Genomic DNA, 57671 nt, shown 5'->3' with positions numbered 1-57671 from the left:
CCTTGTTCAACATAAGCCAACCACGCATCTTCAGAGATTTGCGCAAATTGATTTTCTGTTATAGGAGTTGCATCTATCATTGATTGTTTAATTGCTTCGATATCACTTGCATTTGTTTCACTTGAAGCTTGCGCTTCTACAAGTGCTAAGTTACTTGCTAAACCGTCATTTGGTGCCAAAGGAGCAACATTTGCCAGTGCAGCAAGGGACAGAATTGCGAGAAGTTTTTTATTGAATTTTGTATTGATTTTCATTTTTTATATCCTCCTTAAAAGTAGATATACATTTTCTTACTTCTCTACTATCTCTAGTATGCATGACAAGTATGACTATTTTATGAAGGATTACTTAAAATTGTAAGTGTTTTCGACATAGAAATTATGAACCACAAAAAAAGAGCAACTAGCTTAGCTAGTCGCCCTTTTCTACCTTGCAAATAATTATTTGTTATCTAAGTTGTAGAATACGTCTTTTCCGTCGTATGCTGCAACGTCAGCTAACATATCTTCGATACGTAATAATTGGTTGTATTTAGCAACACGGTCAGTACGTGATAATGAACCAGTCTTAATTTGACCAGCGTTTGTTGCAACAGCAATGTCAGAGATAGTTGTATCTTCTGTCTCTCCTGAACGGTGAGAAATTACTGCTGTATAACCAGCTTTTTTAGCCATTTCAATCGCGTCAAATGTTTCAGTTAAAGTACCGATTTGGTTAACTTTGATTAAGATTGAGTTACCAACGTTTTCTTTGATACCGCGAGCAAGAACTTCAGTATTTGTAACGAATAAATCGTCACCAACTAATTGAACTTTACTTCCTAAACGTTCAGTAAGTAATTTCCATCCGTCCCAGTCGTTTTCGTCCATACCATCTTCGATAGAGATGATTGGGTATTTATTAACTAATTCTTCTAAGTAGTCAACTTGTTCTTTAGCAGAACGTTTTGCTCCGTTTTCACCTTCGAATTTAGCATAGTTGTATACGCCATCTTCGTAGAATTCTGAAGAAGCAATGTCAAATCCTAAGAATACATCTTTACCTGGTTCTAAACCAGCTTTTTTGATTGCTGCTAAGATTGTTTCAACACCATCTTCTGTACCTTCGAAACGAGGCGCGAATCCACCTTCGTCACCAACAGAAGTTTCTAATCCACGTTCGCTTAATAATGATTTAAGTGCGTGGAAGATTTCAGCACCCCAACGTAGAGCTTCTTTGAAAGTTTCTGCTCCAGATGGAATAATCATGAATTCTTGGAAAGCGATTGGTGCATCTGAGTGAGATCCACCGTTAATGATGTTCATCATTGGTGTTGGTAATAATTTAGTGTTAAATCCACCTAAATATTGGTATAAAGGAATATTTAAGAAATCTGCAGCTGCACGTGCAACAGCAATAGATACACCTAAGATAGCGTTAGCTCCTAATTTACCTTTGTTCGGAGTACCATCTAACTCGATCATTAATTTATCAATGGCTTGTTGTTCTAATACATCATAGCCTAATAATGCTTCAGCGATTACGTTATTCACGTTATCAACAGCTTTAAGGACACCTTTACCTAAATAACGGTCTTTGTCTCCATCACGTAACTCAACAGCTTCGTGTTCACCAGTTGACGCACCTGAAGGTACGATTCCGCGACCAAAAGCTCCGCTTTCTGTATAAACTTCTACCTCAACTGTAGGGTTCCCACGTGAGTCTAAAACTTCTCTTGCATAAATATCTGTAATAAATGGCATATTTTATTCTCTCCTTTAATTTGTTAGGCATGAATTGACTCCATACCTTACTCTTCTATTCTATAAATTATTCACTCAAAAAGCAAAGCATATCGGATGTTTTGCTTATTTAATTAAACTTGTTCCTGTCATGTCTTCAGGTTTCTCAACACCAACTAAGTCTAGTAATGTTGGAGCAAGGTCAGCTAAGCGACCTCCGTCTCTTAATTCAACATCTTCTTTAGTCACAATCACTGGAACTGGGTTTGTTGTATGAGCTGTCATTGGATTTCCTTCGATATCAATCACTTCATCGGAGTTACCATGGTCAGCTGTAATAATCGCAGCTCCACCTTTTTCTAGTATTAAATCAACCACAGCACCAAGACACTCGTCTACTGCTTCAATTGCTTTCACAGTTGGTTCTAACATACCACTGTGTCCAACCATATCAGGGTTTGCAAAGTTTAAGATAATCGCATCGATCGTTTCTTCGTTGATTTTTTGCACTAAGGCATCTTTCACTTCATAAGCTGACATTTCAGGTTGTAAGTCATAAGTTGCTACTTTTGGTGAAGGGATTAAGATACGTTCTTCACCTGCATACTCTTTATGTCGTCCCCCACTCATAAAGAATGTAACGTGTGGGTATTTTTCAGTCTCAGCAATTCTTAGTTGTGTCTTATCGGCATCTGCTAATACTTCCCCAACTGTATTGACTAAGTCTTCTTTCTTGAATGCAACTTCTGCTATAACTGTATCACTGTAAGGTGAGAAAGTTGTCATGTAGTTGTCTGTTGGAGTCTCTCCACGTTCAAAATCGTTAAAGCCTGGATTTGATAAAGCTGTAGCTAATTGAATCGCACGATCAGGTCTAAAGTTGAAGAATACGATTGAGTCACCATCGTTTACTGTACCGACTGGTTTGTCGTTTTCATCTTTAATTGTAAATGGAACAACAAACTCATCAACAATATCTTCTTCGTAAGAACGCTCTACGCCTTCTTTAGCTGAAGAAGCTGTTCTACCTTCACCATGAACGATTGCATCATAAGCTAACTGAACACGTTCCCAACGATTGTCACGGTCCATTGCATAGTAACGACCTGAAATTGTTGCGAATTTACCTACGCCAATTTCTTCGAATGCTTTCTCAGAATCATCAATATATTTCACAGCGGTTCTCGGTCCAACATCACGCCCATCAAGGAAACCATGAACATATACTTCTTCTAATCCATACTTTTTAGCTAATTTAACTAAAGCAATTAAATGTTTGTAATGTGAGTGGACACCACCGTCAGATAATAGCCCCATTAAATGTAAAGCTGTTCCTTTTCTTTTTGCTTCTTCAACAGCTTTAACTAATTCAGGCACTTCGTAAAATGATTCGTCTTCAATCGCTAAATTAATACGAGTTAAAGATTGGTATACTATACGACCTGCACCGATGTTTAAATGACCAACTTCAGAGTGCCCCATTTGGCCATCAGGTAAACCGACGTCTCGTCCTGATGCTTTTAATTGGTTATGTGGAAACTGGTTCCAATAACGATCAAAGTTAGGTTTTTTCGCTGCTTTTACCGCATTACCACTGACTTCATCGCGAATTGCGAATCCGTCTAAGATAATTAAGGCATATGGGATTTTACTCATTATTTTACTGCCTCCAATAATTCGATGAATGAATCAGCTTCTAGACTTGCTCCTCCAACTAATGCACCGTCAATATGTTCTTGTGCCATATATTCAGCAATATTATTTGGTTTTACAGATCCACCGTATTGAATACGTACTTTTTCAGCTGTTTCTTCTGATGTAACTTCTGCAATAGCTTTACGAACTACGCCACAAGTTTCATTTGCTAATTCAGCAGATGATGATTTACCTGTTCCGATTGCCCAGATTGGTTCGTAAGCAACAACTGATGAAGCGATTTGTTCTTCAGTTAAACCTTCTAATGCTGCTTTTACTTGTCCAGATACAAAGTCAGCTGTTTCTCCAGCTTCACGTTGCTCTAAAGTTTCTCCACAGCAAATGATTGGTAACATACCGTTACGTAAGATTGCTTTTGCTTTTTTGTTGATGTCTTCGTCAGTTTCTCCAAAGTATTCTCTACGTTCGGAGTGTCCGATAATTACATATTCAACACCTAAATCAGCCAATGCTTTAGGACTTGTTTCCCCAGTGAATGCACCTTCATCTTCGAAGTAGCTGTTTTGTGCAGCTGTTCTTAATTCAGTACCTTCACTTAAACGTTTAATTGTTTCTAAAAATAGTGCTGGTGCACCTACGACAGAATCTACAGCATCCGCTGAAGGGATTTTCCCTTTAACTGCTTCAACAAAATCTGCAGCTTCTTGAGCTGTTTTGTTCATTTTCCAGTTACCAGCAATAATTGGTTTACGTGACATATATATACTCTCCTTAATTTAAAGTCTCAGTAATTATTTCTCGTCGATTGAAGTAACACCTGGTAATTCAGTACCTTCTAGATAGTTTAATGAAGCTCCTCCACCTGTTGAGATGTGTGAGAATTTATCTTCATAACCTAATTGTGCGACCGCAGTTGCTGAATCTCCCCCACCAACAATTGTCGTCGCGTTTTCTAGATCAGCAATGGCTTCACAAACACCAATGGTTCCTTTTGCGAATGATTCCATCTCGAATACACCCATTGGGCCATTCCATACAACTGTTTTAGCATCTTTTAATACATCTTCGAATACTTTAACAGATTCTGGTCCACAGTCTAATCCTTGCCAGTCAGCAGGGATATCATCTACAGAAACAACGTCTGTATTTGCGTCATTTGAAAAATCATCTGCAATGACTACATCTACTGGTAAAACAATTTTGTCTCCAGCAGTTTCTAGTAATTCTTTAGCTAAAGGAATACGGTCTTCCTCTAATAATGATTCTCCAACTTCTTTACCTTGTGCTTTCAAGAATGTGTAAGCCATTCCTCCACCGATAATTACTTTATCAGCTTTGTTTAATAATGATTCGATAACTTTAATCTTATCAGATACTTTCGCACCACCTAAGATAGCTACAAATGGACGTTCAGGATTATCAACTGCGTCTCCTAAGAATTTTAATTCTTTTTCAACTAAGAATCCTACAGCAGAGTCTAAGTTTGATGCAATTCCAACGTTTGATGCGTGAGCACGGTGAGTTGTTCCGAATGCATCGTTTACGAATAAGTCACCTAATGAAGCCCAGTATTTACCTAATTCTGGATCATTCTTAGATTCTTTCTTACCTTCTAAATCTTCGTAGCGAGTGTTTTGAACTAATAAAACGCCACCCTCAGATAGGTTAGCTACTGCTTCTTCTAATTCTTCTCCACGTGTTTTGTCTGAGAAAAGAACTTCTTTATCTAATAACTCGCTTAAACGTTTTGCAACTGGTTCTAAACTGTTGTTAGCTTTATCTTCTTCAGTTTTAATACGTCCTAAGTGAGAGAACAATACTACTTTCGCATTGTTTTCTATTAAATAATTGATTGTTGGTAAAGCCGCTTCGATACGGTTATCGTTGGTGATTTTTCCATCAGCCATAGGTACGTTGAAGTCAACGCGGACTAAGACTGTCTTACCATTTACTTGAATATCATTTAATGTTTTCTTTGCCATTATATATCCTCCTATATAAAGTCCTTAAAAAAATAATAGCGGGGAAGCTTAAGCCTCCCCGCTATTTTGGATAGACGCTTAGGTATAAACGCTATGCAATTAATTATAATTTAGCGAAGTATTCTAAAGTACGAACCATGTTTCCTACGAAGCCAGCTTCGTTGTCATACCAAGCAACAGTTTTAACTAATTGAGATCCATCAGCTGCTTCTTGGATTTCAGTTAATGTAGAATCAAAGATTGATCCTGCATGTGTTGAAATAATATCTGAAGAAACAATTGCATCTTCATTGTATGCAAATGAATCGTTTGAAGCTTTTTTCATAGCTGCGTTGATTTCATCAACAGTAGTGTTTTTCTCTAATAATGAATAGAAGATTGTGTGTGAACCAGTGATTGTTGGAACACGTAATGCTGATCCATCTAATAATCCATTAACTTCTGGGATTACTTTACCGATTGCTTTTGCAGCACCAGTAGATGATGGGATAATGTTTTGTGCTGCTGCACGTCCATCACGGAAGCTTCCGCTTGGTGAATCTTGTAATACTTGTGATGAAGTGTAAGCATGAACTGTAACCATGTTACCAGCTTTAATTCCATATTCATTATGTAATACATTAACTACTGGAGCTAATGAGTTAGTTGTACATGATGCTGCTGAAATAATAACGTCATCAGAAGATAAGATATCTTCGTTAACACCGAATACAATTGTTTTAGTATCTGCATCTTTAGCTGGTGCAGAGATAACTACACGTTTAGCACCTGCATTGATATGTGCTTGTGATTTTTCAGCTGAAGTGTAGAATCCAGTACTTTCGATGACGATATCTACTCCAAGGTCTCCCCATGGTAAGTTATTAGCATCTTTTTCAGCAAATACTTTAATTTCTTTACCGTCAACTACTAAACTTTCACCTTGTAATTCAACATCGTGATCAAAACGTCCGTGAGCTGTATCATATTTTAATAAGTAAGCTAAGTTATCATTATCAGTTAAATCGTTAACTGCAACAACCTCTAAATCTGCGTTTGTTTCTAAAATACGACGGAATACTAAACGTCCGATACGTCCAAAACCATTAATACCAACTTTTACTGCCATTAAAAAATTCCTCCTTAAGGATTTTATTTCAAAGGGTCTCCCCATTTAAAACCATATTTGCTAAACCTTCATCACAGATTAACCATCCATGACTCGGGGCTTTTTGAAAGAACGCTTCTAAAGCTTTCGCCTTAGAAGATCCTCCCACGATTGTAAGTAACAAAGGTATATTAGATAAATCTTTAAATTTCAACCCTATCCTAGGATAACGTAAAACCGTTTCTCCATAAGAATCGAAAAATATACCAAATGCTTCTCCAACGGCGTGTCCATTCTCGATAATTTCTTGTTGTTCGTCTGTAATCTCTCTACGTTCCGCCATTACATTAGCAGTTCCTATACTTAATAACAAGCAATTTGCACTCTTACTCATATCAATGACTTCTTTAATCATTGGATCTTTGAGCAATATCTCCGAAGTTTCTTTACCTAAATTCTCAGGTATAAACAACGGAATATACTTAGAGTCTGTTTGCTGCGCCATTAAGCTCCCCACGCTATTTGATTGGATATTAATCGAACTTCCCAATCCTCCACGTGAAGGAACGAATGTAATACTTCTTCCATCTGATAATTCTGGTGTGAATGATTCTGCTACTTTAGATAAAGTAGATCCACCTGTAACTGCAACCACATTATCACCTTCAGGTAAGTGTTTGTCCAAAATTAAATGAACGACTTGACCTAAGAACTGATAAACTGATGCATCTTTATCTGCATCACCTGGTACAATCCGACAATGTTCAATATTAAGCTTTCTCTTTACAGCCTCTTCCACTTCGTAAAACTTATGTTGTTGTTGATTAAGCAAATGCTCATCAATCATCACAATAAGGTCTCTCCCTTGTTGTGTTAGTTTTACGCCACTACGGTTTACGGATACGAGTGATTGACTTTTCAGCATCTCTAATATCGTTCTTACCGTTCTTTCAGTGAAATTAGTCTGTTGTGAAATAAACTTACGACCAATTCGTTTGTTTACATCATCCAAAACACGTAATACTGCGAGCCTCTCAGCTAACAAATCACTCACTTCAGGAACAATTGACTGAATAATTGTGAATATATCGGCCATTAATTCCCTCCTAGATGGTCAAAAGGCGACCATTACATACAGAGCTACAACTCACTCAGAAAATCTAAATGAGTCTCACACCATGTCATTATCATACCATGACTTGAGTCTCCTTGCAACTGAAAAGCTCTTTATCCTGGCTAAAAAACAACCTAACGGGTCACAATATGTCCAACGAGGTCAGTTATTATTAATTTATTAGGAATAAAACCAAACAAATACGCCCGTACAATGCTATTATCGCACGAAATACCTAAGTATTGCGAGTAATATCCATTGAACGGACGTATAAATTATAGTTTATTTATTTTTATCATTTTTATTTTTTATTTAATGCTTTGCTACTTTCCATGATTCCGTCAATTAAGCCGTATTCAAGTGCTTCTTCAGCTGTTTTGAAATTATCACGATCAGTATCTTGCTCAATGACTTCAATTGGTTGACCTGTTTTGTCACTTAAGATTTTATTTAAACGCTCACGAGTTTTAAGTATATGACGAGCAGCAATTTCAATCTCTGTTGCTTGTCCTTGTGCGCCACCTAATGGTTGGTGAATCATTACCTCAGCATTTGGTAAAGCCCAGCGTTTACCTTTCTCTCCGGCTGCTAATAAAACTGAAGCCATTGATGCTGCCATACCGATAACAATTGTTTGTACATCTGCATTAATAAAGTTCATTGTATCGTACATAGCCATCCCAGCTGTTACACTCCCACCTGGTGAGTTAATATATAGGAAGATATCTTTTTCTGGATCTTGTGCGTCCAAGAATAAAAGTTGAGCAATCACTGAGTTTGCTACGTTATCATCGATTTGACCACTTAACATAATAATTCTGTCTTTTAGTAAACGTGAATAAATATCATAAGCACGTTCTCCACGTGATGTTTGTTCTATTACTGTAGGTACTAAATTCATAGTATTCCTCCTTCGCGAATTTAAAGCTGTTAAACAACTTTCTAACCAAGTATAACTCATAGGTCAATAAAGGTCAAGAATATTACTCGGTAAGATTTTTTGCATTATTTACCCCTTATATCGACGTACTAATATACAAAAATAAAGAAGCCGAGTTTTTACACTCAGCTTCTGATTAGTTCTTTATCAATCTTGATTATTCTGCAGACTCTTCAGATTCTTCTGAACTTTCTTCAGATGTTTCTTCTTCAGTTGAAGATTCTTCTGAGCTTTCTTCAGATGACTCTTCTGAACTTTCTTCTGAGCTCTCTTCAGATGTTTCTTCTGAAGCTGCTTCTTCAGTACCTTCTTCTGTAGTTTCTCCACCTTTAGTAATTCCGAATGAGTGAACGATTGATACTGTACGTTCTTCACCTTCGTGTAAGTTACCTTCGATTTGGTAGATATCTACTCTTAATTCATCTCCACTTACAGTATATGCAGCGAAGTTTTGAACTGCTGAATCACGGTTGTTTGAATGACTTGTATCGAATGCTTCTGATTCTTGTGGTTGTCCACCGAATGCGAATAAGTTGTTATAGTAATCAACGTCTTCTTGAGTCATCCAATCTAAGTTAGGTCGAACAGTGTGTACGTGTTCTACACCTTTAGAATAAATATCGTCATACTCTTTAGTACCACCAGTGTTTGGTAATACGAAGATTGTTCCTTGAGGATTTACGTAATACTCTACATCACCTTCTGTAGTCGTTTCAGCTTCATCCACAACACCGTTAGAGAAGTTCTCATCAGTTGGAACATAGTTTAATGGTTTAGTACGTGAAATTACGTGGTCATGACCTTGTAAAGCTAAATCAACATCTAACTCGTCAATTAATTCCATGAATTCTTCACGAACTAATTGAACATCTGTATCTTGTAATGAGTGATATGATTTAGAGAATAATGGTTTGTGGTAAGATAATACAACCCACTCAGCACCATTAGCACGTGCTTCTTCAACGTCATTTCTGATCCAATCAATTTGTTCTTGTCCTAAAGCTTTTCCTTCTGGATTATCTTCAGATTCTTTGTTGTCGTTAGTGTTTGCTACAACAAAGTGAACACCGTTATAATCGAATGAGTAGTATGATCCACCATCGACAGCATCGTTTTCAGCTGGAACGTTAATATGCTCATTAAATTTAGTTGTTAATTGAGGATCTCCATATGATAAGGCATACTCATCGTGGTTACCTGCTGCAACAGCGAATGGTACTTGTAAGATAGACTCTTTAGATTGCTCTAAGATGTCAACCCACTCATCTTCAACTTCAGCAACTTCAACCACGTCACCTGTATGTAATACGAAATCTGCTTCAGTTTCTTCTAATGCTGTAGCAACAGTGTCAGCACCAAATGCTGCTTCGTTATATACATGCTCATTCCAGTATGCGTTTTGAGTATCTGTATATTGTACGAATGTAAATTCTTCTCCTGCTTCACCAGCAGTTGTGAAAGTACCTACTTCACTTGTTTCTCCTGCTTCACTACCTACTTGATAGTAGTAAGTTGTGTTTGGCTCTAAGCCTTCTGCATTTGCTTTATATGAATATTCAGTCACTTCTACTAAATCCATCGATCCAACAGCTGAACCTGAAGTCCATTCTGGACCTGAAACATTCTCGTCAGTATAGTATCCGTTAACTTGTGGTTCGCCGTTATCGTCAGTGACTACTTCGCCTTCTTCATCATATTCGATGTCAGCAAAGATAAAGTAACCATTCTCATCACGTTCACCATAAGTGTTTACTACTTCTTCTGCAGTCGCTTCAAATTCTAAGGCGTCACTTAAATCTTCATTAGTAGAAACCCAAACTTTAGCATCTTCAGCTAATTCAGTTGTGTACCAGTTGAATCCCATTTGCGTACTAGGATCACCATTAAACGTAGTAATAAGACGGTTTGGCGTATTATTAGGTGCTACCTCCGCTACAGTTGGCTTTTCTTCACTTCGTTCAATATCTTGTGCTAATGTCGCTACTGGTGAGAGTAATTGAGCAGCAAGTAATGATCCAGTGATCAATTTCTTAAGACTTAAATTTTTCATTCTTTGAAATCCTCCTCATATTTTTATAAGCTATCCACAGTGCTTATAAATATAGTTTAACAAGCCATTGTAAATACAATGTAAATTCTATGTAAATGTTACGTAAACTTTACAAAGTTTCATAAATACAGTGTTTTTATACTATTCTGAATTTAAAGCAAAAAAAATAGAGCTAATCAAAAAGATTAGCTCAACAAAATTATTCAGCTGTATTAGATACAACTTCTTTTCCATCGTAGTGTCCACATGATGAACATACACGGTGGCTTAATTTTAATTCTCCACAGTTAGCACAAGTATTCATTCCTGGTACTTGTAACTTGTAGTGTGTACGACGTGCTCTTTTCTTTGCTTTTGATGTTTTACGTTTAGGTACTGCCATTCTCTACACCTCCTAGTTGATGTTTGAGGTTATTCTTCCTCATCTTCGTTATCTAATAGCGTTTTTAAGGCTGCAAAGCGAGGATCAACCGTTTCGGCTTTCTCTTCCGCTAAGTTTTGCTCGTATTCTTCTTCGGTGACGACTGTCCAATCATTACCCGACGGTAAATCTCCGTCTTCTTCTCCTGGTTTCAATACTCTTGTAGGTATATTAATCGCGATGTTATCAGTCACTGCTGCATCTAAATCAATATAATCATACTGAAGTACAATCGTAGTCTCTTCATATTCCCCGACGTTTCCATCATATTCCTCATACACATAACGTTCGCTAATTGGAATGTTTAAGTGTAATGATACTGGTTCTAATGATCTCGATGACGGCACCGTCAGTCGAGTATCGATTTGACCATGAAGAATGATATCTTCATTAGAAGGTACGAAATATCCGTTTACAATCACTGATTCCACATCTAAGATTGAAGGGTTTCGCTCCATGAGCTGTTCTTTTATATCTAAAGATTCTTCAAAATTAATCATATCATCAGGATGATCTTTTAATTGGCGGATTGTCCATTTCATCTATTATCACCTCTAAAACGACAAGATTTATTATATTGAAGTTTACAATTCTTGTCAAGATTATTTTAATATTAACACGATTCCTTTTCAATTAATAGTGAATTGGGAATCTTCCAGTGTTTTGTTGCATTATTCTATGTTTTGGATTGAGTGAAAAGACTGTATCCGCACGTAAATTTAATTGATAATTTTGTGCGTTGTCTTGAGTCAAATTACTAAATAATTTTAATCCAGTTTGGTTTCGCTTCATCTTAAGTACTTTTCTTCCTACATCTGTGTAACCTAACACTCGAATAGTCAGCTCTTCATTATTTAAATCAATGCTTTCCTGCCATTCCTTATTTGTTATATTCAACAAAATCATCATTAGCTTTCTTTGGATGGATGCTTTCGTCCATCTTTTAGATGTGAGTGCATCAATTAAAGATTCAAAATTACTAGTTTCCAAAATTTGCTGATAAATATAATGTTCAACACCATAATCAATGCCTTGATATTGAGTTAAGCGTTCAGCACTTTGACTTTGTACTTGGTACTTTAGTAAATCATAATAATCAGCAAGTTGCACGTTTGGATGACTCACTAGTTTTTGAAACATCCGCTTAGGTACAGTATCCTCGGTGACTAATTGTTGACGATTCAATTCTCTTATTTGGCTGCCACTTAAGACTTCTTGCATATTTTCATTGTGTTTAATTCTAGAAATAGCTATAACATCCATCTTAGAATTTAATTGCTTCAATGCCTTAATGTATTGAATCCCTAATAAATGATTCGGTGAGTCTGTTAAAAGTTTCGCCTTTTCAGAAGAGTTATCTATAGCTTCTAAAGCAGATTGATAACTCGCTGCATAAGAATAGCCGTCGTTGAGATAAGTTTTAACACTTCTATCGATTGCTTCTTCGTTCTCAACTAACCAATCAACATAAGAATTCAAGGCTTCGTAGGTAGCAGATTCTGTTCCAAAAACAAGCTGATCTGAACCTAATAATTCTAGTGTCTTAACCGCCCAATACGCGAAGTAATCCGCTGCTTGTAAACTTGCTAAGAGTGGTAACTCTAAGACGAGGTCAGCACCGTATTCCAATGCAATCTCAGCTCTTTGCCATTTATCAATTACAGCAAATTCTCCGCGTTGAACAACATTTCCACTCATCAATACAACGAGCGCATCTGCCGAAGTTCTTTGCTTCATTTGTTCTAATTGATATTGGTGGCCAAGATGGAAAGGATTATATTCGGCAATGACTGAAACAAGCTTCATCTTATAACACTCCCCAACTCTTACTTACTACATCTAAAGAACCAACGGTCTGCCTCTTCATCTGTTCTCTTGTCATAATATTTACTTCCGTAATCAACAAACACTTCAATCTTATCCGGTTGAAAGCCTGCTTCAATTAAAGCATCCATATACTTCTCTAATGGGAAAGTTTGCTCTTGAAGTTCAACATCGACACGTTCAAACTGCGCCCCCTCAACTTGTCTATAGACAGTCAAGTAATGCTCAACGCTAAGTGATTCAGCATCACTGGCGCTTTCCCAAATTAAAGTTGCTGACTCGTCTTGATCAAAGTATTCAAATTCAGAAAAAGCATCCGTCATTTGATAAGGCGTCCAAACATCAAACAATAACGTTCCTTGATCAGACAAAGCTCGGTACATCCCTTTAAATGCCTCTTTAACGGCCTTGTAGTCGTTAAGAAAGCATAGTGAGTCCAAGTAACAAGTGACTAAGTCAAAGTCCTTTAAATCCTTTGATAAACGCGTCATATCTCCATACTTGAATTCAACATTCGGTAAATTGATCACTTCTTGACGAGCAATCGCTAACATATCTTCATCGATATCAATTCCCGTAACTGAATCAACGAAAGGTATCATCAATTGAGTAAACCAACCTGTTCCACAGGCGATATCTAACATTTTTTTAGGCTTTCGGTCTAAACTATTTAAAGTATAGTCAACCCAATATTCATACACAGATAGATCATTGAATCGATCATATACATCTGCTATTTGGCTGAAACTCATTATTCTGAGATCCAGTCGCTAACGTCAACTAATGGTGCATCTTGCCAGATTTTTTCTAAGTTGTAATTTGCACGTTCAGAATAGTTGAATACATGAATAATAATATCATTCATATCAATTAATACCCATTTACCACCGTTTTTACCTTCAACGTTTTTCAATTCGAAATTATTCTCATCAATCACGCTAGTAATTTCATTAACGATTGCTGATAATTGACGGTCATTTTTAGCATCCATCACGACAAAGTACTCTGCTAATGGTGTCAATTGTGCGACGTCTAAGACCATGATGTCATGTGCTAAACGATCATCTGCGGCGCGTACAATTACTTCTAATTTTTCTTTTGTGTTTATAATAATTAACCCTCCTGTTTTTTTGCCCAGTGGTTATAAATAACCACACTTTCAACATATACTTTCTTATTCGTTTCAACAAGATGTTTGATTGTTTCTCTCATCTTGTAAAAGACAACTGCATCCAAATCTGTTTCGGCTAATTTTCTAGCTTCAGCCACCCCATCAAAGTTACGACCCGGTTCAATATAATCTGCCACAAAGAGTAATTTGCTCAGTAAGCTCATTTCCTTAGCACCTATCGTGTGTTGTGCAATGGCATGAATGATTTCATCGTCTAACACACTATATTTCGCACGCGCTAATTCTGCCGCAGCTAGGCCGTGCCATACTGCTTCGTTCGCAACTCTTAAGGGCTCATACGGTGCATACATTGTCGCAAGTTGATACATCTTTTCGTCTGAATAATCTTTACAATGATCATGCATTAAAGCAGAGATACTCACTTTTTCTATATCTTTGTAATCATATTGTCCTGCTAATTCTAAGGCTGTTTCTTCAACACGAAGAACATGCTTAAATCTTTTTGGTTTGAGTTCTTCTTTAAGATTATTAAGTAGTTCTTCTCGTGTCACATTTATATAATCTTTAGTGTATAGGATTTCTGATACCAAACTCTTGCCTTCTTTCTTTAATCCATCTCATAAAGTCTGTGTTCTTGGATATAAGCTGACACTTTACTTGGAACCTGATAGCGGATTGATTGTTCTAAGTATACTCTGAGTCGTATCTCGGTTGAACTCAATTCAATCAAAGGTGAATCGACCCAAAGAATAGGATATTGACCTTGGTAAGGGAATTCACCCGGACGTCTGACTCCAACTAATTGAACTAATTGAACTAATTCATCAATTTGCTTCCAAGTTGACAAATCGTTCGCGCTATCCGAACCGATAATGAAATAAAAATCAGATTCTGGATAAGTCTCAACGAAATGTCTCATTGTATCGACAGTATAATTCACGCCACCACGATGAATTTCATAAGGTTGAACTTTGAATAGTGGATTGTTTTCAATTGCTAATTGAATCATTTGAACACGATGTTGTGAAGCAATTGTTGTCTTTCCAGGTGCATGAGGCGGTTTCGCTGTAGGCATAAACCAAACTTCATCTAATTCCAATTGGTTCCCAACTTGTTCTGCCATTAATAAATGACCGAGATGAGGTGGATTAAATGTTCCACCTAAAATACCAATCCGTTTACGCTCATCTCCCGATGAATCCGGAGTAAATTGGCTCAGAATAATCGGTTCGAGTGCTTCTTCAATTGACATAAACTCTTGCGCATTTAATGTGCCATTTGAAATACCCATTCTACACGTCCCCTTAGCTTAATCGATTTACTTGTTGACTGATTTCCTGATGTTTTTCTTTTGATGATGGACGGTATAATATCGCTGTACTTCCGATTGTTTGAATAATAACACCACCGATTTCATCCGCAATTTTGTTAGCAACGTCATCTAAATCTTCATCACTGTTTTGTAAGATGACAAATTTAATTAATTCACGCTTTTCAATTGCGTTGTCCACTTGCTCGATAAATACATCTGTTAATCCTAATTTCCCCATCTGGAAAAGAGGTTTTAAATTATGCGAGTATTTACGCAAAAATTTTGTTTGTGCTTTGTTTAATGTAATCATATTAATTCCCTTCGTTTAAATAATTGCTGTACGTTTAGATACGCTAATTTCTTTAGGTAGCCAAACTTTTATTTCTGCTTTTGCATTTACTGTTAACCAACCTAAACCTGTGATACTAATGTCTTGGGTTGGGTCGAGTGTGAATGTTTGTTCTTCCAGCTCTGGATACTCATCTACATAATCCTTGCTTGGTGGTGTTAACATCTCACCAACATGTTTCTGATACAACTCATCTGCATTCTCAGTTTTAGTCCGATGTAAGTACAGATCAGTTGAAACGTAAAAAGTCATCGCTGTCTTTTCAACTTCTGATTGAACGAGATCCACTCGCCCCACACCGGCTAAAAAGATTGTTTGTCCTTCGTTTAATTGGAAGGTTTTTGGTTTGATAGGTTTATTTGGTAACACTTTTTGGTTGTCAGAACGACTTAAATGATGTGCTAATTGAGTACGACGGATGATACCTGGTGTATCAATGATAGCATGTGCATCCGTTAATGGAATTTGAATTAAATCCAACGTTGTACCTGGATGGTTTGACGTTGTAATCACTTCTTTATCTCCACCGTAGTAACCAATCAATTGATTAATCAATGTTGATTTTCCAACGTTCGTCACCCCTACGATATAAACATTGCGATCGCTAATCACTTCTTCAATCTTCTCAGCTAAAGAATAAATCCCCGCGCGCTTTGTCCCGTAAGTTAATACGATATCTTCAGGATACAAACCATGACGGTTTACTGTTTGTCTTATCCAATCTTTTACTTTTGATTTACGCGTTACTTTAGGAAGTAAATCAAATTTGTTTGCTGCAATGATAAATGGTTGGTTCCCGATAAATCGATGTAAACCAGAGATTAAACTTCCTTCAACATCAAAGATATCTACGACTAATACAACAAAGGCATCATCATTAGCAATTTCACCCAATTTATTTAAGAATACATCATCATCAATATCTAAATCTTGTAATTGATTGTAATGTCTTAGTTTAAAACAACGTTGGCAGTAAAATTCACCTTTTTCAATTCCTTTATTTAACGCAGATTGTGGTAAGTAACCTATCTCATCTGGATTCTCTGTTTGAATGGTTGCCCCGCAACCGATACATTGAAATGTTTCTTGCTCACTCAAGCGTATTCCCCCAATCACCTGTTCGGTCTATGCCGACGATTTTAAATGCTAGCTTTTCTAACATACGATTAATTATTGTATATATATTGTCATTTGGTGCAATCGGTTTGACTAAGATACTCTTAAGATGATTACGATTCGCACCAATCACATCTGTCATAACTTGATCTCCAATAACAGCGACATTCTCCTTAGGTACTTGTAAATCCTCGATAGCAAGTACAAAATGCTTTCTGCGTGGTTTTAAAGCACTAGAAGTAAACCTTAACTCTAATGGTTCTGCTACTTTAAGTACTCGATCATAGTTGTTGTTTGATAAGAGATAAATACCAATCCCTGCGTCTTTAAATCTTGTTAACCATTCAGCCATCTCTTCAGTATGCTCCCACTGATTCCACGCAATAAGCGTATTATCTAAGTCGCATATGATTGCTTTAATATCATGTCTCAATAAATCATCTGGCTTAATTGCGTAAATTGAATTGATGGTCCAGGTTGGAGTCAATAATTTTTTCATATAGTCCCCTTTTAAATTCTTATATTGTCTTTGATATTATAACATATTATTCCAACATACTATAATAACATATTAAATCAGAGTACTGAACACTATTTGATCACATTGACAAATAAAACCTCTATCTAACAAAAAAATAATCCTAATAAATTATTACTTCATGTTATAAATCTATAACATTGAATAATTTATTGGGATTATTTGCTGAGTTTAATTAACCTAATAATTCGTAAATTTCAATTGCTACTAAATCGATATCGTCGAAACGGTAAGTTGTTCCTCGTTGACTATCTGATAATTCGAATGCTTTATCATCTGCATGATAAGTTACTTGGCATTTTTCAACACCATCTAATTCAAAACGGCGAACCTCTGGTTCACTATTATTAGCATTTACCATTGCTTCTAAGCGTTGGATAATACCTGTCAAAACTGAAGTTTTCATAGTTGATTCCTTTCGTTAACAGAATTGCTCAATATGTGAGCAGCAAAACTAAACTAGGTTAGTTTTTCAATATAGTATATGTTAACAAAATGCATTGAAATTGCAAGAAGTTACATAAACTATTTTTGATTCATTCTTATTTTTCTACATCTACTGCATAAGTTACATATTACTCCACGGTTCTTTAATCTCACTTAACATTCTATCAAAGAAATTTGATCGTGACTGATCTGTGTTTTGAATGATATTATCATAGAACGCATAAACATTCTCTGCAAAGCGTTCAGCAGAGATACTTTCTAATGATTCAGGATTAATATTCTCAATTTCACCCGCGTACTTCTTGTTTAAATATTTAACGATGGCTTCTGATAATGACCCATTCGGTGCATAGAGTTGTCCGAATTCTCCTGTTTGAATAATTAAGTTTAAGTAATCATTTTCTTTCGCCACAATTGGCAATCGATTCGCGATTGACTCTAAGTATGTTAAACCTTGGGACTCCGATTCACTCGCATTTATGTATAAATCAGCCATTTGGTAATATTGATTGACTTCATTATGTGAAATTTCACCTATGAAGTGAACATTCTCCAATTCATATCCTTTAGCAATGGTTTCTAGAGTCTCTCGGTAAGGTCCGTCTCCAACTATGACTAAATGAGCCGCTGGATACGCTTCTTGAACCGCCGGGAATGCCATAATAACCTCGTCTAAAGACTTCTCTTTCGATAAGCGCGATAATGATAGTAATACCGGTGCATCATGTGGTATATTCAATTTCTTACGGGTCATCGCACGATAATTTTCGTTGAATTCTGGTAAAAGAACGCCTGTGGGAATAATGCGCATCGGCGATTCAACACCATAGTCTTTTAACGTTGCGTAAGTTAATTCACTTGGTGTAATCACTCCGTCTGCTTGTCCACAGAATACTTTTGAAAACCAACGTACGTGCTGTCGTTTAATTAAACGCCCATCCCAAATGTAGTGAGTGTAATTTTCATACATCGTATGATAAGTATGAATCGTTGGAATTTTTAATCGACTTGCAACATATTTACCTGCTAAACCTAAGCTAAATTCTGTATGTGTATGGATTATATCTAAGTCATATTCTCTTGATATCTTTACGCATCGATCTAAACCACCAAAAGCTATTCGGCGATCTTCAAAACTCGCAAAAGGTATACTTGGTAATCTAACTACGCCATTTTCTGGTCGTGCTTCTGGATCTGTTGTTGTAAATATTATGACTTCATGGCCAACTTTTCTTAACTGATCACAAAGTATCTTGATTGAAGTCGACACTCCACTTACTTGTGGAAAATATGTGTCAGTAAACATGCCAATTCGCATCAAATACCCCTCTCGACTATAATTTCTCATACAAATTATAGTACTTTTTAAAGTGTAGACTTATTGTATCACAAGGTATTTTCAATGTGTAGATTTACATTTATAAGATGCGTTGAAGTCTTTTATAGATAAAGATTGCTAAGAGCGCTTTAAATATATCTCCTGGTATAAAAGGTATCAACCCTAGTTGTAAAACATGCATAAAGCCAGTTTCAATATCTAATACGTTTCGAAAGATAATATACATGTAACTTAAACCAATTATATATAAAATAACCGTTCCAATTAATGTGATACCAATAAGTTTCGAATTTGTTTCAGGTTTCAATCGTTGTTTGAGATAACTAATAATAAAACTCGCTGGAATAAAACCAATCACAAACCCAAAGGATGGCGATATGAATGATCCAAACCCTCCAGTTCCACCACTAAATACAGGCAGTCCGAATAGTCCAATAACTAAATAAATTAACGTCGTTAATCCCGCGTATTTCGCTGGTAATACTAAACCTATCATTAATATTGCAAATGTTTGTAATGTTAATGGGACCGGACCAAAAGGAATGGTTAGTTGTGAACATATAATTAGTAAAGCTAGCATTAAAGCCATTTGTGTCAATTGTCTTGTTTTCATTTAGTTTCCTCCCTTAGCAAACTGACTACTTGATAAATGAATTTCTTGTCCGAATAATTCTTCCATCTCACCTGAAGGCAACTCCACAATTAAGTGACCTTCTTCGTTTATTCCGCGTATGATACCATGTCTTTCCTCAGCTTTAACGGAATACGTCACAGGTTTGTTAATCCCTAATAGATGAGTCGAATAGTAAGGTAAATATTCTTTCTTATCAATCTCTTTAATATAAGTGAGGAGGCGATAGACGTAAGTTGAGAGTAATACATTTAAGTTTAGTTCTTTAGGTAACTCACTCCCATACAAGGTTCCTGCAACACCTTGTGTCATCTCATCAGCTTCATCGAAGTCACCTGCTAGATTCAGCCCTAAACCTATAACTACCGATGTAATCTGGCCACTTTCGATATCACTGATTGCTTCACATAGAATCCCGCTGACTTTTTTTCCTTCATAAAATAAATCATTAACCCATTTAATATCAATGACTTTCCCAGTGACTTCCTCAATCGCTTCTGACATCGCAGTAGCCGTTGCAATCGTGAATAATGGAATATGTTCTGGTCGTGTTTGGTTAACAGGAACGAGTAAAGATGAGTAGAGTCCTTCTTTTATAGTAGAATGAAAGCTCTTACCGTATCGACCTCTTCCTTTCGTTTGCTTTCTTGAGATCACATACTTACCTTCGTTCGGATGGTTAGCTGCATGTACTTTTGCGACATCATTCGTTGAAGTGACTTCATCATAAAGTGTGATTTTTAAGTCTGCTCCATGTTCGCCTAGTAATAAACTTATTTGTTCTGGATCAATACTTTTCGTACTTTGAATGTATTGATAACCTTTTCTTGGGATACTTTGGATCACATAACCTTGTTCCCGTAATTCTTCAATTGCTTTCCAAACAGCACTTCGTGTCACTGCAAATTCAGTGGCTAATTCTTGACCTGAATGGACTGTACTGTTTCCTTCAGATAATTTCTTTAATAATTTATTTTTTAATGTCATCTTTTACTCCTTTGGTCAACCATATATAATATATGGTTGACGTATAGTGAATAATAAAATCCTAGGCTAAGTAAATAACCTAGGATGCTATATTAAATTTATTTTATTGCTTCTTCAACTAATGCGACTACTTCTTCAGATGATGTACATTCATTAATTGCTTTTTCAGCCAATGCTTGCATATCAGTTAAGTTTAAACGTCTCACTAAACTACGTGTTTTTAATACACTTGAAGCACTCATAGAGAACTCATCTAAGCCTAAACCAAGTAATAATGGTACAGCCGTTTGATCTCCTGCCATCTCACCACACATACCTGTCCATTTACCTTCAGCGTGTGAAGCATCAATCACGTTCTTAATTAAACGTAGAATTGATGGGTTATATGGTTGGTATAAGTAAGAGACACGTTCATTCATACGGTCTGCTGCCATTGAATATTGAATTAAGTCGTTTGTTCCGATACTGAAGAAGTCAACTTCTTTGGCGAATTGATCCGCTAACATTGCTGCTGCAGGAATTTCAACCATAATACCAATTTGAATATCTTCTGAAACTTCTACACCTTCAGATAATAATTCTTCTTTAACTTCTAGTAAGAATGATTTTGCTTCACGGAATTCTTGTAAAGTGGCAATCATCGGGAACATAATACGTAACTTACCATGTACAGATGCACGTAATAAAGCACGTAATTGAGTTTTGAACATATCTTTCTTGTCTAACGAGATACGAATTGCTCGGTATCCTAAGAATGGGTTCATCTCTTCTGGCAATTCTAAGTATGGTAACTCTTTGTCTCCACCAATATCCATCGTACGAACAACAACTGCTTTACCATCCATTGCTTCTAGCACTTCACGGTATGCGTCGTATTGTTCGTCTTCAGTTGGGAAGTCAGAAGAATCCATATATAAGAACTCAGTACGGTATAAACCAATCGCTTCGGCACCATTCTCAAGAACAGCCGTCACGTCTTTAGGAGTACCAATGTTGGCAGCGAGTTCAACTGCGTGGCCATCTTTAGTTTCTGATGGCGAATCCACAAGTTTAGCCCATTCTGCTTTTTGTTCTTCAAAAGCTTGTGCTTTTTCTTCGTATTCTTTCACTTGTTCTTCTGTCGGATCAACAATAATGTGACCTTCCATTGCGTCAACGATAACTAAATCGCCATCTTTAACTTGAGATACAATTGAGTTTGTACCAACAATTGCTGGAATCTCTAAAGAACGCGCCATGATTGCCGAGTGAGAAGTACGTCCACCAATATTTGTAACGAACGCTTTCACAAACTGCTTGTTTAATTGAGCAGTATCACTTGGTGTTAAATCATGAGCAATAATAACAACTTCTTCGCTAATTGTCGCTGGGCTAGGTAATTTAACGCCTAATAATGCAGCAAGAATACGTTTTGAAACGTCTTTAACGTCTGCAGCACGTTCTTGCATATAAGCGTTATCTTCCATGGCACTAAACATTTGAATGAACATATCACTCACGTCGCCTAATGCAGCTTCAGCGTTGATTCCTTCGCTCGAAACTTTTTCTCTTACTTGCCCAGTAAATTCTGGGTCAGATAAGAACATTAAGTGAGCATCGAAGACTTGTGCTTCTTCTTCACCTAATGATTTTTCAGCAATTGAGCGAATTTGTGTGATTTCAGCTGTCGCTTGTTCAACCGCTTTATCAAAGCGAACTGCTTCTGCTTCAGCATCTTCCACTGTAGTGCGATCAAAAGTTAAATCTGGTTCTGTTAATAGATACACTGGTGCAATTGAAATACCATCACTAGCAGCAATCCCAGTAACTTCGATTTTTGTCATTATGCAGATAATCCTTCGTTTTTCATTGTCTCTGCAACAGCTTCAATGGCTTCTTTTTCGTCGTCACCTTCAGCAGTGATTACAACATCAGCACCTTGCCCAACACCTAAAGACATAACCCCCATGATAGACTTAAGGTTAACTGATTTACCTTTATACTCTAAGTTAATGTCTGAAGCAAATTTACTTGCCGTTTGCACCAATAATGTCGCGGGACGTGCGTGAATCCCAGTCTCAGCAATTACGTTAAATTCTTTCTTTTCCATTCGAAAAATCTCCTTTATAAATGAAATTTTAATATGAGTTTCAATAAATAAAACTCTTACATATATAAGAATACCATTTTTTAAGCGTTTCAACAATATAAAACTATCGTTTTATAATCTTTAATGTTTAAAGATGCCTTTAATGTATAAGTTAGCAACGATTAACTGTGTTTACAATAGTTGTTCTAACTCAATATCTGGATATTTATCTTGGAACCAACGCTCAGCAAATTGATTCTCAAATAAGAACACTGGAGCTCCAAAGCGGTCACGAACTAGTAAGTTACGACTTGAAGACATACTTGGATCCAAATCTTCCTCTTTAATCCAACGCGCAATTTTACTCCCCATTGAAGTCATATCAACTTCAGCATTATATTCATTTAATAAGCGGTATTGGAAGACTTCGAATTGAAGTTGTCCAACGGCACCGATAATATATTCTTCCGTATGATATGTTTTGTATAACTGAATCGCACCTTCTTGAACTAATTGTTCAATTCCTTTATGGAATGATTTTTGTTTCATAACATTTCTAGGGCTGACCTTCATGAACATCTCAGGCGTAAATTGTGGTAAAGGTGGGAAAGCGACAGCCTTCTTTCCTGAATACAAAGTATCTCCAATTTGCAGATTTCCAGTATCATACAGACCAATAATATCTCCAGCAACGGCTGTACTCACTTCTTCACGAGTATCTGCCATGAATTGAGTCGTATGTGCCATGCGAATTTTCTTTTGTGTACGATTTAAGGTCACATTCATTCCCGGTTCAAACTGCCCAGAAGCAATCCGAATAAAGGCAATACGATCTCGGTGTGCCGGGTTCATGTTTGCTTGAATCTTGAAGACAAAGCCTGTGAAGTCATCTTCAACTGGATCAACTTCATCGCCACTTTCAAGTTCAAACGCTTCCGGTGCTGGCGCTAACTCTACGAAAGCATCTAAGAATGTTTGAACACCAAAACCAGTTAAAGCTGATCCGAAGAAGACGGGCGTTAACTTACCGTTAGCAATCTTGTCTAAATCAAATTCGTTTCCTGCTTCATGCAATAATTGTGCATCTTCTAAAGCTTGAGAATAGATTGATGATTCTTTAAACGAATGCTCACCTTGAGCTTCTCCGTCTTCATCTAATGGAATAAAGATATCATCCTCTTCCTCATCATTCCCTCTTAATTCAACACGTTCATTATATAAATCATAAAGACCGATTAAGTTACGTCCCATACCCATCGGCCAATTCATTGGATACGCATCAATACCTAAGACTTCTTCCAATTCAGCCACTAACTCTAAAGGCTCACGACCATCACGGTCTAATTTGTTAATAAAGGTAAAGATTGGAATTCCACGGTGACTAACAACTTCGAATAATCGTTTCGTCTGTGGCTCAATCCCTTTACCAGAGTCAACGACCATGACTGCCGCATCCACGGCCATTAATGTACGATACGTATCCTCTGAGAAATCCTCATGTCCCGGCGTATCGACAATATTGACTTGAAGTCCGTCATAGTCTACTTGCATTACCGAACTGGTCACAGAGATCCCTCTTTGTTTCTCGATTTCCATCCAGTCGGATTTTGCGAATTTGTTTGATTTTTTACCCTTTGCCTTAACTGTTCCTGCTTCACGAATGGCTCCACTGTATAACAGCATCGCTTCGGTAATGGTTGTCTTACCCGCATCCGGATGGGAGATAATTGCAAACGTACGTCTTCTCTTGACTTCTTGCTCTAAATTATTTACCAAATAGTTACTTCCTTTCGTTATTGTCAGTTTCAAAAAAATGGAACAATGCAATGTGATTGAGTTCATCATTGCATTGTTCATAACATAAAAATTATCCGTTGAGTGTTCTCAACTCGATTAATTTTTTCTCGACATTACGCTCAGGACCTTGAGTCTCTTTTGAAGCTGCATCATTGGCAATCACTTCATGAATTAATTTTTCTAATTCACGTTTCTCTTCATCAGTTAATGTACTCTCAGATACTGACACTTCTTCGCTTTCTTTGCGTTTTTCGACTTTGCCGTCTGAAAATTCGCTAATCTGCATCGTATATTGATCCACTTCACTTTTGGGGAATAGTGATTCAAAATCTGTGCCATCAATAAACTCTGATACTTGATCAACCATTTCACGCATCTCATCTTTCATGAATGTTAAGCGATCTCTTAAAGCATTCCCACCATTCAATAAATCATTCCCGCGATTGATTGTTTCCTCTTTTAATTGAGCTGCTTGTTCATTCGCTTTGCTAATGATTTGCTCCGCTTGTCCAGCTGATTCTTCGATTATTTGTGAACCTTTTTGTCTAGCATCAACGATACCTTCTTTTAAGGCTGACTCTAATTCAATATAGGTTGCAAGTTGGCTTTCTAAGCTTTCAATCTTCTTTTCCAACTCGTCAATTTTACTTGTCTGTTGGCTCATCATCGAATCTACTTGACTCGTGTTATAGCCAAATAAACTTTTCGGTATATCTACCACTCATATCACTCCTCTACACTCTAACTCACTGTTATGTACTTCTTATAGTAGCAAATTTAAAGACATTTTACACGTTCTTTTTACCTATTAATTTTTATCAATCATTTCTGATTCTAAATATCTTTCAATTAACTCATATGTCGCATCTACTGATTCGTAGTGTGTACGTTCATATGCATGACTAGAATCTATTCCAGCACCGATTAAACCGTGGCGAACATCTGCCCCAGCACTCATAGCTGCGGATGCATCACTTGAATAGAATGGGTAAATATCTAATTGATATGGAATATCCTTTGCTTTACAAATATTAACGAACTGATTACGCAAGCCTAAGTGATATGGACCTGATCCGTCTTTAGCACAAATCGAGACACTATATTCATCCGTTCGTTGGTCATCTCCCATAGCTCCCATATCTACCGCAAGATATTCTTTAACTTCAGAAGCAATATTAGAATTTCCACCGTAACCAATCTCTTCGTTGGTTGAGATATAGAAGTGCGTCGTATGTGCTAACTCAATCTGATTACGGTGAATACTCTCAACCAATTCAATTAATAAAGCGACACTGACTTTATCATCTAAATGACGAGATTTAATAAAGCCTTCGTCCGTAATTGTAGCTCTTGGGTCAAATGAGATAAAATCCCCCACTTGAATACCAAGTTTTTCAACATCTTCTTGGCTCTTCACTTTATAATCTAAGCGAATTTCCATATTATCTTGATTCCGTTCGGCTGTACGCGCGTCCTTATAGACGTGAACACTCGTTTGGTGCATGAGGATTGTTCCGTTATATTTTTTATCTTCTAAACTAGAATGAACGGTACAGTACTCTCCTTCAATCGCGTTAAAAGTAAAGCCACCAATCAAATCCAGTTTTAAGCGTCCATTCGGTTTAATCGCGCGAACCATTCCACCTAAAGTATCCACATGAGCTGTCACAAAGCGGTGACTTTCTTTATTCTTACCATCGATACTTACAAGTAACCCGCCCTTGGGCGTCACTTCATAACTGACACCCATCTCATCAAACAAACCACAAATATATTGGATAATATCTGCTGTATAGCCCGTTGGTGATGGAATTGTCGTTAAGTTTTTTACATTTTCTAATCGTATTTTTGATACTTCTTTTATTTCTGTCATAAAAACATCCTTTGCTCATTGTATTTATATTCTCTATTATAGTAAAATAACGTCAATAATGTCACTGAAATTAATTATACATGAAATCGTGGAGGGTTTTAAATGAAATTTACTTGGGTATTAGATGGAGACACTTCGATTCTAAAGGATGCATTCGATATTCGTAAGAAAGTCTTTATTTACGAACAAAATGTTGATCCGGGAATTGAATTAGATGGTTTGGATCAACAACTAATTCACCTTATCGGATATATTGACAATCGTCCCGTCGCAACCGCACGCATCAATCTTAATGATACTAAAACTAAAGCTAAAATCCAACGTGTGGCTGTCATCAAAGAACATAGAGGGCAGGGCTTAGGTTTTGAATTAATGGAGGAAATTGAAAGATGGGCTAAAAAAAACAACCCTCCCATCGAAGTACTCAGCTTATCTGCTCAAGATTCAGCCATCCCCTTCTATGAGAAACTAAATTACAGAATCACTAATGAAAAAGGCTATTTGGATGCCAACATCCCTCATCATGACATGGAAAAACAACTCAATTAAAAAACGACCCTTTGACTGTTTTAAAATAGTCAAAGGGTCGTTCGTTATGTATTGCTTTAAATAATAGCTGATAAGAATAATTGAGCAATACTAAAGTAGATAAATACTGATGTTAAGTCACTCAGCGTTGAGATAAATGGTCCACTCGCAACTGCAGGGTCAAAACCAAGTCTGTCCATAATCTTCGGTATAAATGAACCTGCAAGATTTGCTACAATAATTGCAGCCATCATCGCTATTCCAATCACTGCACCTAGAACAAGATTTTGTTGCCAGACTAAGACGATTAACATCACTGTAATTCCGACAATGAGTCCAGTAATCGCGCCAGTAATTAATTCAAACATTAATGAAGTAAAGAAGTTCTCGTCATCGTATTTATTTGTCAATTTCCTTACAGCTACGGCCAATGACTGTGTCCCAGCATTTCCGGCTGTACCAGTAATTAAAGTAACAAAAGCAGATAAGACACTTGCTTCAGAAATTAGCGCATCATACTGACTAATTAAAGTCGCTGTTCCCATTCCTAAGAATAGTAAAGTGACCAACCAAGGAAGACGACTTCTTGCCGCTGATAGTGGCGTGTCATGACTCTCCCTAACGTCAACCGCCGCTAAACCAGAGTAGTCACTATCTGCCTCATCTTGTATAACATCTAAGACATCATCAACCGTAATGACACCGAGTAATTCACGGTCAAAACCAACAACAGGAAGCGCTAATAGGTCATAATCTTGAACCATCTTGGCTACTTCTTCTTGGTTATCATTTACTTGAACCGAAATCACACGCGTATTCATCACGTCATGAATCAGCTTATCTTCATCATTAATAATTAAATCCTTTAATGAGATTACACCAACGAGACGATTATTTTCATCTACAACATATACATAGTAAATTGTCTCAGCTTTAATCGCTTGCTCTCTCAGTCTGTGATAAGCGGCACCTAGAGTTAAGCCTTCTTGAACAGAGATAAATTCAGTCGTCATAATCGCCCCGGCTGTCTCGTCTAAATAATTAATCAGCGAGCTGATTTCACGAGCACTTTCTGCAGGCATTAGGTTCATATAGAGATTAATACGTTCACGGTTTTTTAAGTTATTCAACACATCAACCGCATTATCGGCATACATCTCGCCTAGAACTGACGCAGCATAAGGTGGAGACATCTCTTCAAAGTAGATATCAATCGTCTCGTCTTGCGATTCGAGCATGTCGAAGACATCTGCTAATTCTGAAGGAGATAAATATTGATAAATCTTTTCACGATCCTCTTTTTCCAAATTCGCAAATATCATACTTTGCTCATAATTATGTAAGGCTAGATACTCGGTTCTAAATCGAGTCATTCGGTTTTCGTTCAATAATTTTTTAAACGTTTCGATACTCTCTTCAAGAGATCTTTCAAATATTTCCATTTTCTATCTCCTCTTTTCTGATATTTAACCACGTGTGCATATCTTCTGGTATGGCTTGTTTGATGTGGATGTCTTCTCCTGTAAATGGATGAACAAACTGTAACTCACCACAATGCAAGGCTTGTCTTGATATCACTGAATCTTTTACTCCGCCATATAAATCATCGCCAACTAAAGGCCCACCCTTGTGGGCTAAGTGAACTCTGATTTGATGTGTACGTCCTGTGTGAAGCTGCATTCTTAGTAAACTTGCCTCTTCTACTTGTTCTTTTAACCAATACTCAGTTAAAGCAGCTTGCCCTGCTGGATCCACAATTCGACTGATAATTGATTCTGGATTACGGCCAATCGGTGCATCGATATAACCATGTTTATCCCAATCCACTTTATGTGACAAACCATAATAGATTTTAGTTAAACCTTTGCTTTGGATCATCCGGTCCATGTATGCATGGGCAAGACGGTGTTTAGCAATCAACATCAACCCGGTCGTATCGCGGTCTAAACGAGTGACGATATGAATCACTTGGTCTTTATATTCTTCTCTTACATAATAACCTTTAATACGATTTGCCATCGAGCTATCTGGATTTTGCTTTGAAGGAATGGAAACCGAAGCACTCGGTTTGTTCACAATCAAGAAATCACGGTCTTCGTAAACGACATCAATCGGGATATCTGACGGTGCTACCGTTTCATGTCCGTGTTCATCCGGTGCAATGAGTGTTAATACATCACCTTGGTTTAAAGTTGCTCTCACGGTCACTTCTTCTTGATTCAGTAAGATCTGCCCACCGTTGTGCTTCACCGCTTTTACAAAATTTCTTGGTATCCCTTCAAAGTGTAAAAAGTGTTTAATCGTTTGTTCTAAAGTATCTTGATACTCCCATGTTAAAATCACATTATCTTCCTAACTTGTTAAAATTTTCTATTGGTATTCTTCAGTATAGAGCGTGAAGAATTGTTCAATTTGTTCCATTGATGACTCATGACTGATTCGCTCTTTTGCTTCGCCATCTTCCATCACAAAGACATACGGAACAGTCTCGACACCAAATGTTTGCATGGCTCCTTGGAAGGTCGCATCGTGTTCGTGTAATCGAGTATTATAGTAATAGATTGGAACGTTTAATTCACTAGCAATTTGGTTAATCTTAGGTGATAAAGCTTTACACCAAGGGCATTCATCAAAGCCAATATATAATAACTTCGCTTGGTCACTCGTCTCTTGCAGAAACTCAATATAATCTGCTTCTGTTTGAACCGCTTCAATCTGTGAATAATCCACTGGAGATTGCGTTCCTTCGGCAAATGTCCCTATCTTATCTAGAGAATCATAGATCATGCCTTTTGCGTCCTCATTCATTGTTAACAACGACGTATCTCCTGGAATAGTAACGGGTGCGTTGATTCGCTCAACTCCGGCGAGTGCGGTATGTTCAAACTCATCGCTCTGGCTACTACAAGCCACTACCAAACCAACCGTCATGACTAGACCTATAACTTTCAAAATCCGCTGCATTTATAACATTCTCCTTTAAAGTGATTGTTTTCTCCCAATAAACGCATTTTCAACCCGATCCCAAAAGTGGGTATGTTTGAAGCTTGCGAAATGGATCCGTTGTTTAGCAACCTGACAAGTCACTTTGGATACTTCATAATTCAACCAACTTTGATTATCCACGGAAAGAATCGCAGATTGCGTATTCTCTGGTTTCAAAGTAAACCATTCATCTGAAGGAATAATAATTGGAGAACTTAAGGTACGATACACTCGATTATTTATTGAAGCCATCTCAGTCATTTGAATCGCATCTAGGCGCGGATGGATGACTGCTCCCCCTAATGATTTATTCAAGCCTGTTGATCCGGTTGGTGTTGAAATACTAATGCCATCTCCTCGGAAAGTCTCGAAGAAGTGGTCTTTAATATAGACGTCACTCACCATGGTTCCCATCGTTGAACGGATGGAGAATTCATTTAAGGCTAACATCTTCTTGCAACGCCCATCTTCTAAATAAATTTCGACATTGAGTAAAGGATAAGACACCGATTGATCGGATGCATTTAATAATCCATCCACAACCGCATCCACTTCATTGCTAAGCCAATCCGTATAGAAGCCTAGATGGCCAGTATGAATTCCGACGAATCTCGAATGTTCAATATATTGTTCGAAATGATGAAAGGCAGATAAGAAGGTTCCGTCTCCTCCAATTGATATAATAAAGTCTGGTTGTTCACGTTCATCCACAATTTCAATCTGGTGTTTATTTAATTTGTTTGTGAGCTCTGTTTTAATAGATTGAGATTGAGGTTTTGTATTTGAATAAATTAGTACCGTTGGTTTCATTGATTTACCTCATAATTCCCTTTATTTATTGCTGTATCGGGGTCCTCATATCTTTGTTCGAAGAATTGTGTCGCTTCGCGAATCTCTTCTCGAATCTCTGACATTTCTTGATCCAGCATAAATGCTGCTTCTGAAGCTCTTTCCAGTCGTTCAAGAATGTGCTTTGGATACTCTCCTTGATACTTATAGTTCAGCGAATGCTCGATTGTCGCCCAGAAATTCATTGCTAATGTTCTTATTTGAACCTCTACAATGACGGTATCCACATTCTTTGCGCGTTGTACAGGATATTCAATCACCATGTGATATGATCGGTAGCCACTGGGCTTATGGTGGTGAATGTAGTCACGAATCAATAATACTTTGAAATCCGTCCGCTCTTTTATTAATTCGGCTACTTCATAGATATCCTCAACAAATTGACACATGATACGGATTCCAGCAATATCTTGAACACCAATTAACATATCTTCAGGTTCGATTTCTCGCATTTCCATCTTCTCGAGAATACTCTCGCGTGTCTTCACACGTCCTGTAACGAACTCTATCGGCGTATGGCGGTGTAAAGTTCGGTATTCTTTTCGAATATTCTTTAGTTTCAGCTTTAATTCTTCTACAGCTTGTTCATAAGGAGCTAAGAATAAGTCCCAATTCTCGATAAAATTATCTTCTATCAATTTAGTCACCGACTTTCTTATTTTTGTATAAGTATATTTATTTGCTTATAGTAATGAATTATTATAGGATAAATGACGGACTGTAATGGACATACAGTTTTTTTATTTTTTGTATATATTACATTGTACATAATTTAGCTAAGAAAGGATATATACATGGTATCTTCAATTGAAAGAGAATTAAAAACACTACTAAGTAAAGCCGAGTATGAAAAGCTTTATACTTATTTTAATTTACAAAATCAACCAAAAATCATTCAATCCAATTACTATTATGATACAGCAGATGAAATTTTCAAGCAAAATAATTCAGCGATGAGATTAAGAGTATTTGATAATGGTTCGAGTGAATGGACAATTAAAGAGAGAGTGTCTGAACTTGAATCGATTGAACTTACTCAATTCAATCGAGAGAAAGTGATAGACGTGCCACAAGCATTGAATGAGGACATTATTTATTCAGCGGATATCCAAGAGTTTATTGCTTCAAGAAATATCGCCTGGACTGATATTAAAAGAACAATGAGTCTCATTACAGAACGTTATAATATCGACGTTCCTTATGGATTATATGCGTTAGACTATACTCAATATCCGCAAGCTGAAGATTACGAATTGGAACTTGAATCTCAAGATATTGAAGTTGCTTTAGAACAATTTAATTCACTGTTAGCGAGTGTTGATATATCTTACAAACAAGCAGAAACTAAGTTATCACGCGCACATCGATACTCTACAAATGAATAAATGAACAAGCCTATCATTCGCTAATAGTTTACTTTATTGTTAATATTAACTATACCAAATATAAGAAAGGAGGAGGAATTTCTAAATGAGTCAATATCAAATCGAATATAGACACAATGGCGTTCCAAGTGTATTTGAATTATTTTTATTCGTTAATCCATTAGGGAAAAATTGTTACACTTGTCAACATGAAGTTTTAAAGTTAATTGATTTAGTAACGTCAAACATAGATTTGCACATCCTACCTTTTCATAATCAACGTTTAGTTGAAGACTATATGCAACAACTTGGTATCAAAAAAACAAACTTGCAGGAGAGAAATTACATCTTTCAATCGGTATACCGGGCATCTCTCGCATATAAAGCAGCCTGTTTGCAAGGGAAACGATTAGGTCGTTATTTCTTAATGCGCCTTCAGGAGACAATCAATGGCGATATTTCTAAATTTAGTGAAGAATTCGCAATTGATCTTGCCAAAGACGTTGGACTAGATGTCGAAATATTTCAACAAGATATGCGGTCGGATTTTGTTAAACAATTGTTCTTAAAAGACCAAAAGACTGCCATCGATATGTCAGTTGAATCTACCCCTTCTATAGTTATTTATGAATACGTCACAGGCGAAGCAAGGTTATTGGAAGGCTATCCAATAACTTTAGAAACAATCTTAGATGAGATTGATGCTTTAATATGTGATGGCACTAATCATGAAGAATCAGGTGCGAATGTGGCAACATTACGACTTCTATAAAACTTAATTTAACAGGGGCTGACGTATCGCCCCTCTTTTTTATGCGCATAACAAGAGGCTCAACAACTGTGGTCAAAAATCACCATGCTTGCTGAGCCTTTTTGTTTGAGTGGGTGTGTGTTATTCCTCCACCAATTCACTTTCAAAATACTTTCCTAACTTAATTTGGTCTTTGTAACGCAGTCGCTCTAGCACGACTTGCTCGTACTGTAGCTTTTCCTCCCTCGGCTTTTTTCGTATCTTTCTTAGCACATAAACTACCAAACATCATTCCAACAAGTGTATGGACGATCGTTCCAGCTGCACCCGCTAAGGCTGCTTCTGGTGAAAAATGCGTTAAACCTAAACTTGCGGATAGTCCTGTATTTTGTGCCGCAACTTCAATCGCACACGTACGTTTTGTTATCGCAGAAGCATTGAATAACCCATAGATAAAGTAAACAATTGCATAAGCTAATAAATGATGAACTAATACTGCTAGGACAACCGTTAGCCCACCGGTTAGTAAATTCTCACGGTTCACTGATACTGTTCCAGCGAGAACTAACAGTACCGCCATCGATGAGAATGATGGCATCGCTGTCTTGATCTTTTCTGACTTGTCCCCTAAGAGATGAGACACAACTAATCCTAAGACAATTGGCACTAAGACGATTTGTGTGATGGATAAGAACATTGGCCAAAAAGCAATTTCAATAAATGCTCCGCCATAAGTCGCGATCAGAAGTGGTGTAACGAATGGGGATAATAATGTAGACACCGTTGTAGCACTCACTGAAAGTGGCACATTCCCATTAGCTAAGAGAGCCATAATGTTCGATGCGGTCCCTCCAGGAACTGATCCAACTATGATTAAACCTAAAGCAACATCACCTGATAGACCGAATAATTTCGCAATTGCAAAAGCGCTCAGTGGCATAAATAAGTATTGGATGGCAGAAACCATAATCACGCTCGTTGGGTTTTTAAGAACATGAGAAAAGTCAGATGCTTTCAATGTCAAGCCCATGGTGAACATAATGATTTGAAGTAATACACTTACATAACCACTTAAAGGTGTGAAAAAACTTGGGAACATTAAGGCTAATAAAGCCGTTAATACTACGAACATTGACAGGTTACTTGTAAAAGCGCTATTAAACTTTTTAAATAAATTCATGGATGAATCCTCCTATTATTTTCTGTGTAATTTGATAAATATGCACGTCGCTTTCAATGTCACTCATCGTTTTACCACTCCTTTGAATAATAAAAACCCCCACTCTAGATTACTAGAATGGGGGTTTGTTATCTGTTCCCATTCATTCAAGACGAATAGGACTTTTTAAACTGATTATAAAATCAATTTAACAAGCCCGGTCTTTGAATGACAATAATAATATTGTTGAAATGGGTAAACATAAGATAACCTCTTTTATCATTTATTTTTAATGTGATTATAATATAACTCACTTAGATTCTAATTGCAAGGAATTTAATACTTTAAATTGAAATTAAATCATTAAGTCATTCTTTTCAAAATCTACACGGCGGCGAGTGGCTTCAATAAAGGTTTCTTCTAATTCACGTTTATTATCCGTTAAGAGCGATTCTTTAATTTTTGTCATTTCTGCTTCAAATTCGCTAATAACTTGAACAAGCACATCCTTATTATTTAACATCAATTCTGACCACAGATTCTCATTTAGTTTCGCAATTCGAGTTAAATCTCGGTAACTGTCACCGATGAATTGCACCGTATTACGTTCAGGTTGATCACTATTAATTAGGGCCGCTGCAATACAATGGCATAATTGGCTCGTATAAGCGATTAATTCATCATGAACAAGGGGCGTTACTTGGGTTAATCTTTGGAAGCCAATTTTCTTAAGAAGGGCTTTAAATATATCCATATTCTCTGACTTATTCGAAGCGAGTGGCGTTAATATATAATTCGCTCCTATAAAGGCCGTATGGTCAGAGTATTCAAAGCCTTGTGATTCTCGCCCTGCCATCGGGTGTCCAAAGATAAAGTCGACTTGTTTAGGTAGAATTGGCACGATACTGTCAATCACATATTGTTTAATCCCTGTCGTTTCTGTCAGGATGGCACCCTCTTTGAAAGCGTCTGAGTTATGTAGAATAAACTCTTTAATATTCTCAGGGTATAGGGCAATAATGACGATATCAGCACGTTGTAGAATCGTTTCATTCTCAACTTCACCTTCCGCAATCACACCGGCTTTCAGGGCTTTGTCGAGTGTCGCTTGGTTTCTATCAATTCCCATCACATAATAATTCGAACTATCCGAAGCCTTAAATGCTTTCGCAAAGGAACCTCCGATGACACCTAAACCAACAATTGCAATCTTTTTCATTTTTATCCCCTTCCTAAACGTCTAAATAAATACTTTTTGACACTTGATCATATTGCCCCATGATTTGAAGGTATTCTGATACTTGATATAAAGTCTGAATCAATATGTTCACGGGTGAACTCATCTCTTTAATCGACACTTCTATAAAGAATCCATAAGTAAATGGCTGATTCTCAATCGGTCTGGCGCTTAAGTTTTGTAAGTTGCAATTGAAAATATCAAATACTTGAAGCAACTTAGATAAAGCACCCGATTCGTGACGAGTCTCAACATATAGACTTAAGCAAGTCCCGGTATATTCTCTTTCTTGAATCTTTTCAATCACATAGAAACGGGTCGTGTTTGTTGATTCGTCTTGCACATTCTCCATTAATGGAACTAATTGATGTAACTCCCCTGCTCGAGGACTCGCAATTGCAGCAATATCTCGTCGATTTAATGTTTGAATATATGACGCAGCTTTGGCAGTGTCTTCATATACCTTGCTTTCAATCAGTGGATACGAATTAAAGAACACCTGACATTGCGACAAGGCTTCAGGATGTGAATATACCATCTGAATGTCTTCTAAGCGACTTCCTTCCACTCCCCATAAAGTATGTCGAACAGGTTGGTAAGCCTCTGCAATCGCCATGACAGGCTTATAACGCAGTAAATCTGTGACACGAGCAATGATGCCGGTCGTTGAGTTCTCAACTGGAACGACAATTAAATCCAACTTGTCATCTAATAAATCATTCACGACCGCTTTAAAATCTCCATAAGGTACTGGTACTATCTCTGTCGTTGTATCATCCAATGTCTTTATATAATCTTGTAACGTTGCCTCACTATAAGAACCGGCAACACCTTGATATCCTATACGCATCCAAATTCCCCCAAAAATAAAAACCCACAGTCACTCAGATTGCTCTGATGAGTGACTGTGGGTTTATTGTATTCAATGTCACTTTCCATTATCTATTGCTAATATTGTAATCGAAATTAGCATTAAATGAAAGGTTGCATTCAATCTTTATATATTAAGTATTAAATTGGCTTTGATATAAGTCATAGTAGAAGCCTTTTTGTTCTAATAATTGCTCATGGTTACCATGTTCAATGATTTGACCATCTTTCATCACTAAGATACGATCGGCATCTTGGATGGTTGAAAGGCGGTGGGCAATAACGAAACTCGTACGCCCTTCCATCAAGCGTTCCATCGCTTTTTGAATCAACTGCTCTAGTCGAGTATCCACCGAACTTGTCGCCTCGTCTAGAATCAAGATTTTAGGATCAGATAATAAAGCACGTGCAATCGTTAGTAATTGTTTTTGACCGAGAGAAATGTTACTCGACTCTTGGTTCATACGATTCTCATAACCACCTGGTAACGTACGGATAAAATGATCCACGTTAGCCGCTTTGGCAGCTTCAACAATTTGCTCGTCTGTCGCATCTAAATTACCGAAACGTAAATTTTCTTTAATCGTTCCTTCGAACAACCAAGCATCTTGTAATACCATCCCGAATTGCTCGCGATATTTTTGTCTTGAAACGGCTCGGTTGTCTACGCCGTCCAATCTAATCGACCCTTTATCCACATCATAAAAGCGCATCAGTAAGTTAATCATCGTTGTCTTACCTGCACCTGTTGGACCAACAATCGCAATCGTTTCACCCGGTTTAACCTTTACAGAGAAATCTCTAATTAATGGTTTTGTTGGAGTGTATTGGAAAGAAACATCATCGAAAGTCACTTGCCCTGTCACAGGTGAAGGTATTTCTTCCGTTACTTCGTTCAATTCTTCTTCTTGGTCTAATACTTCCCAAATACGTTGCGTTGCAGCAACAGCCGCTTGTAATAACCCAGTAATTTGAGTCACCATTTGAATCGGTTGGTTAATTTGCCATACATATTGAGTAAAGGCCTGTAAGTTACCAACCGTTAAGCGTCCTGCCATCGTGAACATACCACCGACCACCGCAACAACTAAGTAAGCTAAGTGAGATACGACGGATACTAAGGGCATCATTAAACTTGATAAAAAGCTTGCTTTAAAGCCGACATCTGCTAACTCTCCCGTAATCGTACGGAACTCCTCTACAGAACTATCTTCACGCCCATATAAACGAATAATATTAAACCCAGTAAAGTTCTCTTGAACGAAACCGTTCATTCTACCTAAGACATCCGCTTGTTTCTTGAAGTGTTGTTGAGAAATCTTCACTACACTTTGAGCAACAAAGTAAGATATCGGCATACTAATAAAGACAATGAGCGCTAATTGCCAATTCAAAGTCAGCATCATGATCGTGACAAAGATAATCGAAAAGAATGCTGTTGTCACTTGAATTATTCCTTGTTGCAGTGAGTTGGAAACTGTCTCAACGTCACTAGTAATACGTCCTAAGATATCTCCAAATTGGTTACGGTCAAAATAAGCCACGGGGAGACGGTGAATCTTACGGATGATATCATCACGTAAATCACGGGTCATGTTCTGAACCGCAATTGTAATGTAGACGTTCGATCCATAATTTGTCCCTTGAACAATAAATCCACGAATGACATAAACAATTAGAATGGTAATAATGTATTCATAATTGATTGCCGCTCCTTCAGCTCCACGGGCGATATCCACGACGTTTTGAGTAATTTCCGTAATAGCTAATCCTAATACGAACGGCTCAACCACTGTCATTAAAACGTTAATGATTAAGAGTACGAGGGCTAGGATTAGTTGTTTATTATATGTTTTTAAGTATTTCCATAAGTTTCCAAATGTTTTTATTTCTTTCATCTAGCTCACTCCTTTACTCTTCTATAGTTGGATTTTTCATTTGTGAATTTGCAATATCACGGTAAATCTCATTCTCAACCATTAATTCTTCATGCGTTCCGCGTCCGACAATCTCACCTTCGTTTAAAACGATGATTTGATCAGCATTCATAATTGAGCTCACACGTTGAGCAACGACTAATACCGTTGAATTTGTTGTCACTTCTTTCAAGCGACGACGTAATTCCGCATCGGTCTTATAATCCAGTGCAGAAAAACTATCATCAAAGATATATACATCGGGCTGTTTCACAACTGCACGCGCAATCGATAGTCGTTGCTTTTGTCCACCAGATAAGTTTGTTCCACCTTCAGCTAAGAATGAGTGGTAACGTTCTTGAGTCTTATGGATAAAGTCACTTGCTTGCGCCACATCACTGGCACGTTCTAATTCGTTTTCCGTTGCATTGTATTTCCCGTAACGTAAGTTTTCTCCAATCGTTCCAGTGAATAACAATGCTTTCTGAGGAATGAAACCAATCTTTTGACGTAAAGCTTTTAAGTTATAATCACGTACATCCACACCATCGATTATGATACGTCCTAAAGTAACATCGAAGAAACGCGGAATAAGTTGAACTAAAGTCGACTTACCACTTCCGGTACTTCCGATAAAGGCAACCATTTCTCCAGGTTTCGCTTCAAAACTAATATTATGAAGGACTGGATTCTCAGTTTCTCCTGGATAAGCGAATGTCACATTATCAAAAGTTACGTAACCATGTGTTTCAGTTTGGGTTATACCATCTTCATTCACAGAGATCGAAATCTCGGTATTCATTATTTCCTGTAAACGATTCGAAGAAACATTCATTCTTGGATACATAATGAATAATTGTGAGAACATCATCACTGAAAATAAAGCGTGAAAGGCATATTCCACAAAAGCAACCAAGTTACCTACTTGTAATTCTCCAACTGCTAAAGGTTGTAGCGATAGTCCCATAATAAGAACAATCATCCAAACGAGGATATGCATGAAGATTGGGTTTGCTGCTGCCATTAATTTGAATAAACGCGTGGCGATATTTGAATAATGACGACTTTCTTTATTGAAACGATTTTCTTGATACTCCTCACGAGCAAAAGAACGAATCACACGTAGTCCTGTTAAATTCTCTCTCGCATATTGGTTAATTGTATCTAGAGACGTTTGTTGAGCTTCAGATAACGGTCTAGATTTCTTAGCAATGACATAAATCGCAACTAACAGAAACGGCATTGACGCAGCTACAATCCAAGCCAATGACGGACTGGTTATAATGATCATCACAATACTTCCGAAGAACATTAACGGTGTATTCACACCTAAACGCAGTGACATCTCAGCGAACTGCATTAACACGAATGCATCGTTTGTTACACGCGTTACTAAAGATGGAACACCAATCTTTTCAAATTCTTCATGTGAGAACTTTTGCGTATAATCGAAGATGTCATTACGCATATCTCGGATCATGATATTGGTTAATTTACTTGAGGCATAGGATAATAGAATACGTCCAAGTGCACCCAATATAATAATCCCTAACATCACCATGGCTAGAGTAAATAATAAACTTTGATCCCCTGGAATAATTGCTTGGTCAATCATAATTGATAGCACTGTAGGTAAGCCTAAGTTTACTAATACAAAAAAAAGGCTTCCGAACACATCTAATGCAAGCAGTCCGGGATAATTCTTAATATAACGCCAAATATAATTCATATGATTCCTCCTTTGTCTAAGTTCTATCTTAAACATCCGTATTTATTATGGCAACAAATACAGATGTAATATTTCATTTTTTTTGGTATTTTTAACAATAAAAAAGGAGTCTCATTACTGAGACTCAAATCTTAGATTAAGCTAAAGCTGCTTTTGCTTGCTCTACTAAAGCTGAGAAAGCTGCTTCATCGTTAACTGCTAAGTCAGCTAACATTTTACGGTTCATTTCGATACCTGCTTTTTTTAGACCATTCATTAATACACTATAGCTCATTCCGTTCATACGAGCTGCTGCGTTAATACGCGTAATCCATAAACGACGGAAGTTGCGTTTTTTCTGACGACGGTCACGGTAAGCGTAAGTATGAGATTTCATGACTTGTTGTTTAGCCATCTTGAATGAAATACTTTTTGCTCCGTAATAACCTTTTGCTAATTTAATTGTACGTTTACGACGTTGACGAGTAACGTATCCACCTTTAACACGTGCCATTGTGAATTCCTCCTTTTAGTTCGTTGATATTATAGTTGTGAAATTTGTTGTTTGATGCGTTTGAAATCTGAACTAGATACTAACGCTGCTTTACGTAATTGACGACGTTGTTTCTTAGTTTTACCGTGGAAACGGTGAGAAGTAAAGGCTCTAGAGCGTTTTAATTTCCCTGAACCTGTCTTTTTAACACGCTTTGCTAATCCACGATGTGTTTTTTGTTTTGGCATGATAAATCCTCCTATGTTTTAAATAATAATGTTCTATTCTTCGCTACTTATTGGAGCAAGAATTGCGAACATACTACGCCCATCCATCTTAGGTTTTGTTTCAACAGTTGACACTGCATTCGCGTCATCAAGGAAATCCATGATAACGTCGCGTCCTAAGTCTTTATGTGTAATTGCACGGCCGCGGAAACGAATTGAAACTTTAACTTTGTCTCCTTTTTCAAGGAATTTAATTGCTTGACGTAATTTTGTTTGGTAGTCATGGTCTTCAATCCCTGGGCTTAAACGAATTTCTTTTAAGCTGACAGTTTTTTGATTCTTACGTTGCTCTTTCTCTTTCTTCTGTTGCTCATAACGATATTTACCGTAATCCATGATTCGAGCGACAGGGGGTTTTGCGTTAGGAGACACAAGCACTAAATCTAATTCAAACGACTCGGCAATAGTAAGAGCATCCTGAAGAGACTTAACGCCAATCTGTTCGCCTTGATCTCCAATAACACGTACCTCACGTGCACGAATGCCATCATTGATAGGTAATTCTTTTATGATCTCCACCTCCATGTATTTTGAGAAACAAGTAACAATAAAAAAAGCAAGTTTATAAAATAAATATAAACTCGCCGTTAAATATAGACACACCACTCCTAGTGGCAGACTATGTATTTGCCAAATTCACTTTGGCGAGAAACGGCTCGTTTCTACTTGTTTTCTCAACTAACACATAGTACCACATAGATTATCGAAGTGCAATGTTTTTTTAAATTTATTTTGTTTTTTCTGTTAATTGTTGTATTGGCAAGACAACTGCTAGGAAAATGTACCCCGTTTGTGTCCAAAGGATTGATACATCCATTATTCCATGGACGATCACAGTCACGAGCATCGTTGAAATTAAAGCAAATTCCTTACGGTACTCCATCTGCTTCGCTAATCTGACTATAGACTTTAAGTAATCTTTCATCATAAAGCCTAAGATAATGACCCCAATCACACCGTAATCAGCTAAGGTATTAATCCCTAACTGATGTGCATGCATATCTGCTTTGTCAGTATATAAGTAATATAAATTCATATAACTCATGGCCCCACGACCAAACAGCGGATTACTCATAAAAATCTGCCAACCAACATCCCATAGCGCAAACCGATCCTGAAAGGCGTAAGCAATCGAGCTAAACCTAGGGATTAAGTCTGGATTAACGAATAAAGCAATCCCTCCAACTGCTGCCAGTCCCAACATATACCATACATATGACCGCTTCGTCCAAAAGACAAACCAAACAATCGCCACCGCGACTGTAGGGAGCACCATCCGCGAAGCCGTTAGTAAGATACTCATGATATTCAGGACAAATGAAAAATAATAGTAGGCTTTAAATCTCTTAGCATAATCACTCTTTAATAGTAGATACATACCAATATTAATCGCAAAGATACAGTATAAGCCGTAATAATTCGGATTAAAGAAGGTCGACTCTGCCCTCGTCTGAACATTCGCATATTGGAATACATAGAGTAAAGTGTAACCTTCACGGAATACATAAGAGACATAGACAAGGAGTGCATAGATAGCGACAGGAATACTTCCCAGTACGAATATATTCAACGTCTTCAAGTATCTTTCTACTGTGATCCACTTCAAGTAACTACTAAAGTAAATCACAAATAAGAAAAAGACTAAGGTGATTAAAACACCGATGTAGTTTCGATTAATTAATGAAACGATTAGAACATAAAGTATAAATATGCTCAACCATTTGTTTTTAATAAACGTTCGCATTGTTAAGCTACGTTTCTGCCATATTAAGTAGGTAATCGCAAGCAATAGTACAACAGCGTGAAGATAAATAGGTAGTAATATGGCAATAGAAACAATATAAAACAAATTAGGCCGAATATATTTTTTCCAAGCCGATTTCATTTCTCATCCCCCTCAATGTGATTATTTACATTATAGTCTACTTTATTACTTTTTAATAATACAAATTCAAGAAAATGCATAAACAAAGTTTGAATTTTGTGTGAAAAGATATGTAATAAAGTAAAAATATTCCAAGGCTATTTGAAATGCGTAAATAGTTCGCTATAATTAATTGGTATTAAATTTGAGGAGGTCATCACTTTGTTCAATAAACGAACAATAAAGTGGCTTACCGTGCTTTCTTTAACAAGCATGTGTTATGCCAATCTATATCCAACTACAGCCCAAGCTGTAAGTAAAACACCTATCTTTAACTCTAACAATGTATTGTTAGAACCTTCAGAACCAATTGAACTGCCAGAAGATTACCCTAGTGAATTGCAAGAATGGTACGATAGTAATATGGACGCTCGTTCGTATGTCATGATTGATCAGGCAACAAACAAAATTCTTGCCAATCGTGAAGGGAATGTTCCTTACCCTATTGCTTCAATGACGAAAGTATTATCAATGTACTTAATCTATCAAGCCTTAGATGAAGGTACTTTGAAACTTGACCAAGAGATCGAGATTCCAACAGAAATAGTGGAAGATATCTCATCTAATGTAGAATTATCAAACGTCTGGTTGGTAGAAGGGATTACTTACCCCGTTGAGGATTTAATGTATGCCGTCATGTTACAATCTGCCAATGATGCGACTTCTGCTTTAATGTGGGAGATCTATGGTAGCGAACAAGCTGCTGTACAAGCGATGCAAGATCAGTTAACTGAGTGGGGAATAACAAATGCTCAGATGTACTCAACTTCAGGTGCTCCAAACATTGAAGTTCCAGAATCATGGTGGATGCCTGGTTCGAATGAGATGAGCGAGAATACGATGTCCGCAGCAGATATGGCCTTAGTGGCCCAACATACGATTGAAGAATATCCACAAATCTTAGATATTACAACAACCCGCGAATATACCTATATGGAAGGTACAGACGAGGAACAAATTTTATTCAATCCAAACCAATTACTTGAAGGTGGCACTTATGGTCGTTCTGGTATTACTGGCTTGAAGTCTGGTTTCACTGATGCTGCTGGATTGAACTTTGTGGCAACAGGTAATCAAGCAGACCGTGACTTTATTGCGGTAGCGATGGGAACTTTTGGTGAAGGTATGAGCTCATACTGGGAGATCGAAATCCTGTTAGACGGCTTATTAGATCATCCAGAGGTGATCGACCTTGACCTACCTACTAACCTCAAAGCACAAGAGCCTGCTGAGGAATTAGTGGAAGAAGCAGCCCAAGAAGATACAACGACAGAAGATAGTACCCCAATTGAAAACAACCGTGACAACGCGATTACTAACTTCATGCGAGATATCTTTGGAGTGTTTAATTAATTATATGACTAAAAGAGATGCAAAAAAAATTGCATCTCTTTTTTGTTTCTTGGGGTATAAAAAACACAAGACTATGAAGTGTTTTACTCTTTCTACAATCTTGTGTTAAAAATATTTGTTTTCAGTATTATCGGGAAAATCAAGATGGAGATGAGGGGGCTCATCTGAGCCCCTTCACATCAATGTTTTGAGTCATATAGTAATGGTTTTGGTAATGGTTTGTACTAAATCCTCACGCATACGCCTATGTTTTATGTAAATTAATTGGTTGGTGTACCCCTTAAATTTGATACTAAATATTAACATGACATATGTAAAGAAACTATTAATGATAATTACTCTACTATATTCAATAGTGCTTCATTGATTTCGTATAATTCATTAGACTCTTCTCCAATTTCATTTATGTAATTACCCGAAACCTCAATATGTTTAAGCTCCATCTGTGGCCAGTACAACTGGATTGGACTACCTTTATCTCTTATACTTTTACTTCTTTTAAAATCTTTAATTTCCTGTTTTGCATCGTTAAAATCTTGGATTGTAATTTCGTGGTTAAATAATTCAGGACTAAAGTAATTCTCTATTTCCCTTTTCCTAGTACAAATTGCTATATGACCGGATTTTTTATAAAGATTTATAGTGCGAACATTATCTGTGTGCATTGTTTCTTCTTTTTTATCAGAATCTAAAAATACGGCCCACGGGATGTTAAATTCTTCGATTATTTTAGTTTGAACCCAAAATTTCAAGTTGTTACAACCACCTGTAGGAATAATAGAAATTTTCCTATCATTAAAGTTTTCTTCACATATTTTTTCTTCTTTTAGAACATTTGATAAATGTTCTAAAAACTTAATATCATCTTTCCCTTCAACAAGAATTACTCCTCGCACATTCTCGTAAATAGGTTCAGGAAAAATTCCTAACTCTTTAGTGATTTCATCATAAATATTACTATCCCCCCCTTTAATTGAAACGATTAAGTCTTCTTTCTTTATAAGTCTTAAACTTTCCAATTCTATTAATTCTGCTAATGCAGGATTATGTGTGGTAACGAGAATCTGACAATCTTTTTTTTCAGACAATTTTTTTAAAGAAGCTATAAGCATTTTTTGTTGACTTGGATGAAGTGCAGTTTCTGGTTCCTCAATTGCATATATGATATTTGTATTTCTCTCATTATCATTTAATCTTCTTTCAGCTTCTGCTCTAAAAAAATTCATTAATATGAGCCTTCTTACTCCGCTACCTCTTTTATTCAGAGATATGCCATCATCTGAATTTATAGCTAACTTAAAAAGAGAATCAAATTTGGGCTCTGTTTTAAATTCAGGTTCTAAAGTAGCAGCCAGTGTTTCATCCATTTCTTGTAGCTTATCCAACGTTCTTCTTGCTGTATCTAGGGCTCTTTCTTGTACTATAGTTTTAATAATATTTATTTCATTCTCTACTGTACTTAAAGCTTGTTGAACTGCAATTTTCATAGGATCAGTTACTTCTACATCAGTGTCCAAACTATTTCTATCAGCTTGAAATAATGCAAATGCTGGTAAATAAGTTTCTATTGAAGTAAATATTTTTTTGCCATCAGCAATATCTACTTCAATTTCATTTCTAATTAACTCGATATTCGTGCAATCATTATAGATTGCATCTCTCATACTCACATTATTTCTTGCATCATATATATTTTTGTCTATATTTAAATATTCTGCCCGTTTCTTTAATTCTGTTCTTTTGAGACTTAACAAGTCATTATAATTTTGATTAATTGGATGTTGGCATACAATCTTTGTATTTGGCTTAGGTTTCTGAGTAGTAGCACTGAATTTCTTTTTAATTTCTAATAATCCATCACTATTCAACAAAAATTCTCTCTCTAATGTAGTTGTAGATGATGTATCTATAGATAAACTAGAAGGCAAATTATCAAAAACGCATGTTATTTCAATATCTCTGTTGTTCTCATCATGATTAATTGATAAATCTTCTTTCTCAATTATAACTGTTTTATTGTTAAAAAAAATTTCTAATGCTTCCATAATCGTAGATTTACCTACATCATTTTTTCCTAATAAGGCTGTTAAATTATTCAATTCTAATTTTGTCTCTTCTTTATAACCTCTAAAGTTTTTTATTTTTACTTCAATTAATTTCACTACAAACACCTCTCTAAATTCGATAGATTGTTATTAACAAGGTACTTAATACTACAGCACAAATTGATTACGCTTACAACCGATTCTGTTAAAATCCAATCTACTTATATAAACCTAATGAGAACATATAGCAACCCTCCTTTATTGAAGAGTTGCTATTTATGAACATATTAATGTAAATCATCTAATTTTGTAACAACCTCATAATCAATTCCTGTCTGAAGTGAATCAAAGTGTTTTTCACCGGCATTAATTTTTTGTCTTTCGGTTACTCTTAATGACATTCGATTCGTTGATCCTTTAGTCTCAGCAATAAAATAAATTCTATTTTCACCATCGACCTCTTTTACAATCGCCCAATCTGGGTTATATCCGCCTATTGGTGTATCAATTGTGAATTTGTCTGGTAGTTTAACATAAAACTTAATACTACGACTTTGATCCAATTCTTGAGCAAAATCTCGTTCAACATTAGAATCTGTTCGAATAAAATCAACAATAGTTTTATCTGAGTTGTTTATAACTTTATAATCAGTGGAACTTTCATCTACGTAAGTAGAACCTTGGCTCGTATCTCTAAAGATAAGATCGTTAAATTCTTCACCAGTTTTATAATATTCAATATTATCAACAATCATATTTTCTTTATGTTGATTTATAATTTTGGCTGCTTGCATCATATAACTGATTGGATTTTGTTTAAATTTACCTAAATTACCCGATTGAGTTAAAATTTCCACAATTGATTTTCGTGTTATTTTCGTTTCATTTTGTAAGTGCGTAATTATGTCAGGTAAAACATAGTTACTACTTCTTAGATACCCAGAATCTGTGGTAATCGTTTTATCATCAACTCTAAACCCAGCATCAGAAATATCTAACTTACCACTTGTATATTGATAGCTACGACCTCTAACCTCAATATCAATCATACCTTCAAATTCATTCGTACCATGTATAATATTTTGAATTAACTGGTCTGTATCAATATGAACTTTATAGTTCGTCTTGTACTTTATACGATTCCATAATTCTTCAAATTCTTGTGATTTTAATGCATTTTCGTTTAGTGTAATATCTGTTTTCTTAGAAGCATCTTTAATGTTAAGATCTTTAATTTTTGTATTTGCTATCTCTATAATTTGTTTTTCATAAGGTGCAAATTCTTCTGATAAAATAAGCTCTTCATCTTTAATGGCTTGTCTTAATTTATCCGTTGCCCGATTATTAGAGTTCACATAATCATTTTCTTTCAATTCTTTAACTAATTTTTTGGATTTAGTCTTCCCAAACACTTTAATATCTTCAGTCAAATTATCTTTTTCAACAATAATAGTCGCAAAAGTTTCCTCTTCAAAAATACCAAAACGGATTCCGTCTTCTTCATATTCGGATTGTAGGCTATCTGCAAACTCTTCATAACTTTCATTTGCCATCACTGTTAAAGTATTTATATCGAAACCTGATGTACGTTCGCCTTTTTGATCTACAGCTATTCGTAAACCACGTCCAATTTTTTGTCTCTTTGTGATTGTATCTTGAGTTTCTACTAGTGTTGCAATTTGGAATACATTCGGGTTATCCCAACCTTCTTTTAAAGCAGAATGAGAGAAAATAAACCGTATTTTATTTGCTCGACTAATATTCCCTCTCTCTTCGTCATAAAAAGTCAATAGGCCTTCTTTATCTTTCATAATAATTTCATAGGTTGTTTCGTCGGCAATGGTTCCCCCGCGCGTATCTTTTACACGATTTTTATTATCCACTGAAAAATAACCATCATGGACTTCATTGGTTCCAACATTTGTTTGGTGAAGTGAACGATAACGTGGTTGTGCAATTAATTTATTATATTCATCTTCAAATATCTGTGCATATTCACCAAGCAATTCATTTCCGTCCTCATCATACTGTCTGTATTTATCTACTTGATCAATAAAAAATAAACTCAGCACTTTAATTCCTTTAGGATTTAATAGCAATTCTTTATCTAGATGAGCTTTAATCGTATTATGTATCTGAATACGTTTGATGTCTAAGTCTTCTTGAATAGCAGCATTTAAAGTTATATAGCTTGGTTCTCCAGAAAAGTAGACCGCTTCTTGCCCAGGCGTTGCATCTATATCATTAATAAATCCTATTTTTTGATAAGCAGGGAGCCTAGTTTTCTTCTGCATATCATCGCCTTTACGGAAAGTTAGTATTTTTTTGCTAATTTTGCCTTTGGTTTCTTGATATACTTCCATTTTAGCTGTGATATTCTTTTTATGGTCCACTGAAATTAGGCGCATATACGCTTCATTACCATCATCATCTGCAGTTACACTCGCTACTTCAATTTGTTTAACTAATTCTTGATCATAAGCTTCAACGGCTCCTAAACGATAAAGTGTCGGATATGAAGTATCTCTATGTGTGGCACTATATCTAAATCCTAAAGAAGGTCTTAAATTATTAATGGCTTGTTTAGATAATGGCGTGTTATCTACAGATTGCGGTTCATCAATAATTATTATTGGATTTGTGGAAGAAATTAAATCAATCGGTCGATTTCCTCCAATTTGATCACTTTCACGATAAATTATATTTCTATTACCTTTATTATCTGTTTTAGATCCTGCTTCAGAACGAAATGCTTGAATATTAATAACCATAATATCGATATTTGATGATTGTGAATATTCTCGAACTCTTCCTAAGTTATTACTGTCATACTCAAAATAATTATAAATTACGCCATTAAACTCACGTTTAAAAAACTCTTTTGTCATTTCTAAGTTTTTTATTGTACCGGCTTTAATTGCTATAGATGGTACAATAATTGCAAACTTAGTGAAGCCATACTTTTGATGCATTTTTAAGATAGACTTCAAATAAACGAAAGTTTTACCAGTACCTGTTTCCATTTCAATATTGAATTGAGGGAAAGCATTATTATTTCCATACAATTCTTCTGATGGAGCTATTCCATTTTTTATTTGGACCTTGTTTATGTTTTGTAATAAACGTTCATCATCGATAATGATACGATTTCCTACTCCAATAGACTGAGTTTCTCCAAATAATTCAGTTTGATTTTCGGGTATTAAAGTAGTCTGTGTATCACCTATAGACATAGGGCCACTTTCTACAATTGTGAATTCTGATTTCCGGATTTGTTGTCCTTCAAGAGTATTTACTGCAGAATTAACAGCTTCATCTTGATAATCGAGTTGATCGAATTTAATTCTCACTAATGTTCTCTCCTTTAAATACTCATTAACTGTTCTTCATTAAATCCATTATTTTTAAGTATTTCAATAGAATTCAATTTTTCGTTGTCATTCTTAAATCCGTTATCATTAAAGACAACTGAAGGATTTTCATTTTCATATTCTTTTTGTTTATTAGCAATATACTTAGCCACTTCTTGAGTGATATTCTCACCTAAGACTATATAAACATTTCCGAATGCCACGTCGTATACAGTAGAACCCCCAACTGTACTCTCTGCGAAATGTATATTCAAATTCAATCCTAGCTTAAGAAGTATTTCATAAACGATGTCTGTATGAGAGCGTCCCTCAACAAAGTTATTTTCCATTGAAAACAATGATTCTTCGATATTTTCAGAATCAATGTTCCATTTTTGTATATTTGAATTATCCAACTTTAAATTTTTGAAGCCCACATCAATATTATATTTACTATTTTCCAGTATTTTTTCTCCAGATTTTTTGATTCTATCAATTCCTAATTCTGCTATAGTATCATATCCAGCATTTTTAGCATCACTATTATCTTCTGCAACTTCTGGTAACTGGATCATAATAAACTTACGATTCATATTATCCTTAGAATTCATATTCATAACCGTATGAGCAGTAGATGATGAACCAGCGAAAGCATCTAAAATAATTGCATCTTCTGTATGAGTATAGTTAAATAACTGTTCTAATAAACGTACTGGTTTTTTCCCATCATTAAATGCAACTTCTCCCTCATGCCTTATGTTGCCAAAGTCTCCACTAAAATCATAATAATTTGGGATTGGACTGTACTTGATTGATGTCCCTTCTTCGGCCTCTTCAAGTCTATCTGTTGGGACCCCTGAGAAAAATTTTCCTCTGATGTTACCAGGTTTAGATGGGCCTGTAAAATATCTATATCCTAACCCATCTTCTCCTATTCCTTCAACTTTGTATAAATAGCCATACTCATTATTTTTTTCAGCTCTTGGAGTAATATAACTATTTGAAAATTTTCCACTAGAATTCCCAGATATAACTGAGCCACTTGCCCAAGTCTCTTTAAGTAATTTTTCACTACCTTTTTTATGCTTTTTAATTTTCCATTCATTTTTTGGAAATATTATTGTATCTTTTCCACCTAAATTTGTATGGACTCCCTCTGTCAATTCTTCGATTTCATATATAAATTTATCGTAAGAATACTCTTGTTCTGGTTTTTTAGCAGTAAAATTTTTTTTGTTTTTTGCATAAATATAAACTTGTTCCACTACAGGTTGCCAATCATTCTTTTCATTTAAAGATTTATTAGAGTATCTAACCTGTATATACTGAGTGGATAATCGGTTATCTTCCCCAAATATTTCATCCAGTATTTTACGTAAATTATCAGATTCATTTTCGTCAATACTTATATATATAACACCATCATCAGTTAATAAATTTTTCATTAAAATTAATCGTGGATACATCATATTCAACCAATCCGTATGAAACCTTCCAGATGATTCAGTATTTGTTGCTAGTTTATTACCATCATCATCAACTTGACCGGTTTGTTTAAAATAATTTTGTAAATTATCTTTAAAGTCATCTTTATAAACAAAATCTTTTCCAGTATTGTAAGGCGGATCAATATAAATAATTTTAACTTTTCCAGCGTAAAATTTCTGGAGCAGTTTTAAAGCCTCTAAATTATCGCCCTCTATAAATAAATTCTCAGTTGTATCCCAATTCTTTGAGTTTTCTTTATTAGGTCTTAATGTACCTGTTGAAGGTTGTTGGGCTATTTTAATTGCATTATTTTTTCCATTCCAAGTAAAGGAGTACTTTTCCGGTTTGTCATTGACCTCATCACCTAAAATTAATCGTAGTTTTTCAAAATCAATTTGGTTTTCAGTTAAGACTTCTGGAAAAAGTTCCTTCAATTTATCTATATTTTTTTTAGTAAGCTCTAGAGTTTCTCCACTCATTGGTTTTAAGTCTGACATTTATTATTCTCCTCTTTTAGTGATCTGTTCAAGTTGTTTTTTCTTTTTATTTAATTCATATTGTAAAGGAATAATCTTGTTTATTTGCTCTTCTCTTTTAATTTCTATTTTTAGTCGATCAATATCTTTTTCTAATTGATTAATTTCATCTCGTTCATCCGCAGATAAAAGAACTGGTTTACTATTCTCTTGTGCCACAAAATTTAAAGTATCACCTAATATGTTTTCCTGTATCCATAGATATAATTCCTTAAAATTTCTTTGTGTAAGTTGATTTAGATTGATACGTTCAAACAGTTGATTCATTTCCTGTTCAGAATACTTTTTTGAAGAATATGATTTAGTAACCTTAACACTAGGCACACCATTAATCAGTCTTTTATCATATTTTCCGGTATGAATAGTTGAGTATTCTTCAAAGTTAAAGACAACAATTATAGGATAGGGGAAAATACGAGTTAATATATTGAATACTTTCTCTTCCTTATCCTTCTCACGCATATGAACATGTATAAAGAAAATTTCATTAAAATATTCAGCATCGGATTCATAAACAGCTAAGTTCGTCGTTTGTTCGTTTAAGATAGCTATTAAATAGATCGATTGAACGCTATCCTGTATCAAATCTTTATCCTCTGTTGTATTTAGCTGAGGATATATCGCGTTTTTAGGAATATTCGATCGCTGTTTTGATTTTACTGGAAGTTTTGTTATTTCAAATAATTGATCAATATCCATTCATCACTACTCCCTTATAATTAAAAATGAAATCAACTCAAAATCTTCTATCTTTAGATTATCTGCTGATTCAAAGTGTGTTCCTCCAGGTGCAAATAAGGATTGTATCCCCACTTCTTCTGTTTTTCCTTTAATTTCTTCAAGAGCTTGTGTGAGCAAATAGGAATATTCTTCCATATTTTTCCCTTCTTGAGTTTCACTATTAAATTGATCAACTAGTGATTGAAAAACAGTATTCTTACCTTTAGCTAACTTTTTATAAATACTTAATATTTGATTGGCATGTAAATGATTTAATTTTATTGAACCATCTTGTCTCATATAAATGACTAAGTAAGGATAAAGGCCTGTTGGTTCTTTATCTTCATTTGAAAGCTGTTTTAGCGTAAGGATAATCCCTGGTTCTGCCTCTTCTAGTAAGTCTGCATTCGTGATAGCATACATCCCGGTTGGCGCAGTTACGAGTTCTTTTTCAGAATTTTTTAAAGCCTCAGACAAATCAGATTTAAACTCATTATATGTTAAGTCTGTTACTGATATCGCTCCGTCCACGTCTTCTAAATCTACTACTTGTTCTTGAAGTTGCTGCATTTGTTTGCGACGATAATTCATATCGTTCATATCTTTTTTGTCCGCTTCCTCATTAATTACATCATCTTCACCAGTCGAAGATACATTGGAAAGAACCATTCTTCCACGGACTCGATTTTCTAGATTAATATATTCATCTAGTTCCATATTCGGCCAAAAATTGACTAATTGGATTTGAGTATTTTTGGAACCGATTCGATCAATTCGTCCAAACCGCTGAACCACTCGTACCGGATTCCAATGAATATCATAATTCACTAAGTAATCCGCATCTTGTAAGTTTTGTCCTTCAGAAATTGTATCAGTTGCGATTAAAATATCTATCTCTTCCGAAGCAGCCGCATCAATTTTATTCCGATGCTTTGATATTGGTGAGAAGTTAACTAAGATGTCTTCCATATTTGTTACTTTAATGCCTGACATATTTGTCTTATTCGTTCCTCCACCTGTTATCAAAGCAGCATTTAAGTCATGTTTATTTTTTACATAGTCTGATACATGTTCATATAGATAATTTGCGGTATCCGCAAAGGCTGTAAATATCAATACTTTTTTATTTCCTTCATTAATAGGATTTTTAATTTTATTATCAATTAGTCGAAGCAAATCGTTTAATTTTTCATCTCTAGTAGGTGTTACTGACCTTGCTCCTTGCTGAATTTGTTTTAACTTCACTAAATCTTCTTCTAAATCCATCTTCCAGCGATGAAGATCCATGTCACCTAAAAGTATTTTATTTTTTTTACCCACTGAATAGTCTTCAAATGCTGTCTCTAATTCTTCATCATCATAATTGATTAAAGATGGTAATTTAATTTCATTATTTTGACTTTTAGAAATCACTTCAAGGATATTTTCAATTTGAGTGACCATTCTCGAAACCGTCAATGTAAATGAATGAACTGAACTTTCTAATCGTTTTAATAAATTTACACGAATAAGCCCAGTTAAACTTGTTTCACGATCTTCTTGTCTAAATACTCCTCTTGATGTTTGGGTATCATAAAGATCTTCATAACGAGCCTTTCGAGTCGGCAGTACATAAGCCATCTGTTGGTATATTGATAAATTTAATGATTTAATTTCATCATTAACCTCTTTTATTGATGAAACTTTTTTTTGGATATCGATATCAGACTTAATAGAAATGGGTTTTAATCGTTTTGGAAACTCACCAATTTCTTTGGTATTGTAATACTTGATAATATGCTTACGACTACGAGCAATCGTCAATAAATCTAGTATTTTAAAGTACCCAGGATTAACCATTTCAAGAAATCGGCTTGTCGTTCTTTGTTTTTCTTCTAAACTCGACCATTCATTATAACGCGCTTGTGCTAACCTTAATTCATTATCAAGATCATCTATTCCGTATGCGTCTAACGCTTGTGGGTTATCATTCGTTATAAAAGCTATTTGATTCTTCAAATCATTCATTCGATTGTTAACAGGTGTTGCAGATAACATAAGCACTTTAGTATTGACACCTTTTTTAATAATCTCTTCCATTAGTCGTTCATAACGAGTCATGCGATCATCTTTAGTCGGATTATTATTTCTAAAGTTATGCGACTCATCAATAACTACTAAATCATAGTTTCCCCAATTAATTGTTTTTAAATCAATATCTCCTGAAAATCCATCGTATCGGCTTAAATCCGTATGATTTAATACATCATAATTAAAGCGATCATCAGCTAATACATTACGAACATCATTTTGTGTATAGACGGTCCAGTTTTCTCTTAACCTCTTAGGTGCTAAAACTAGAACTTTATCATTTCTGAGTTCATAATATTTAATTACAGCTAATGCAGAAAAAGTTTTACCTAACCCAACAGAATCTGCTAGAATAGCACCATTATATTTTTCTAGTTTACTTATTAAGCCAACTACACCGTCTTTTTGAAAATCATAAAGTGTATTCCAGACAGATGTTTCTTTGAATCCTGTACCTTCTTTAATCGTGCTCTTTTCATCTAATTCATCTAATTGATTATGAAAGACGTGGTATAAGGATACGTAATACAACCATTCTGGAGTGTTCTCTGAAGATATACTAGACAACCTATCTATAATTTCATCCGTATGTGTAATTACCGAATCATTATCGTTCCAATTAACATCAAATGTATTAGAGAATGATTGCACTATATTTTGATCACCTGTAATAGCTGTTAGCGGTGCCAAATTATTGGAAGGTTGAGTGCCTATTCCGTCAGATGAAAAATTGTATATAGTAGGCAAAAATACATTTTTATCTCGTGATCGTTCATTTTCCAAGATCAATTGACCAGGTAAGTTTTTTCCAGGTTTCAAAATCTTAAAATTTACTTTATTTTGAATTAATGTGTTAATAACTCTAGCTATATAGGTAGAGTTCATATTGTTTTTTAGCGTAATTTCATATTGATTCCCAGATATACTTTGATTCTGTCGGGCAATCTCATATCTTTTTGAAAGTGATTCCTCATCAATACTAAATTTATCCTCAGTCAAAATAACTTCGAAGCTTTTAGCACGCCTGATTTCTTTTAGCAAATCATAAAAAGCATAGATCGAAAATTCACCGACAGTAAGCTTTAACTTCGTATCTCTATCGATAACTCCTTTTAGAAAATTCAAAAGTGTGTCATCGCCCTTATTTTCAATAATAATATTTTTCATAATATTTATCCTAACTTTTATTAATAATATTTGCTACGACGGTTAAACGATTTTTCCCGCATTGTTGTTTAAGTATTGTAGTAAAATCATCATTTTTTATTATTTTGCGTTGGTTATTCTTATAAATCATAATTATATTTTCTTCTAACTCTTCATCTGTTAGATTATCTACCCAATATTCATCAACTATTTCATTAATAACAGCTGCAACTTCCCGTTGGGTACGGTAATATTTCTTCACTTTCACAGAATCACCTCTGTCATATTTAATTCTTACTTTTATTATACTTTAGATACACTTAATTATCCATTTCTTTTTAATACCATTAATAAATCATCATAGAGAAATAATTTAATCCTATAATTCTTTTAACAACTTTCAGCAAAATAATTTTAAGTAATGGCCTATACATGCATTTAGAGTTGATTTCAACTACTCAAGGCAACTACACTTTAATGCCTCAAAACGTTCATATTGAAAGCCACATATTATAATTTCATCCTGCTATAATAAAAGTACGCTCTTAAGTATTGAACTGAAAGTTTTTAATCTAAGAGTGTGTTTTTATAGCGGTAATTTTCTAGCTTTGCTTAATTGTTCTTTTTATTTCTAGCTATTCAGAGTATTTCTCTGTGATCTCTTTGCATTTCTTTGATACTAAAAGTTGGTTTTTTTAAGTCTATTTTCTTGTTTCTCAACTTCACTTCTTTTTACAGTAAATAATCATGGATCTTTTGAAGATTTAATTCCTGAATCTCTAAGTCTAACAACTTAGCTATCATCTCTTTGAGTTGATTCGTTGAGTTTGCCAATTCTTCATCTATTGTATGTTTTATATCTGACGATAATCCCACAGTAAATCAATCTATTGAGACTAATTAATCGGATGAATCAAAAGTTTGTATAGACAGTAAAGAAGAAGTTGCTTTAAAATAATTTATGCTGATGTATGTGAGAAAAAATGATACGTTTCATTCATATATTGGAGTTGATCTAGTTACATATAAAAATGTTTATTCATTTCCTTAAACAAATATAATTCCTAATCAAAAACACCAATGTTTCAATACACTTAACTAAAGTTTTACAATAAATAGGGTTAATGTCAAAATTGAAATTGCCATCAACCCTATTTCACAAAGAATCTCAATGGATTAAACAAAAATTGAGTGGCTTATCTCCGGTTGAATACCGAAAACAAGACACTCAATTGTCTGCTTAATATTTAATTGAATAAACTCCAACTTTTTGGGTTCACTACACTTTGTAAATTCGCAGTTACTTGTTCCTTTTCATCTATATTGTATTAGTCTTCCTCTTCCTCGCGGTAATCATCATCTTCTAGGGCTTCTTTTCCTAAAAAGGCTTGCAACATCCAGATTATTGTATCTAAGTCATCTTTAAATTCAATTAGCGTATCCTCAAAGACAACATTCTCTTCTTCTTGCGCCAAGTGAATGGCACGAATCGTTAATTCACGAGTTTCTCTGAAATCATCGATGATATTGTCAACCATTTCTTCGGCTTTTATATATTTATCTGCTGGATCTTCTGATAGCATAGAATGCTCGACAAGCTCTTTAGTTGTAGAAGCTGGTTTATATCCTGAAACTAGCAGTTGTTCAGCTAAGCGGTCAAACCATTTTTCATTATCATCATATAGTTCCTCAAATTTTTCATGTAAAGTAAAGAAGTGAGGTCCCTTTAAATACCAATGATACTGATGTAACTTCACATGTAGTGTGTGAATATTCCCTAAAAGATGGTCTGTAATGGCTGCTGCATTTATTTTCGTATGATGCACATGATCTTTATATTCTTGTTCTTCTTTTAATCTTTCTTGTGGTGTTTTTTCTGACATGATTCATTCCTCCATTATTTTTTTGATTTTTTAAGTAAACCTACGCGGCTTTTACACGCGATCTTTTTACGCCATAACCTAAGTCTTGGATAGCTTTTTCTATGTCTTCAATTGATACAGTGTCGTCGAAGTTTACTTTTACACGGCTTGCATTGAACATCACTTTCAAGCTGTCTTTATCCACACCGTTTAAGTTACCAACACCATTTTCGATCTTTTGTAGACATGATGGACAAGTTAACGTTTCTAATTGAATATTTGCTTTTTGCATGATACATTCTCCTTTGAATTTTTATTTGTTCATTCGATTTACCTTATTGACATCTATAGTATATCAGCTATTCAAGCTTTTAATCTTGATCTACATCAATTTAACGAGGTATTTTGTATTTCAATATTTTCATTTCTTACCTCTTATGCATCTATTCTAATCGAAGACTAGATAGATTGAATTGATGTAGATCAAGAATTAGTATTAATCTCCTAATTGTTTTTTCGGAGAGTGTAAAATATTTTGTGTAAATAGAAAAAAGGAAGTCCCTTCTGTAGAATAGAGTTACCACACTAAATTCACAGAAAAGAGGACTTCCCTATGAACAATCTTACTACAGATATCTTACAGACT

At 35.7% G+C, this 57671-nt stretch carries 55 protein-coding genes (1 of these 55 running past the window's edge); 4 read left to right on the top strand and 51 right to left on the bottom strand.

Translation table 11 applies throughout. From position 1 onward, the window contains the following. The 28 genes from ACEN4N_RS02590 to ACEN4N_RS02455 all read right to left on the bottom strand — a co-directional run. On the bottom strand, positions 1-254 hold the 5' portion of the coding sequence (locus ACEN4N_RS02590) for an LPXTG cell wall anchor domain-containing protein (RefSeq protein WP_407093606.1). Its footprint begins 1567 nt before the window's first position; only the first 254 of its 1821 coding nucleotides appear in the window; its start codon is at positions 252-254; its stop codon lies off the left edge, out of view. Positions 255-440: 186 nt separating this feature from the next. Continuing rightward, a complete protein-coding gene (gene eno / locus ACEN4N_RS02585) occupies positions 441-1742 on the bottom strand; it encodes a phosphopyruvate hydratase (RefSeq protein ID WP_407093605.1) in 1302 nt (433 codons plus the stop codon). Between the two features lie 105 nt (positions 1743-1847). Further along, a complete protein-coding gene (gpmI, locus tag ACEN4N_RS02580; RefSeq protein WP_407093604.1) occupies positions 1848-3377 on the bottom strand; it encodes a 2,3-bisphosphoglycerate-independent phosphoglycerate mutase in 1530 nt (509 codons plus the stop codon). Beyond that, complete coding sequence (gene tpiA / locus ACEN4N_RS02575; protein WP_138405476.1) at positions 3377-4135, bottom strand: triose-phosphate isomerase; 759 nt, start codon at positions 4133-4135, stop codon at positions 3377-3379. Before tpiA ends, gpmI begins: the two co-directional genes overlap by 1 nt. Positions 4136-4168: 33 nt before the next feature. Further along, entirely contained in the window at positions 4169-5359 is a 1191-nt protein-coding gene (locus tag ACEN4N_RS02570) for a phosphoglycerate kinase (protein ID WP_209494335.1), read from the bottom strand. Between the two features lie 103 nt (positions 5360-5462). Beyond that, positions 5463-6467: a type I glyceraldehyde-3-phosphate dehydrogenase gene (gene gap, locus ACEN4N_RS02565; protein ID WP_138405478.1), complete on the bottom strand. Its 1005-nt coding sequence runs from the start codon at positions 6465-6467 to the stop codon at positions 5463-5465. A 28-nt stretch (positions 6468-6495) separates the two neighbouring features. Next, on the bottom strand, positions 6496-7542 hold the full coding sequence (locus tag ACEN4N_RS02560; RefSeq protein WP_407089229.1) for a sugar-binding transcriptional regulator: 1047 nt from the start codon (positions 7540-7542) through the stop codon (positions 6496-6498). 319 nt (positions 7543-7861) lie between these two features. Next, a complete protein-coding gene (gene clpP, locus ACEN4N_RS02555; protein WP_138405480.1) occupies positions 7862-8461 on the bottom strand; it encodes an ATP-dependent Clp endopeptidase proteolytic subunit ClpP in 600 nt (199 codons plus the stop codon). 196 nt (positions 8462-8657) lie between these two features. After that, positions 8658-10550 (bottom strand): metallophosphoesterase, encoded by a 1893-nt coding sequence (locus ACEN4N_RS02550; protein ID WP_407093603.1) that lies wholly within the window; start codon positions 10548-10550, stop codon positions 8658-8660. A gap of 199 nt (positions 10551-10749) precedes the next feature. Continuing rightward, complete coding sequence (gene rpmF, locus ACEN4N_RS02545; protein ID WP_138404853.1) at positions 10750-10932, bottom strand: 50S ribosomal protein L32; 183 nt, start codon at positions 10930-10932, stop codon at positions 10750-10752. Positions 10933-10961: 29 nt separating this feature from the next. Next, entirely contained in the window at positions 10962-11513 is a 552-nt protein-coding gene (locus tag ACEN4N_RS02540; protein ID WP_407089231.1) for a YceD family protein, read from the bottom strand. 91 nt (positions 11514-11604) lie between these two features. After that, a complete protein-coding gene (locus ACEN4N_RS02535; RefSeq protein WP_407089233.1) occupies positions 11605-12777 on the bottom strand; it encodes a nucleotidyltransferase family protein in 1173 nt (390 codons plus the stop codon). Between the two features lie 20 nt (positions 12778-12797). Beyond that, positions 12798-13547 (bottom strand): class I SAM-dependent DNA methyltransferase, encoded by a 750-nt coding sequence (locus tag ACEN4N_RS02530; RefSeq protein ID WP_407093602.1) that lies wholly within the window; start codon positions 13545-13547, stop codon positions 12798-12800. Next, positions 13547-13876, bottom strand: a complete 330-nt coding sequence (rsfS, locus tag ACEN4N_RS02525) for a ribosome silencing factor (RefSeq protein WP_407093609.1) — start codon at positions 13874-13876, stop codon at positions 13547-13549. Before rsfS ends, ACEN4N_RS02530 begins: the two co-directional genes overlap by 1 nt. Before the next feature lie 32 nt (positions 13877-13908). After that, positions 13909-14517 (bottom strand): bis(5'-nucleosyl)-tetraphosphatase (symmetrical) YqeK, encoded by a 609-nt coding sequence (gene yqeK / locus ACEN4N_RS02520; RefSeq protein ID WP_407089235.1) that lies wholly within the window; start codon positions 14515-14517, stop codon positions 13909-13911. Between the two features lie 17 nt (positions 14518-14534). Then, positions 14535-15218: a nicotinate-nucleotide adenylyltransferase gene (locus ACEN4N_RS02515; RefSeq protein WP_407089236.1), complete on the bottom strand. Its 684-nt coding sequence runs from the start codon at positions 15216-15218 to the stop codon at positions 14535-14537. A gap of 13 nt (positions 15219-15231) precedes the next feature. Continuing rightward, positions 15232-15549 carry a ribosome assembly RNA-binding protein YhbY gene (gene yhbY / locus ACEN4N_RS02510; RefSeq protein ID WP_407089237.1) on the bottom strand — a complete coding sequence of 106 codons (318 nt, stop codon included), beginning with the start codon at positions 15547-15549 and terminating at the stop codon, positions 15232-15234. Positions 15550-15564: 15 nt separating this feature from the next. After that, on the bottom strand, positions 15565-16686 hold the full coding sequence (gene yqeH, locus ACEN4N_RS02505; RefSeq protein WP_407089238.1) for a ribosome biogenesis GTPase YqeH: 1122 nt from the start codon (positions 16684-16686) through the stop codon (positions 15565-15567). Continuing rightward, positions 16679-17203, bottom strand: a complete 525-nt coding sequence (locus ACEN4N_RS02500) for a YqeG family HAD IIIA-type phosphatase (protein WP_407089239.1) — start codon at positions 17201-17203, stop codon at positions 16679-16681. Before ACEN4N_RS02500 ends, yqeH begins: the two co-directional genes overlap by 8 nt. A 214-nt stretch (positions 17204-17417) precedes the next feature. Continuing rightward, positions 17418-17648 carry a YkuJ family protein gene (locus tag ACEN4N_RS02495; protein ID WP_138404844.1) on the bottom strand — a complete coding sequence of 77 codons (231 nt, stop codon included), beginning with the start codon at positions 17646-17648 and terminating at the stop codon, positions 17418-17420. Between the two features lie 162 nt (positions 17649-17810). Further along, a complete protein-coding gene (locus ACEN4N_RS02490) occupies positions 17811-19007 on the bottom strand; it encodes a glycosyltransferase family 4 protein (protein ID WP_407089240.1) in 1197 nt (398 codons plus the stop codon). A 100-nt stretch (positions 19008-19107) separates the two neighbouring features. After that, positions 19108-19641 (bottom strand): biotin transporter BioY, encoded by a 534-nt coding sequence (locus ACEN4N_RS02485; RefSeq protein ID WP_407089241.1) that lies wholly within the window; start codon positions 19639-19641, stop codon positions 19108-19110. Continuing rightward, positions 19642-20646, bottom strand: a complete 1005-nt coding sequence (locus ACEN4N_RS02480; RefSeq protein WP_138404842.1) for a biotin--[acetyl-CoA-carboxylase] ligase — start codon at positions 20644-20646, stop codon at positions 19642-19644. 98 nt (positions 20647-20744) lie between these two features. Beyond that, a complete protein-coding gene (ptsP, locus tag ACEN4N_RS02475; RefSeq protein WP_407089242.1) occupies positions 20745-22469 on the bottom strand; it encodes a phosphoenolpyruvate--protein phosphotransferase in 1725 nt (574 codons plus the stop codon). Beyond that, on the bottom strand, positions 22469-22735 hold the full coding sequence (locus ACEN4N_RS02470) for a phosphocarrier protein HPr (RefSeq protein WP_138404840.1): 267 nt from the start codon (positions 22733-22735) through the stop codon (positions 22469-22471). The genes ptsP and ACEN4N_RS02470 overlap by 1 nt, the downstream gene beginning before the upstream one ends. Positions 22736-22906: 171 nt before the next feature. Beyond that, positions 22907-24490: a peptide chain release factor 3 gene (locus tag ACEN4N_RS02465; protein ID WP_407093601.1), complete on the bottom strand. Its 1584-nt coding sequence runs from the start codon at positions 24488-24490 to the stop codon at positions 22907-22909. Between the two features lie 91 nt (positions 24491-24581). Next, the gene (locus ACEN4N_RS02460; RefSeq protein ID WP_407093600.1) at positions 24582-25232 is read right to left on the bottom strand and encodes a DivIVA domain-containing protein; all 651 of its coding nucleotides are present in this window, start codon (positions 25230-25232) and stop codon (positions 24582-24584) included. 87 nt (positions 25233-25319) lie between these two features. Then, a complete protein-coding gene (locus tag ACEN4N_RS02455; RefSeq protein ID WP_407093599.1) occupies positions 25320-26384 on the bottom strand; it encodes a M42 family metallopeptidase in 1065 nt (354 codons plus the stop codon). A 102-nt stretch (positions 26385-26486) separates the two neighbouring features. Here ACEN4N_RS02455 and ACEN4N_RS02450 point away from each other — a divergent pair, with 102 nt between their 5' ends. Next, positions 26487-26933 (top strand): GNAT family N-acetyltransferase, encoded by a 447-nt coding sequence (locus tag ACEN4N_RS02450; protein WP_407093598.1) that lies wholly within the window; start codon positions 26487-26489, stop codon positions 26931-26933. Between the two features lie 56 nt (positions 26934-26989). On the opposite strand, the gene mgtE is transcribed toward ACEN4N_RS02450, so the two are convergent. From mgtE to ACEN4N_RS02425, 5 genes are read right to left on the bottom strand one after another with little or no spacing between them, the layout of a single operon-like run. Continuing rightward, positions 26990-28354, bottom strand: a complete 1365-nt coding sequence (mgtE, locus tag ACEN4N_RS02445; protein ID WP_407093597.1) for a magnesium transporter — start codon at positions 28352-28354, stop codon at positions 26990-26992. Further along, a complete protein-coding gene (locus ACEN4N_RS02440; RefSeq protein WP_407089247.1) occupies positions 28341-29255 on the bottom strand; it encodes an RluA family pseudouridine synthase in 915 nt (304 codons plus the stop codon). The genes mgtE and ACEN4N_RS02440 overlap by 14 nt, the downstream gene beginning before the upstream one ends. 27 nt (positions 29256-29282) lie before the next feature. Next, positions 29283-29876 (bottom strand): thioredoxin family protein, encoded by a 594-nt coding sequence (locus ACEN4N_RS02435; RefSeq protein ID WP_407089248.1) that lies wholly within the window; start codon positions 29874-29876, stop codon positions 29283-29285. A gap of 15 nt (positions 29877-29891) precedes the next feature. Beyond that, positions 29892-30707, bottom strand: a complete 816-nt coding sequence (locus ACEN4N_RS02430; RefSeq protein ID WP_407093596.1) for an NAD kinase — start codon at positions 30705-30707, stop codon at positions 29892-29894. Then, positions 30704-31384: a GTP pyrophosphokinase family protein gene (locus tag ACEN4N_RS02425; RefSeq protein WP_407089250.1), complete on the bottom strand. Its 681-nt coding sequence runs from the start codon at positions 31382-31384 to the stop codon at positions 30704-30706. Before ACEN4N_RS02425 ends, ACEN4N_RS02430 begins: the two co-directional genes overlap by 4 nt. Positions 31385-31540: 156 nt before the next feature. On the opposite strand from ACEN4N_RS02425, the gene ACEN4N_RS02420 reads away from it, so the two are divergent. Both ACEN4N_RS02420 and ACEN4N_RS02415 read left to right on the top strand, forming a co-directional pair. Then, the gene (locus ACEN4N_RS02420) at positions 31541-32131 is read left to right on the top strand and encodes a CYTH domain-containing protein (RefSeq protein ID WP_407093595.1); all 591 of its coding nucleotides are present in this window, start codon (positions 31541-31543) and stop codon (positions 32129-32131) included. A gap of 85 nt (positions 32132-32216) precedes the next feature. Next, positions 32217-32882, top strand: a complete 666-nt coding sequence (locus ACEN4N_RS02415; RefSeq protein WP_407093594.1) for a DsbA family protein — start codon at positions 32217-32219, stop codon at positions 32880-32882. A gap of 160 nt (positions 32883-33042) precedes the next feature. Here ACEN4N_RS02415 and ACEN4N_RS02410 read toward each other — a convergent pair whose 3' ends face one another. From ACEN4N_RS02410 to ACEN4N_RS02370, 9 genes are all read right to left on the bottom strand, one after another. Continuing rightward, positions 33043-34041: a bile acid:sodium symporter family protein gene (locus ACEN4N_RS02410; protein ID WP_407093593.1), complete on the bottom strand. Its 999-nt coding sequence runs from the start codon at positions 34039-34041 to the stop codon at positions 33043-33045. 334 nt (positions 34042-34375) lie between these two features. Further along, entirely contained in the window at positions 34376-35239 is an 864-nt protein-coding gene (locus tag ACEN4N_RS02405) for a prephenate dehydrogenase (protein ID WP_407093592.1), read from the bottom strand. A 13-nt stretch (positions 35240-35252) separates the two neighbouring features. Continuing rightward, a complete protein-coding gene (locus ACEN4N_RS02400; RefSeq protein WP_407089255.1) occupies positions 35253-36107 on the bottom strand; it encodes a prephenate dehydratase in 855 nt (284 codons plus the stop codon). Positions 36108-36261: 154 nt separating this feature from the next. After that, on the bottom strand, positions 36262-38025 hold the full coding sequence (locus ACEN4N_RS02395; protein WP_407089256.1) for an ABC transporter ATP-binding protein: 1764 nt from the start codon (positions 38023-38025) through the stop codon (positions 36262-36264). Between the two features lie 13 nt (positions 38026-38038). After that, entirely contained in the window at positions 38039-39772 is a 1734-nt protein-coding gene (locus ACEN4N_RS02390; protein ID WP_407089257.1) for an ABC transporter ATP-binding protein, read from the bottom strand. A 136-nt stretch (positions 39773-39908) separates the two neighbouring features. Next, on the bottom strand, positions 39909-40265 hold the full coding sequence (gene rplT / locus ACEN4N_RS02385; RefSeq protein ID WP_138404823.1) for a 50S ribosomal protein L20: 357 nt from the start codon (positions 40263-40265) through the stop codon (positions 39909-39911). 29 nt (positions 40266-40294) lie between these two features. Further along, entirely contained in the window at positions 40295-40492 is a 198-nt protein-coding gene (gene rpmI, locus ACEN4N_RS02380) for a 50S ribosomal protein L35 (RefSeq protein ID WP_138404822.1), read from the bottom strand. 33 nt (positions 40493-40525) lie between these two features. After that, a complete protein-coding gene (gene infC, locus ACEN4N_RS02375; protein WP_138404854.1) occupies positions 40526-41056 on the bottom strand; it encodes a translation initiation factor IF-3 in 531 nt (176 codons plus the stop codon). Between the two features lie 202 nt (positions 41057-41258). Next, positions 41259-42416 (bottom strand): O-antigen ligase family protein, encoded by a 1158-nt coding sequence (locus ACEN4N_RS02370; protein ID WP_407089258.1) that lies wholly within the window; start codon positions 42414-42416, stop codon positions 41259-41261. Between the two features lie 201 nt (positions 42417-42617). Between ACEN4N_RS02370 and ACEN4N_RS02365 the strand changes: the two genes are divergently transcribed. Continuing rightward, complete coding sequence (locus tag ACEN4N_RS02365) at positions 42618-43808, top strand: D-alanyl-D-alanine carboxypeptidase family protein (RefSeq protein ID WP_407089259.1); 1191 nt, start codon at positions 42618-42620, stop codon at positions 43806-43808. Positions 43809-44143: 335 nt separating this feature from the next. Here the strand turns inward: ACEN4N_RS02365 and ACEN4N_RS02360 are convergent, their stop codons facing one another. The 9 genes from ACEN4N_RS02360 to ACEN4N_RS02320 all read right to left on the bottom strand — a co-directional run bounded on the left by ACEN4N_RS02360 (position 44144) and on the right by ACEN4N_RS02320 (position 57317). Further along, a complete protein-coding gene (locus ACEN4N_RS02360; RefSeq protein WP_407089260.1) occupies positions 44144-45970 on the bottom strand; it encodes an AAA family ATPase in 1827 nt (608 codons plus the stop codon). A 170-nt stretch (positions 45971-46140) separates the two neighbouring features. Further along, positions 46141-49203, bottom strand: a complete 3063-nt coding sequence (locus ACEN4N_RS02355; protein WP_407089261.1) for a DEAD/DEAH box helicase family protein — start codon at positions 49201-49203, stop codon at positions 46141-46143. A 14-nt stretch (positions 49204-49217) separates the two neighbouring features. After that, a complete protein-coding gene (locus tag ACEN4N_RS02350; RefSeq protein ID WP_407089262.1) occupies positions 49218-51188 on the bottom strand; it encodes a site-specific DNA-methyltransferase in 1971 nt (656 codons plus the stop codon). Between the two features lie 3 nt (positions 51189-51191). Next, on the bottom strand, positions 51192-51926 hold the full coding sequence (locus ACEN4N_RS02345; RefSeq protein WP_407089263.1) for a DUF4391 domain-containing protein: 735 nt from the start codon (positions 51924-51926) through the stop codon (positions 51192-51194). A 6-nt stretch (positions 51927-51932) separates the two neighbouring features. Next, positions 51933-55184 carry a helicase-related protein gene (locus ACEN4N_RS02340; RefSeq protein WP_407093591.1) on the bottom strand — a complete coding sequence of 1084 codons (3252 nt, stop codon included), beginning with the start codon at positions 55182-55184 and terminating at the stop codon, positions 51933-51935. A 10-nt stretch (positions 55185-55194) separates the two neighbouring features. After that, the gene (locus tag ACEN4N_RS02335; RefSeq protein ID WP_407093590.1) at positions 55195-55425 is read right to left on the bottom strand and encodes a TIGR04540 family protein; all 231 of its coding nucleotides are present in this window, start codon (positions 55423-55425) and stop codon (positions 55195-55197) included. Between the two features lie 470 nt (positions 55426-55895). After that, positions 55896-56039 (bottom strand): hypothetical protein, encoded by a 144-nt coding sequence (locus tag ACEN4N_RS02330; RefSeq protein ID WP_407090960.1) that lies wholly within the window; start codon positions 56037-56039, stop codon positions 55896-55898. A gap of 452 nt (positions 56040-56491) precedes the next feature. Further along, a complete protein-coding gene (locus ACEN4N_RS02325; RefSeq protein ID WP_407090961.1) occupies positions 56492-57046 on the bottom strand; it encodes a Dps family protein in 555 nt (184 codons plus the stop codon). Positions 57047-57086: 40 nt separating this feature from the next. Then, positions 57087-57317 (bottom strand): heavy-metal-associated domain-containing protein, encoded by a 231-nt coding sequence (locus ACEN4N_RS02320; RefSeq protein WP_062470281.1) that lies wholly within the window; start codon positions 57315-57317, stop codon positions 57087-57089. Positions 57318-57671 lie beyond the last annotated feature (354 nt).

It is taken from the genome of Ruoffia sp. FAM 20857 (genome assembly GCF_045528645.1).
In the GTDB taxonomy this organism is placed as follows: Bacteria; Bacillota; Bacilli; order Lactobacillales; family Aerococcaceae; genus Ruoffia; species Ruoffia halotolerans.
This window is presented reverse-complemented; position numbering and strand designations above follow the sequence as displayed.

Coding starts and splice junctions, on each gene's coding strand:
- eno (WP_407093605.1), bottom strand. CDS start 1,742: ATGCCATTTATTACAGATATTTATGCAAGAGAAGTTTTAGACTCACGT.
- gpmI (WP_407093604.1), bottom strand. CDS start 3,377: ATGAGTAAAATCCCATATGCCTTAATTATCTTAGACGGATTCGCAATT.
- tpiA (WP_138405476.1), bottom strand. CDS start 4,135: ATGTCACGTAAACCAATTATTGCTGGTAACTGGAAAATGAACAAAACA.
- ACEN4N_RS02570 (WP_209494335.1), bottom strand. CDS start 5,359: ATGGCAAAGAAAACATTAAATGATATTCAAGTAAATGGTAAGACAGTC.
- gap (WP_138405478.1), bottom strand. CDS start 6,467: ATGGCAGTAAAAGTTGGTATTAATGGTTTTGGACGTATCGGACGTTTA.
- ACEN4N_RS02560 (WP_407089229.1), bottom strand. CDS start 7,542: ATGGCCGATATATTCACAATTATTCAGTCAATTGTTCCTGAAGTGAGT.
- clpP (WP_138405480.1), bottom strand. CDS start 8,461: ATGAATTTAGTACCTACAGTAATAGAACAAACATCACGTGGAGAACGT.
- ACEN4N_RS02550 (WP_407093603.1), bottom strand. CDS start 10,550: ATGAAAAATTTAAGTCTTAAGAAATTGATCACTGGATCATTACTTGCT.
- rpmF (WP_138404853.1), bottom strand. CDS start 10,932: ATGGCAGTACCTAAACGTAAAACATCAAAAGCAAAGAAAAGAGCACGT.
- ACEN4N_RS02540 (WP_407089231.1), bottom strand. CDS start 11,513: ATGAAATGGACAATCCGCCAATTAAAAGATCATCCTGATGATATGATT.
- ACEN4N_RS02535 (WP_407089233.1), bottom strand. CDS start 12,777: ATGAAGCTTGTTTCAGTCATTGCCGAATATAATCCTTTCCATCTTGGC.
- ACEN4N_RS02530 (WP_407093602.1), bottom strand. CDS start 13,547: ATGAGTTTCAGCCAAATAGCAGATGTATATGATCGATTCAATGATCTA.
- ACEN4N_RS02515 (WP_407089236.1), bottom strand. CDS start 15,218: ATGGGTATTTCAAATGGCACATTAAATGCGCAAGAGTTTATGTCAATT.
- yhbY (WP_407089237.1), bottom strand. CDS start 15,549: ATGATTACATTAAACAAAGCACAAACAAAATTTTTGCGTAAATACTCG.
- ACEN4N_RS02500 (WP_407089239.1), bottom strand. CDS start 17,203: ATGAAAAAATTATTGACTCCAACCTGGACCATCAATTCAATTTACGCA.
- ACEN4N_RS02495 (WP_138404844.1), bottom strand. CDS start 17,648: ATGAAAACTTCAGTTTTGACAGGTATTATCCAACGCTTAGAAGCAATG.
- ACEN4N_RS02490 (WP_407089240.1), bottom strand. CDS start 19,007: ATGCGAATTGGCATGTTTACTGACACATATTTTCCACAAGTAAGTGGA.
- ACEN4N_RS02485 (WP_407089241.1), bottom strand. CDS start 19,641: ATGAAAACAAGACAATTGACACAAATGGCTTTAATGCTAGCTTTACTA.
- ACEN4N_RS02480 (WP_138404842.1), bottom strand. CDS start 20,646: ATGACATTAAAAAATAAATTATTAAAGAAATTATCTGAAGGAAACAGT.
- ptsP (WP_407089242.1), bottom strand. CDS start 22,469: ATGACAAAAATCGAAGTTACTGGGATTGCTGCTAGTGATGGTATTTCA.
- ACEN4N_RS02470 (WP_138404840.1), bottom strand. CDS start 22,735: ATGGAAAAGAAAGAATTTAACGTAATTGCTGAGACTGGGATTCACGCA.
- ACEN4N_RS02455 (WP_407093599.1), bottom strand. CDS start 26,384: ATGACAGAAATAAAAGAAGTATCAAAAATACGATTAGAAAATGTAAAA.
- ACEN4N_RS02450 (WP_407093598.1), top strand. CDS start 26,487: ATGAAATTTACTTGGGTATTAGATGGAGACACTTCGATTCTAAAGGAT.
- mgtE (WP_407093597.1), bottom strand. CDS start 28,354: ATGGAAATATTTGAAAGATCTCTTGAAGAGAGTATCGAAACGTTTAAA.
- ACEN4N_RS02435 (WP_407089248.1), bottom strand. CDS start 29,876: ATGCAGCGGATTTTGAAAGTTATAGGTCTAGTCATGACGGTTGGTTTG.
- ACEN4N_RS02430 (WP_407093596.1), bottom strand. CDS start 30,707: ATGAAACCAACGGTACTAATTTATTCAAATACAAAACCTCAATCTCAA.
- ACEN4N_RS02420 (WP_407093595.1), top strand. CDS start 31,541: ATGGTATCTTCAATTGAAAGAGAATTAAAAACACTACTAAGTAAAGCC.
- ACEN4N_RS02415 (WP_407093594.1), top strand. CDS start 32,217: ATGAGTCAATATCAAATCGAATATAGACACAATGGCGTTCCAAGTGTA.
- ACEN4N_RS02410 (WP_407093593.1), bottom strand. CDS start 34,041: ATGAATTTATTTAAAAAGTTTAATAGCGCTTTTACAAGTAACCTGTCA.
- ACEN4N_RS02405 (WP_407093592.1), bottom strand. CDS start 35,239: ATGAAAAAGATTGCAATTGTTGGTTTAGGTGTCATCGGAGGTTCCTTT.
- ACEN4N_RS02400 (WP_407089255.1), bottom strand. CDS start 36,107: ATGCGTATAGGATATCAAGGTGTTGCCGGTTCTTATAGTGAGGCAACG.
- ACEN4N_RS02395 (WP_407089256.1), bottom strand. CDS start 38,025: ATGAAAGAAATAAAAACATTTGGAAACTTATGGAAATACTTAAAAACA.
- ACEN4N_RS02390 (WP_407089257.1), bottom strand. CDS start 39,772: ATGAATTATATTTGGCGTTATATTAAGAATTATCCCGGACTGCTTGCA.
- rplT (WP_138404823.1), bottom strand. CDS start 40,265: ATGGCACGTGTTAAAGGTGGATACGTTACTCGTCAACGTCGTAAACGT.
- rpmI (WP_138404822.1), bottom strand. CDS start 40,492: ATGCCAAAACAAAAAACACATCGTGGATTAGCAAAGCGTGTTAAAAAG.
- infC (WP_138404854.1), bottom strand. CDS start 41,056: ATGGAGGTGGAGATCATAAAAGAATTACCTATCAATGATGGCATTCGT.
- ACEN4N_RS02370 (WP_407089258.1), bottom strand. CDS start 42,416: ATGAAATCGGCTTGGAAAAAATATATTCGGCCTAATTTGTTTTATATT.
- ACEN4N_RS02350 (WP_407089262.1), bottom strand. CDS start 51,188: ATGTCAGACTTAAAACCAATGAGTGGAGAAACTCTAGAGCTTACTAAA.
- ACEN4N_RS02345 (WP_407089263.1), bottom strand. CDS start 51,926: ATGGATATTGATCAATTATTTGAAATAACAAAACTTCCAGTAAAATCA.
- ACEN4N_RS02340 (WP_407093591.1), bottom strand. CDS start 55,184: ATGAAAAATATTATTATTGAAAATAAGGGCGATGACACACTTTTGAAT.
- ACEN4N_RS02325 (WP_407090961.1), bottom strand. CDS start 57,046: ATGTCAGAAAAAACACCACAAGAAAGATTAAAAGAAGAACAAGAATAT.
- ACEN4N_RS02320 (WP_062470281.1), bottom strand. CDS start 57,317: ATGCAAAAAGCAAATATTCAATTAGAAACGTTAACTTGTCCATCATGT.